The 57,671-nt window shown below is 73.3% G+C and carries 49 protein-coding genes (1 of these 49 running past the window's edge); 19 read left to right on the top strand and 30 right to left on the bottom strand.

The features are described from left to right. Positions 1 to 1,218 carry the 5' portion of a serine--tRNA ligase gene (gene serS / locus HOQ23_RS15245; protein ID WP_172215450.1) on the bottom strand. 78 nt of this gene lie to the left of the window's left edge, so only the first 1,218 of its 1,296 coding nucleotides appear in the window; its start codon is at positions 1,216 to 1,218; its stop codon lies off the left edge, out of view. A 99-nt stretch (positions 1,219 to 1,317) separates the two neighbouring features. On the opposite strand from serS, the gene HOQ23_RS15240 reads away from it, so the two are divergent. Together HOQ23_RS15240 and HOQ23_RS15235 are read left to right on the top strand one after the other, a co-directional pair. After that, the gene (locus HOQ23_RS15240) at positions 1,318 to 2,892 is read left to right on the top strand and encodes a diacylglycerol kinase family protein (protein ID WP_367650520.1); all 1,575 of its coding nucleotides are present in this window, start codon (positions 1,318 to 1,320) and stop codon (positions 2,890 to 2,892) included. Between the two features lie 109 nt (positions 2,893 to 3,001). Then, on the top strand, positions 3,002 to 3,784 hold the full coding sequence (locus HOQ23_RS15235) for a GIDE domain-containing protein (protein WP_172215449.1): 783 nt from the start codon (positions 3,002 to 3,004) through the stop codon (positions 3,782 to 3,784). Positions 3,785 to 3,997: 213 nt separating this feature from the next. Here HOQ23_RS15235 and HOQ23_RS15230 read toward each other — a convergent pair whose 3' ends face one another. Beyond that, positions 3,998 to 4,402 (bottom strand): DUF4446 family protein, encoded by a 405-nt coding sequence (locus tag HOQ23_RS15230; RefSeq protein WP_172215448.1) that lies wholly within the window; start codon positions 4,400 to 4,402, stop codon positions 3,998 to 4,000. A gap of 23 nt (positions 4,403 to 4,425) precedes the next feature. Between HOQ23_RS15230 and HOQ23_RS15225 the strand changes: the two genes are divergently transcribed. From HOQ23_RS15225 to HOQ23_RS21300, 6 genes are all read left to right on the top strand, one after another. Next, positions 4,426 to 5,265: a prephenate dehydratase gene (locus tag HOQ23_RS15225; protein WP_172215447.1), complete on the top strand. Its 840-nt coding sequence runs from the start codon at positions 4,426 to 4,428 to the stop codon at positions 5,263 to 5,265. A gap of 54 nt (positions 5,266 to 5,319) precedes the next feature. After that, positions 5,320 to 6,009, top strand: coding sequence for a nickel pincer cofactor biosynthesis protein LarB (larB, locus tag HOQ23_RS15220; protein ID WP_172215446.1), 690 nt, complete (start codon positions 5,320 to 5,322; stop codon positions 6,007 to 6,009). After that, a complete protein-coding gene (larC, locus tag HOQ23_RS15215) occupies positions 6,006 to 7,202 on the top strand; it encodes a nickel pincer cofactor biosynthesis protein LarC (RefSeq protein ID WP_172215445.1) in 1,197 nt (398 codons plus the stop codon). Before larB ends, larC begins: the two co-directional genes overlap by 4 nt. A 65-nt stretch (positions 7,203 to 7,267) precedes the next feature. Further along, entirely contained in the window at positions 7,268 to 8,524 is a 1,257-nt protein-coding gene (locus tag HOQ23_RS15210; RefSeq protein ID WP_172215444.1) for an arginine deiminase, read from the top strand. 99 nt (positions 8,525 to 8,623) lie between these two features. Continuing rightward, positions 8,624 to 8,992 (top strand): Crp/Fnr family transcriptional regulator, encoded by a 369-nt coding sequence (locus HOQ23_RS15205; RefSeq protein ID WP_172215443.1) that lies wholly within the window; start codon positions 8,624 to 8,626, stop codon positions 8,990 to 8,992. Beyond that, positions 8,989 to 10,068, top strand: coding sequence for an adenylate/guanylate cyclase domain-containing protein (locus tag HOQ23_RS21300; RefSeq protein WP_216654276.1), 1,080 nt, complete (start codon positions 8,989 to 8,991; stop codon positions 10,066 to 10,068). Before HOQ23_RS15205 ends, HOQ23_RS21300 begins: the two co-directional genes overlap by 4 nt. Positions 10,069 to 10,191: 123 nt before the next feature. Here HOQ23_RS21300 and HOQ23_RS15195 read toward each other — a convergent pair whose 3' ends face one another. From HOQ23_RS15195 to HOQ23_RS15185, 3 genes are read right to left on the bottom strand one after another with little or no spacing between them, the layout of a single operon-like run. Then, positions 10,192 to 11,124, bottom strand: coding sequence for a DUF5926 family protein (locus HOQ23_RS15195; protein WP_172215442.1), 933 nt, complete (start codon positions 11,122 to 11,124; stop codon positions 10,192 to 10,194). Positions 11,125 to 11,135: 11 nt separating this feature from the next. Further along, positions 11,136 to 11,915, bottom strand: coding sequence for a glycerophosphodiester phosphodiesterase family protein (locus tag HOQ23_RS15190; RefSeq protein ID WP_172215441.1), 780 nt, complete (start codon positions 11,913 to 11,915; stop codon positions 11,136 to 11,138). Positions 11,916 to 11,938: 23 nt separating this feature from the next. Continuing rightward, positions 11,939 to 13,132 carry an ATP-binding protein gene (locus HOQ23_RS15185; RefSeq protein WP_172215440.1) on the bottom strand — a complete coding sequence of 398 codons (1,194 nt, stop codon included), beginning with the start codon at positions 13,130 to 13,132 and terminating at the stop codon, positions 11,939 to 11,941. 166 nt (positions 13,133 to 13,298) lie between these two features. Here HOQ23_RS15185 and HOQ23_RS15180 point away from each other — a divergent pair, with 166 nt between their 5' ends. After that, positions 13,299 to 14,165: an Fpg/Nei family DNA glycosylase gene (locus tag HOQ23_RS15180; RefSeq protein WP_172215439.1), complete on the top strand. Its 867-nt coding sequence runs from the start codon at positions 13,299 to 13,301 to the stop codon at positions 14,163 to 14,165. Between the two features lie 23 nt (positions 14,166 to 14,188). Here the strand turns inward: HOQ23_RS15180 and HOQ23_RS15175 are convergent, their stop codons facing one another. Continuing rightward, positions 14,189 to 14,563 (bottom strand): hypothetical protein, encoded by a 375-nt coding sequence (locus HOQ23_RS15175; RefSeq protein ID WP_172215438.1) that lies wholly within the window; start codon positions 14,561 to 14,563, stop codon positions 14,189 to 14,191. Between the two features lie 142 nt (positions 14,564 to 14,705). Further along, positions 14,706 to 15,296 (bottom strand): GNAT family N-acetyltransferase, encoded by a 591-nt coding sequence (locus HOQ23_RS15170; protein WP_172215437.1) that lies wholly within the window; start codon positions 15,294 to 15,296, stop codon positions 14,706 to 14,708. Positions 15,297 to 15,446: 150 nt separating this feature from the next. Here HOQ23_RS15170 and HOQ23_RS15165 point away from each other — a divergent pair, with 150 nt between their 5' ends. Beyond that, positions 15,447 to 15,776 (top strand): rhodanese-like domain-containing protein, encoded by a 330-nt coding sequence (locus HOQ23_RS15165; protein WP_367650518.1) that lies wholly within the window; start codon positions 15,447 to 15,449, stop codon positions 15,774 to 15,776. A 46-nt stretch (positions 15,777 to 15,822) separates the two neighbouring features. Here HOQ23_RS15165 and aat read toward each other — a convergent pair whose 3' ends face one another. Then, positions 15,823 to 16,506 carry a leucyl/phenylalanyl-tRNA--protein transferase gene (aat, locus tag HOQ23_RS15160; RefSeq protein WP_172215435.1) on the bottom strand — a complete coding sequence of 228 codons (684 nt, stop codon included), beginning with the start codon at positions 16,504 to 16,506 and terminating at the stop codon, positions 15,823 to 15,825. A 74-nt stretch (positions 16,507 to 16,580) separates the two neighbouring features. Here aat and HOQ23_RS15155 point away from each other — a divergent pair, with 74 nt between their 5' ends. Continuing rightward, positions 16,581 to 17,261, top strand: a complete 681-nt coding sequence (locus tag HOQ23_RS15155) for an EcsC family protein (protein ID WP_253945569.1) — start codon at positions 16,581 to 16,583, stop codon at positions 17,259 to 17,261. A gap of 24 nt (positions 17,262 to 17,285) precedes the next feature. Here HOQ23_RS15155 and HOQ23_RS15150 read toward each other — a convergent pair whose 3' ends face one another. The 5 genes from HOQ23_RS15150 to HOQ23_RS15130 form a co-directional block, all read right to left on the bottom strand. Continuing rightward, a complete protein-coding gene (locus HOQ23_RS15150; RefSeq protein WP_172215433.1) occupies positions 17,286 to 18,092 on the bottom strand; it encodes a hypothetical protein in 807 nt (268 codons plus the stop codon). Positions 18,093 to 18,153: 61 nt separating this feature from the next. Next, positions 18,154 to 19,263, bottom strand: coding sequence for a hypothetical protein (locus HOQ23_RS15145; RefSeq protein ID WP_172215432.1), 1,110 nt, complete (start codon positions 19,261 to 19,263; stop codon positions 18,154 to 18,156). Beyond that, positions 19,260 to 20,192: a hydroxymethylglutaryl-CoA lyase gene (locus HOQ23_RS15140; RefSeq protein WP_172215611.1), complete on the bottom strand. Its 933-nt coding sequence runs from the start codon at positions 20,190 to 20,192 to the stop codon at positions 19,260 to 19,262. The genes HOQ23_RS15145 and HOQ23_RS15140 overlap by 4 nt, the downstream gene beginning before the upstream one ends. Before the next feature lie 26 nt (positions 20,193 to 20,218). Then, entirely contained in the window at positions 20,219 to 22,099 is a 1,881-nt protein-coding gene (locus HOQ23_RS15135) for a biotin carboxylase N-terminal domain-containing protein (RefSeq protein ID WP_172215431.1), read from the bottom strand. Between the two features lie 4 nt (positions 22,100 to 22,103). Next, positions 22,104 to 23,687, bottom strand: a complete 1,584-nt coding sequence (locus HOQ23_RS15130; RefSeq protein WP_367650517.1) for an acyl-CoA carboxylase subunit beta — start codon at positions 23,685 to 23,687, stop codon at positions 22,104 to 22,106. Positions 23,688 to 23,865: 178 nt separating this feature from the next. Between HOQ23_RS15130 and HOQ23_RS15125 the strand changes: the two genes are divergently transcribed. Further along, a complete protein-coding gene (locus HOQ23_RS15125) occupies positions 23,866 to 24,822 on the top strand; it encodes an MBL fold metallo-hydrolase (RefSeq protein ID WP_172215430.1) in 957 nt (318 codons plus the stop codon). A gap of 12 nt (positions 24,823 to 24,834) precedes the next feature. Here the strand turns inward: HOQ23_RS15125 and HOQ23_RS15120 are convergent, their stop codons facing one another. Further along, entirely contained in the window at positions 24,835 to 25,335 is a 501-nt protein-coding gene (locus HOQ23_RS15120) for a DUF1648 domain-containing protein (RefSeq protein WP_172215429.1), read from the bottom strand. A 179-nt stretch (positions 25,336 to 25,514) separates the two neighbouring features. Here HOQ23_RS15120 and HOQ23_RS15115 point away from each other — a divergent pair, with 179 nt between their 5' ends. The 3 genes from HOQ23_RS15115 (at position 25,515) to HOQ23_RS15105 (ending at position 28,536) form a co-directional block, all read left to right on the top strand. Next, the gene (locus tag HOQ23_RS15115) at positions 25,515 to 26,801 is read left to right on the top strand and encodes an O-acetylhomoserine aminocarboxypropyltransferase/cysteine synthase family protein (protein WP_172215428.1); all 1,287 of its coding nucleotides are present in this window, start codon (positions 25,515 to 25,517) and stop codon (positions 26,799 to 26,801) included. Then, positions 26,798 to 27,907, top strand: a complete 1,110-nt coding sequence (locus tag HOQ23_RS15110; protein WP_172215427.1) for a homoserine O-acetyltransferase — start codon at positions 26,798 to 26,800, stop codon at positions 27,905 to 27,907. The genes HOQ23_RS15115 and HOQ23_RS15110 overlap by 4 nt, the downstream gene beginning before the upstream one ends. Before the next feature lie 62 nt (positions 27,908 to 27,969). Further along, on the top strand, positions 27,970 to 28,536 hold the full coding sequence (locus tag HOQ23_RS15105; protein ID WP_172215426.1) for a TetR/AcrR family transcriptional regulator: 567 nt from the start codon (positions 27,970 to 27,972) through the stop codon (positions 28,534 to 28,536). A gap of 192 nt (positions 28,537 to 28,728) precedes the next feature. Here HOQ23_RS15105 and HOQ23_RS15100 read toward each other — a convergent pair whose 3' ends face one another. Together HOQ23_RS15100 and HOQ23_RS15095 are read right to left on the bottom strand one after the other, a co-directional pair. Beyond that, positions 28,729 to 29,463, bottom strand: coding sequence for an SWIM zinc finger family protein (locus HOQ23_RS15100; RefSeq protein WP_172215425.1), 735 nt, complete (start codon positions 29,461 to 29,463; stop codon positions 28,729 to 28,731). Further along, positions 29,460 to 32,345 (bottom strand): SNF2-related protein, encoded by a 2,886-nt coding sequence (locus tag HOQ23_RS15095; protein WP_367650516.1) that lies wholly within the window; start codon positions 32,343 to 32,345, stop codon positions 29,460 to 29,462. Before HOQ23_RS15095 ends, HOQ23_RS15100 begins: the two co-directional genes overlap by 4 nt. Before the next feature lie 77 nt (positions 32,346 to 32,422). Here HOQ23_RS15095 and HOQ23_RS15090 point away from each other — a divergent pair, with 77 nt between their 5' ends. Further along, positions 32,423 to 32,911 carry a glutathione peroxidase gene (locus HOQ23_RS15090; RefSeq protein ID WP_172215423.1) on the top strand — a complete coding sequence of 163 codons (489 nt, stop codon included), beginning with the start codon at positions 32,423 to 32,425 and terminating at the stop codon, positions 32,909 to 32,911. 108 nt (positions 32,912 to 33,019) lie between these two features. Continuing rightward, the gene (locus tag HOQ23_RS15085) at positions 33,020 to 34,504 is read left to right on the top strand and encodes a DHA2 family efflux MFS transporter permease subunit (RefSeq protein WP_367650515.1); all 1,485 of its coding nucleotides are present in this window, start codon (positions 33,020 to 33,022) and stop codon (positions 34,502 to 34,504) included. Positions 34,505 to 34,604: 100 nt separating this feature from the next. On the opposite strand, the gene HOQ23_RS15080 is transcribed toward HOQ23_RS15085, so the two are convergent. The 13 genes from HOQ23_RS15080 to HOQ23_RS15020 all read right to left on the bottom strand — a co-directional run bounded on the left by HOQ23_RS15080 (position 34,605) and on the right by HOQ23_RS15020 (position 52,170). Continuing rightward, positions 34,605 to 35,492: an LLM class flavin-dependent oxidoreductase gene (locus HOQ23_RS15080; RefSeq protein ID WP_172215422.1), complete on the bottom strand. Its 888-nt coding sequence runs from the start codon at positions 35,490 to 35,492 to the stop codon at positions 34,605 to 34,607. Between the two features lie 26 nt (positions 35,493 to 35,518). Next, a complete protein-coding gene (locus tag HOQ23_RS15075) occupies positions 35,519 to 37,633 on the bottom strand; it encodes a RecQ family ATP-dependent DNA helicase (protein WP_172215421.1) in 2,115 nt (704 codons plus the stop codon). A gap of 141 nt (positions 37,634 to 37,774) precedes the next feature. Continuing rightward, entirely contained in the window at positions 37,775 to 38,077 is a 303-nt protein-coding gene (locus HOQ23_RS15070; RefSeq protein WP_367650514.1) for a DUF2470 domain-containing protein, read from the bottom strand. A gap of 11 nt (positions 38,078 to 38,088) precedes the next feature. Then, positions 38,089 to 39,015, bottom strand: coding sequence for an alpha/beta hydrolase (locus HOQ23_RS15065; RefSeq protein WP_216654275.1), 927 nt, complete (start codon positions 39,013 to 39,015; stop codon positions 38,089 to 38,091). Between the two features lie 75 nt (positions 39,016 to 39,090). Further along, the gene (locus HOQ23_RS21295; protein ID WP_172215420.1) at positions 39,091 to 43,545 is read right to left on the bottom strand and encodes a LamG-like jellyroll fold domain-containing protein; all 4,455 of its coding nucleotides are present in this window, start codon (positions 43,543 to 43,545) and stop codon (positions 39,091 to 39,093) included. A 145-nt stretch (positions 43,546 to 43,690) separates the two neighbouring features. After that, positions 43,691 to 44,515, bottom strand: coding sequence for a cobalt transporter (locus HOQ23_RS15055; RefSeq protein WP_367650513.1), 825 nt, complete (start codon positions 44,513 to 44,515; stop codon positions 43,691 to 43,693). Beyond that, the gene (locus tag HOQ23_RS15050; RefSeq protein WP_172215419.1) at positions 44,512 to 45,225 is read right to left on the bottom strand and encodes a hypothetical protein; all 714 of its coding nucleotides are present in this window, start codon (positions 45,223 to 45,225) and stop codon (positions 44,512 to 44,514) included. Before HOQ23_RS15050 ends, HOQ23_RS15055 begins: the two co-directional genes overlap by 4 nt. A gap of 89 nt (positions 45,226 to 45,314) precedes the next feature. Beyond that, entirely contained in the window at positions 45,315 to 46,097 is a 783-nt protein-coding gene (locus HOQ23_RS15045) for a 2-phosphosulfolactate phosphatase (RefSeq protein ID WP_172215418.1), read from the bottom strand. Beyond that, positions 46,094 to 48,052: a M13 family metallopeptidase gene (locus HOQ23_RS15040; protein ID WP_367650512.1), complete on the bottom strand. Its 1,959-nt coding sequence runs from the start codon at positions 48,050 to 48,052 to the stop codon at positions 46,094 to 46,096. Before HOQ23_RS15040 ends, HOQ23_RS15045 begins: the two co-directional genes overlap by 4 nt. A gap of 58 nt (positions 48,053 to 48,110) precedes the next feature. Beyond that, the gene (locus HOQ23_RS15035; protein WP_172215417.1) at positions 48,111 to 48,449 is read right to left on the bottom strand and encodes a hypothetical protein; all 339 of its coding nucleotides are present in this window, start codon (positions 48,447 to 48,449) and stop codon (positions 48,111 to 48,113) included. A gap of 104 nt (positions 48,450 to 48,553) precedes the next feature. Then, positions 48,554 to 49,531, bottom strand: coding sequence for an NADPH:quinone oxidoreductase family protein (locus tag HOQ23_RS15030; protein ID WP_172215416.1), 978 nt, complete (start codon positions 49,529 to 49,531; stop codon positions 48,554 to 48,556). A gap of 36 nt (positions 49,532 to 49,567) precedes the next feature. Next, entirely contained in the window at positions 49,568 to 50,824 is a 1,257-nt protein-coding gene (locus HOQ23_RS15025) for a M15 family metallopeptidase (protein WP_172215415.1), read from the bottom strand. A 59-nt stretch (positions 50,825 to 50,883) separates the two neighbouring features. Beyond that, complete coding sequence (locus HOQ23_RS15020; RefSeq protein ID WP_367650511.1) at positions 50,884 to 52,170, bottom strand: DUF222 domain-containing protein; 1,287 nt, start codon at positions 52,168 to 52,170, stop codon at positions 50,884 to 50,886. A 282-nt stretch (positions 52,171 to 52,452) separates the two neighbouring features. Here HOQ23_RS15020 and HOQ23_RS15015 point away from each other — a divergent pair, with 282 nt between their 5' ends. Next, complete coding sequence (locus HOQ23_RS15015) at positions 52,453 to 55,557, top strand: hypothetical protein (RefSeq protein ID WP_172215414.1); 3,105 nt, start codon at positions 52,453 to 52,455, stop codon at positions 55,555 to 55,557. Positions 55,558 to 55,579: 22 nt separating this feature from the next. Here the strand turns inward: HOQ23_RS15015 and HOQ23_RS15010 are convergent, their stop codons facing one another. Continuing rightward, the gene (locus tag HOQ23_RS15010) at positions 55,580 to 56,242 is read right to left on the bottom strand and encodes a hypothetical protein (RefSeq protein ID WP_172215413.1); all 663 of its coding nucleotides are present in this window, start codon (positions 56,240 to 56,242) and stop codon (positions 55,580 to 55,582) included. 601 nt (positions 56,243 to 56,843) lie between these two features. On the opposite strand from HOQ23_RS15010, the gene HOQ23_RS15005 reads away from it, so the two are divergent. Next, on the top strand, positions 56,844 to 57,425 hold the full coding sequence (locus tag HOQ23_RS15005) for a hypothetical protein (RefSeq protein WP_172215412.1): 582 nt from the start codon (positions 56,844 to 56,846) through the stop codon (positions 57,423 to 57,425). Positions 57,426 to 57,671: the final 246 nt, after the last annotated feature.

The following is a 57,671-nucleotide window of genomic DNA, read 5'->3' as shown; positions in this document are numbered from 1 at the left end:
GGCCTGCTGGTGGTTCTCCAGCAGCGCGACGATCGTGCGCGTGACCGCGCACAGGGTGCCGTTGAGGGTGGCGACCGGGCGGGTCTCGGTTCCCGACCCCGACGCGGCCGGGAACCGGCCGCGGATGTCGAGGCGCCGCGACTGGAACTCGGTGCAGTTCGAGGTCGAGGTGAGCTCGCGGTACTTGGCCTGGGTCGGGATCCACGCCTCGCAGTCGAACTTGCGGATCGCGGAGAGGCCGAGGTCGCCGGCGGCGACGTCGATGACCTGGAAGGGCAGCTCGAGCTTGGCGAGGAACTCCTTCTCCCAGGCCAGCAGTCGCAGGTGCTCGGCCTCCGCGTCGGCGGGGTCGGCGTAGACGAACATCTCGACCTTGTCGAACCAGTGCACCCGGAAGATGCCGCGGGTGTCCTTGCCGTGCGAGCCGGCCTCCTTGCGGTAGCACGGGCTGAACGCGGCGTACCGGCGCGGCAGCGAGGCGCCGTCGAGGATCTCGTCGGAGTGGTACGCCGCCATCGGCACCTCCGAGGTGCCGACGAGGTAGAGGTCCTCTCCCTCGATGCGGTAGACGTCGTCGGCGGCCTGGCCCAGGAAGCCGGTGCCGTCCATGGCGCGGGGCCGGACCAGGGCCGGCGGGATCACCTCGGTGAACCCGGCCTCGGCGGCCTGGTCGAGGGCCATCGCGACCAGCGCACGCTCGAGGCGGGCGCCGATGCCGGTGAGGAAGTAGAACCGCGCGCCGGACACCTTCGCGCCGCGCTCGACGTCGATGGCGCCGAGCAGCCGGCCGAGCTCGAGGTGGTCGCGGGGCTCGAAGCCCTCCGCGGCGAAGTCCCGCGGCTGCCCGAGCGTCTCCAGCACCACGAAGTCGTCCTCGCCGCCCGCGGGGGCGGCGTCCGCGGCGAGGTTGGGCAGCGCGTGGATCGCGTCGTTCCAGGTCTCCTCGGCCGCCTTCTGGGCCGCCTCGGCCTCCTTCACCTCGGCCGCGAGGGCCTTGGTGCGGGCCAGCAGCTCGGCCTTCTCCTCGCCGCTCGCCTGGGCGACCTGCTTGCCGAGGCTCTTCTGCTCGGCGCGGCGGGACTCGAAGGTCGCGATCGCGGAGCGGCGGGCGGCGTCGGCGCGCAGCGCGACGTCCACGATCTCGTCGGACAGACCCCGCTTCGCCTGGGCAGCGCGCACACGGTCGGGGTCGTCTCGCAGGATGCGTGGGTCGATCATGCGGCAAGGTTATCGGGGCGCCGTCGCCCACCTCACTCGCATTGTCGCTGGCGCGTCCCTGACGCCTCCCCGGCGTGCCCGCCCGGTCATACTGACCCGGTGCTGGATCGTCCTCGCCTGGTCCACCTGACCTGGGCCCTGCTCTGTGTCGCCCTCTTCTCCGGCATCGCGCTCGCCGCGGTCCAGGGCTGGGGGCCGGTCGGTGCCCTCGACAACCGCGGCGACCCCGCCCAGCAGTGGGCGGTGGACACGCCGTGGCTGCGGGTCCCGCTCCGGGCGGTCGAGGTGGTCTTCGGCACCGTCGGCATGATCGTGCTGACCGGGGTGCTCGCCGTCACGATGTTCCTCAAGGGCCACCGGCGCGCGGCGTACTTCAGCGTGGCGGTGATGGTCCTGGCCTCGGTCGCCACCACGGCGGTCAAGCTGACCGTGGGCCGTGAGCGCCCCGAGTGGCAGCTGGCGGAGGACCTGCTGACCACCAAGTCCTTCCCCTCCGGGCACGCCTCCTCGGTGGCGGCGCTGGCCGGGGTCTGCTTCGTGCTGGTCACGATGCTGGTGCGTCGGCGCAACGTACGGCGCCTGGTCGGCACGGCCCTGCTCGCCGTGGTGGTCGTGGTGTGCCTGGACCGGGTGCTGCTGGGCCGGCACTTCCCCACCGACGTGGTCGGCGGCGCGGCGCTGGGGCTGGCGTGCGTGCTGATCGGGCTCGCAGTGGTCAACCCGCTGCCGCGCAGCAGCGCCGCCAGCGTCGAGCCACTGCCCGAGGTGTTCGCCTCCACGCGCACGCTGCACGTGATCCTCAACCCGATCAAGGTCGAGGACGTCGGGCAGTTCAAGCACCTGGTCAGCGCGATGGCGACCGAGGCCGGCTGGTCGACGCCGGTGTGGCACCACACCACCGTCGAGGACCCGGGCACCGGGATGGCCGAGGCGGCGGCGGTCGCGGGCGCCGACCTGGTGCTGGTCTGCGGCGGCGACGGCACGGTGCGCGAGGTCTGCGCCGAGCTCGCCGGCACCGGGATCCCGGTCGGGATCATCCCCGCGGGCACCGGCAACCTGCTGGCCCGCAACCTCAACATCCCGCTCTACATCCGCTCCGCGATCGACGTCGGCCTCAACGGCCAGGACCGCGCCATCGACATGGTCGAGGTCGGCGGCGACGGCATCGAGGACACCCACTTCATGGTGATGGCGGGCATGGGCTTCGACGCCGCGATCATGGCCGGCGTCAACGAGGACCTGAAGAAGCGCGTGGGCTGGATGGCCTACGTCGTCTCGGGCGTGAAGTCGCTGATGTTCCCCGCCGTGCGGGTCGAGATCTCCGTGGACGGCGGCGAGTTCACCCGGCACCGCGCCCGGACCGTCGTGGTCGGCAACGTGGGCTTCCTGCAGGCCGGCATGCCGCTGCTGCCGGACGCGGTGATCGACGACGGCCTGCTCGACGTGGTGATCCTGCACCCCAAGAACTTCGCCGGCTGGGTGCCGCTGGCCTGGCGGGTGCTGGCCAAGCGCCGCCACACCGACGAGCTGGTCGACCGCAAGACCGGTGCCTCGGTCGTCATCCGGGCCGCGGTGGACACCCCCCGCCAGCTGGACGGGGACTCGATCGGGCTGGGTCGCGAGCTGCGGATGCAGTGCGTGCACGGCCGGCTGCTGGTGCGCGTGCCGCGCTGAGCCGGCGTTCCTCCACAGGACCGCGGAAGCACGGGACAGGCGCGCTCCGGGTCGGGCAGGGTGGGGTCCGCCGTCCCCCACCGTCCCGCCATCCGTCCGGAGGCCCGAGATGACCGCCCAGCTGATCGCCGCCGCCGTGGCCGCCCTCGTCGCCGTCGGGCTGGGATACCTCGCCCGTGCGGCCCGCGCTGATCGCCAGCGGCTGCGCGCCACCGAGACCTCCACGACCGCGACCCTGACCGCGCTGGCCGGCGCCGCGAGCGACGCCGCCGGCAGCCGCAGCTATGCCGAACGGGTCGAGCTGAGCGGCGTGGCGGCCCCCGGGCCGCAGGGGCTGCTGACCTCCGAGATCTCCGGCACCCCGTGCGTGTGGCACCACCACAAGGTGAGCCGGCGCTACCAGCGGCGCCGCAGGGACTCCGACGGGAACCACCGCAGCGAGACCCGGACCGAGGTGGTGACCGAGAACCGCAGCCGCGAGCCGTTCGTGCTGCGCGACGAGCACGGCGAGATCCTCGTGGTGCCCGAGACGGCGGTGGACCGCCCGCGCAAGGTCCGCAGCGAGTTCCGCCCCGAGAAGGGCCGGAACGGCCTCTCGATCGACATCGGCTCACTCTCCCTGAACCTGCCGTCCGGCGACGACACGCTGGGCTACGAGTACGAGGAGTGGGTCCTCACCCCCGGCACCCCGCTGTTCGTGCAGGGCGAGGCCACCGACCGCTCCGGGCGCCTCGAGGTCCGCGACTCCCTCGTCGCGCCGCTGGTCGTGTCGACCCGCACCGAGGAGGAGCTCCAGGCCGCGCACACCCGCCGCACCCTGCTCTGCGCCGGCGGCTCCGCCCTCGCCGCCGCCGTCGCCCTCGTCACCCTCGCCCTCGCCGTCCTCCCCTGACGCGTCCCCCACCTTCGCCGAGTCGGCTCTCGTGGTTGCGCGAGTCGGCGCTTGTGGTGCGGCGAGTCGGCCCTTCTGGTTGCGCGAGTCGGCCCTTGTGGTGCGCCGAGTCGGCGCTCGTGGCGGGCGTCGGTACGCCGCGGCGTACGAGCTCTCGACTGAACGCGTCAGAAGTCTCGACTCGACGCGCAGAAGTCTCGATTCAACGAGCGCTCAGCGCTGGGGGCGGGCGTGCTCGATCGCCTCGGTCTCCTCGGGGGAGAGCTGCTGCTCGCAGCGCCAGGCGGTGATCGACTTGGCGTAGGTGCGGGCCTCGGCGCGGCCGTGGATCGAGGTGAGCACGACGCCGTGGCCGGAGTCGTCGAGCAGCGCGAGCGACCACGACAGGTGGCCGCCCATGTCGCCGAAGGCGTCGTAGCGCACCACCGCGAGGTGGCGCAGCGCGTCGCGGGTCTCCGCGCGCAGGGCCGCGACCTCCTGGCGCAGCCCGTGCACGTCCTCGGGCAGGGCGTCGGCCGAGGGCCGCTGCCGGTCGGTCTGGCCGCGGCGCAGGGACACCACGGCGACGAGCAGGGCAGCGAGGGCGACGAGCAGCGAGATGACGGCGAGGAGGACCACGGCGCAAACCCTAGGCTGTGGGCGTGACCGATCCTCGACGCATCGCCTACCAGGGCGAGCCCGGCTCCAACTCGCACGCCGTCTGCGCGCAGCACTACCCCGACTGGGACACCGTCCCGTGCGCGTCGTTCGAGGACGTCTTCGCCGCGGTCACCTCCGGCGAGGCCGAGCTGGCGATGATCCCGATCGACAACTCCCTCGCCGGCCGGGTGGCCGACATCCACCACTTCCTGCCCGAGTCGGGCCTCTACATCATCGCCGAGCACTTCCTGCGGATCCGCTTCCACCTGATGGCGCTGCCCGGCACCACGCTGGACCAGGTCCGCACCGTGCACAGCCACGTCCACGCGCTCGGCCAGTGCCGCAAGATCATCCGCGAGCACGGCCTGACTGCCGTGATCTCCGGCGACACCGCCGGCGCGGCCCGCGAGATCGTCGAGGCCGGCGACCCCAGCCAGGCGGCGATCTCGCCCCCGATGGCGGCGCCGATCTACGGCCTCGACGTGCTGGCCGAGGACGTCGAGGACGAGGACCACAACACCACCCGCTTCGTGGTGCTGTCCCCGGACTTCGTGCGCGCCCCCGCCGGCAACGGCCCGGTCGTGACCAGCTTCGTCTTCAACGTCCGCAACATCCCGGCGGCGCTCTACAAGGCGCTCGGCGGGTTCGCGACGAACGGCGTGAACATGACCAAGCTGGAGAGCTACATGGTCGGCGGGGAGTTCATCGCCACCCAGTTCCTCTGCGAGGTCGACGGCCACCCCGACGAGCCCGGCCTCAAGCGGGCGCTGGAGGAGCTGGAGTTCTTCACCACCGACGTCCGCGTCCTCGGCGTCTACCCCGCGGACCCCTGGCGCGCCTGACTCGCCCTGACTCGCTCCTGACGCGGGCACCCTCCGAAGGCTAGGTTCGTCGACGTGGACGAGCCTGACCCGCGCACGGCAGACCTCGGCTTCGCCCGCGTCGACCTGGACCGGGTGCGGCGCACCGGCGACCCCGAGGTCGTGTACGGCGCGGGCAAGACCCCCGCGCAGGTCGTCGCGATCCTCGGCGCCCTCCACGAGCGGCACCCGGACCGCGCGGTGCTCGCCACCCGGCTCGGCGACGACGCGCTCGCCCGCACCGCCGATGAGCTGGGGGCGGTCGTGGACCCGCTCGGGCGCACCGCCACCCTCGGCCCGCTGCCCGACCCGCGGGGCACCGTCGCCGTGGTCGCCGCCGGCACCTCCGACGGCCCCGTCGCCGCCGAGGCGGCCACCACGGTGCGGGTCCACGGCGCGCGCGTCGACCTGGTCACCGACGTGGGCGTCGCCGGCCTGCACCGACTGCTGGCGGTCCGCGAGCGCCTCGACGCCGCCGACTGCCTGGTCGTGGTCGCCGGGATGGAGGGCGCGCTGCCGTCCGTGGTCGCCGGGCTCAGCGGCGTACCGCTCGTGGCCGTGCCGACCAGCGTCGGCTACGGCGCCTCCCTCGGCGGGATCGCGGCGCTGCTGGCGATGCTCAACTCCTGCGCGCCCGGCGTCACCGTGGTCAACATCGACAACGGGTACGGCGCGGGCGTGCACGCCGCGCGGGTGGCCCGCGGGGCCCGCGGAACCGGCACATGAGGACCTGCTGGCTCGACGCCACCGCCGGCGCGAGCGGCGACATGCTGCTCGGCGCGCTGCTGGGCGCCGGGGTGCCGCTCGCGGTGCTCCAGGACGCGGTCGACGCGGTCGCCCCCGAACCGGTCGCGCTCACGGTCGAGGAGGTCACCCGCGGCGGCCTGGCCGCCACCCGCTGCCACGTGACGGTGCCCGACACCCGCCGCCACCGCACCTGGGACGACGTACACCGCCTCCTCACCGATGCCCCCCTCGACCCGGCGGTCCGGGCGCTGGCGACGGCGGCGTTCACACGGCTCGTCGAGGCCGAGGCGGCCGTGCACGCGACCGAGCCCGAGCGGGTGGAGCTCCACGAGGTCGGGGCCCTGGACGCGATCGCCGACGTCGTCGGGGTCGCCGCCGGCTTCGTGCACCTCGAGGTGGACCGGGTGGTGGTCTCGCCGGTCGGCGTCGGGCACGGCTGGGCCCGCAGCGCCCACGGACTGCTCCCGGTGCCGCCCCCGGCCGTCGTCGCCCTGCTCACCGGCGTCCCGTCGTACGCCGGGCCTCCCGGCGCCGCGGAGGGCGAGCTGTGCACCCCCACCGGCGCGGCCCTGCTGCGCGCGGTCGCCACCGGGTGCGGCCCGCAGCCCGCGATGACCACCCAGCACGTCGGGGTCGGCGCGGGCGCCCGCGACCCCGAGGGGCACGCCAACGTGGCGCGTCTCCTGCTCGGCACGGAGGAGCCCGCCGCCGGCGCGCCCGAGGTCGTCGAGGAGGTGGTCGTGGCCGCCAACGTCGACGACCTCGACCCGCGCGTCTGGCCCTCGGTGCTCGCCGCACTGCTGGCCGCGGGCGCGCTGGACGCCTGGCTGACGCCGGTGCTGATGAAGAAGGGCCGCCCGGCGCACACGGTCAACGCGCTGGTCCCGCCCGGGCTGCTCGGCGCGGTCGAGGAGGTGCTGTTCACCCACACCTCGACCATCGGGGTGCGCCACCACGTGGTCGGCAAGCGTGCGCTGGCCCGCGCCACGACCCACGTCGACCTCGAGGGTCACGAGGTCGGCGTCAAGCTCGCCCGGCTCGGGGAGCGGGTGGTCAACGCCCAGCCCGAGCTCGACGACGTCGCCCGGGCCGCGGCCGCACTGGGGCGCCCGCTCGCCGAGGTGCTCGCCGACGCGCAGGCGCTGGCGCGGGGGCTGCTCGACCGGCGCTGAGGGTCTCGACGGGCTCGACCCACGAACGCACGAGACCGCGCGGGGCCGGTGGCTAGGGTCTGCGCATGGCAGCGACGGCGTACCCCGAGGCCCCCGGACCCCGCGCACCCCACGGCGCCGACAGCGAGGTGGGGCGGCTGCGCACGGTGGTGCTGCACCGGCCCGGCGCCGAGCTGCAGCGGCTGACCCCGCGCAACAACGACCGGCTGCTGTTCGACGGCATCCCCTGGGTGGCCCGTGCACAGGAGGAGCACGACGCCTTCGCGGAGGCGCTGCGCGGGCGCGGCGTCGAGGTCCTGCACCTCACCGCGCTACTGACCGAGGCGCTGGCCGCCGAGGAGGCGCGCGAGCGCGCGATCACCACCGCGCTCGACGGGCGGCACCTCGGCGACACGCTGCGCGCCCACCTGGCGGCGTACCTGCGCGACGCCTCCCCCGAGGAGCTCACCACCCACCTGACCGCCGGCATCCGCAACGACGAGGTGCGCGGCGTCTTCGGGCTGGTCACCAGCCTGCTGGCCCACGACGACTTCCTCGTCGACCCGCTGCCCAACCTGCTGTTCACCCGCGACTCCAGCGTGTGGGTGCGCGACCGGGTCGCGGTGACGTCGCTGGCGATGCCGGCCCGCGCCCGCGAGACCCAGCTGACCGAGCTCGTCTACACGCACCACCCGCGGTTCGCGGGCACCCCGACCGTGCACGGCTGGCAGCACGAGCACGTCGAGGGCGGCGACGTGCTGCTCCTCGCGCCCGGGGTGATCGCCGTCGGCGTCGGGGAGCGTACGACGCCGGCCGGGGTGGAGCGCTTCGCCCGCCAGGTCTTCCACGCCGGCCTGGCCACCACGGTGCTGGCCGTGCCGATCGCGCAGGAGCGGGCCACGATGCACCTCGACACGGTGTGCACGATGGTCGACGTCGACAAGATCGTGATGTACCCCAACATCGCCGACTCGCTGCGTGCCCACGCGGTGACGCTGGCCGAGCCCGCGGAGCGCGAGGCCGACCAGGTGCTGCACGTGGGGCCGCCCGAGCCGTTCATGGTTGCCGCGGCGAAGGCCATGGGGATCGACACCCTGCACCGCATCGACACCGGCCTGGACCCCGTGACCGCCGAGCGCGAGCAGTGGGACGACGGCAACAACACCCTGGCCATCGCGCCGCGCGTCGCGGTCGCCTACGAGCGCAACGTCGAGACCAACGACCGCCTCGAGGCAGCCGGGATCGAGGTCGTGCGGATCGCCGGCTCCGAGCTCGGCTCCGGGCGCGGCGGCCCGCGCTGCATGAGCTGCCCGGTCGCGCGCGACCCGCTCCCGCTCGGCTGAGGCGGCCACGGGCCGATACGCGCCCTGGACACCCGCCGTAGGAGTCCGCGAGGATCCGGCGCGGGGAGGAACACCGCACGACCGCACCGGAAGGTTCGCATGACTGCCACGTTCTTCGACGCGTTCAGCCCCCAGGAGGTCGCCCGGATCAGCGCCGCCGGGACCCACCTCACGCTCCCCGCGGGCTGGTCGCCCATCTGGGAGCAGACCCCCGCCGACAAGGCCTACATCCTGCTCTCCGGCACCGTCTCGATCCGGCGCCACGGCCAGGAGATCGCCCGGCTCGGCTCCGGCGACATCGTCGGCGAGAGCGCCATCGTGGGCCGTCAGCTCCGCACGGCGACCGTGGTCGCGCTGACCCCGCTGGAGCTGATCCACCTCACCACCGAGGCCGTGCAGCGGCTGCGCGAGGAGATGCCGCGCTTCCGCGACGCGATCGACGCCGTGGCGGCCGCGCGCCTGCGATGAGCGAGCCCGGGGACCGGGCCGCCCTGGAGGCGGTGGAGGGGATGCTGCTCGGCGCCCCGGCCACCCTCACCCGGGCGCAGGTCGCCGACCGGGCCGGGGTCGACCTCGCGGTGGCGCAGGAGCTGTGGCGGCTGATGGGCTTCGCCGACGTGGACGACGCGGACGTGGCGTTCACCGAGGCCGACGTGCAGGCGCTGCGCGACACCGAGCGGCTGGTCGCGCTCGGCGTCCTGGGCCCGGAGCGGCGCGCCGCGCTGGTGCGCACCTGGGGGCGCAGCTACGCGCGTCTGGCGGAGTGGCAGACCCGGCTGCTCACCGAGGTGGCCGCCGACGGCGCCGATCCCGCCGTTCCGGACCGCGCCGGGCGCTCCGGCCGGACCGACGCCGGGCTGGGGGCGCTGGCCGGCCTCGCAGAGGAGGTGGTGCCGCTGGTGGAGTCGCTCCAGGGCTACGTGTGGCGCCGCCACCTCGCCTCCGCCACGGCCCGCACGCTCGCCGCGGAGCCGGCCGCCTCGCCGGTGAGCGACCAGACGGTCTGCTTCGTCGACATCGTCGGCTACACCCACCGCAGCCGCGCCCTGAGCGAGCGCGGGCTGGCCGCCTGGCTGGAGCGCTTCGAGGAGACCTGCGCCGACACGGCCCTCGACCACGGCGCGCGGGTGATCAAGAACATCGGCGACGAGGTGCTGCTGGTCGCCGACACGGCCGCCTGCGCCGCCGAGGTAGCCCTCACCCTCACCGCGCGGGGCGCCGACCCGGACGACGACTTCCCCGAGGTCCGCGCCGGCCTGGCCCACGGCCCGGTGCTCAGCCGGCTCGGTGACGTGTTCGGCGAGGCGGTCAACGTCGCCGCCCGGCTCACCGCGCTCGCGCGCCCGGGGACCGTGCTGGTGGACTCCGGCGCCCGGGCCGCGCTGGACGGATCACCCGACGAGGCGGCGGCCCCCGACGGCGCCGGTGGCGAGGCCCTCGACGAGGCCGGCGCGGAGCCGGCGGCGTACTCGCTGCGGCGGCTGCGCCGGGCGTCGGTGAAGGACTACCCGCGGGTGGGTGCCTGGGTGCTGCGGCGGGCCTGAGGCCGCGGGCGGCGTACCGGTCCCGGACATGGAAGGACCCGACCGGTGCTGACGGGGGGCAGACCGGCCGGGTCTTCTCCTAGGTTACGTACCCGTATCCACGGGAGCAAGATGAGCCCTCAACTACCGGATGGTGACCTGCCGGTTGGCCAGCCCGGAGCGCGCGGCGCGCTGCTCGGTGGTCAGCTCGGAGGTGTCCGCGAGCGCCTCGACGAGCGCGGCGCGGAACTCTGCCGCCGGGTCCTCCAGCGCCTCGGCGCCGGTGCCGACCTCGAGGTCCCACACCGGGGCGAGCAGGCCGTGGGCACGGAACATGCCGACCAGGCGCGAGCCCGGGACGAGCACGTCGCGGCCGGCCGCGTGCAGGCGCGCGAGCGCGTCGAGCAGCTGGTCCTCGGGCTCCGGCATCACCCAGCGCAGGTGCTCCTTGGGCCCCACGTTGGTCCAGTACGCCGCCTCGACCGAGGCCAGGCGCAGGGTCGGGTGCACCGACTCGTTGGCCTGCTGGAGCGCGGCCTCCATGCCGGAGGTGTCCTCGACGTCGGAGACCCAGTAGTCGAAGCCCTCGTGGACGGTGACCTCGAGGGTGTCGTTGGAGATCAGGTCCTGCAGCCGCGGGCCGGGGCCCGGGTCGGAGGTGAGGCCGACGATGCCGGGCTCGGCGTCGAGCGCGGCCAGCAGGACGGCGCCCAGGTCGCGCGAGGGGTCGCCGAAGGCGTGCTGGACCTGCAGGCCGAGCCAGATCTCGCCGCTGTCGCGGACCATCGCCGGCGCCGCCATCGGCAGCAGCGTGCACAGCCGCACCGCGCGGTCGGAGTCCTTGAGCGTCAGCGGGGCGGTCGCGGCCGGGACCAGCTCGCGCATCGCGACCACGTCGCACTCGCCGGGCAGGCCCTCGAAGGGACGCGCGACGAACGGGGTCGCGGCGCCGCCGGCCGCGCCGTGGCACGCCTTGTAGCGCTTGCCCGAGCCACAGGGGCAGGGCTGACGGGGGCCGACCTCGCCCTCGGCGAGCGGAGCAGCGTCACGGGCCTTGGTGCGGGACTTCTTCGCCATGGGGACTGAACCTACCGCTCCAGCAGCTCCCGCATGTACGCCGGGCGGTCGGTGATGACCGCCTCGACGCCGAGCTCGCGGCACAGCTCGAGGTGGTCGCGGGTGTTGACGGTCCACACGTTCAGCGCGTGCCCGGCCCGCACGATGCGCGGCCCGAGGCGGGGGTGGGCGACGAGCTCCTCGACGCCGGGCCCGAGCGCCCAGTCGCGCCCGACCACCCGGCGCAGCACCGGCCACTGCTCGGCGTGCTCGAACAGCATCACCAGCGGCACCTCCGGGACCAGCCGCTCGAGACGCTGCAGCGCGGTCCAGGAGAAGCTCATCACCCGCACCGGGCTGCCGGCGCGGTCCCAGCCGAACTCGCGCAGCAGCTCCGCGACCCGGCGCTCGACGAGCCCGCCGTACCGTGTCGGGTGCTTGGTCTCCACCGCCAGCTCGACGCGGCGGTCGTAGTCGGCGGCGACCTCGAAGAGCTTGCGCAGGGTCAGGACCCGGTGCATCTCCTCGTCGACCTCGGGCGCCTCGTCGTCGAGGTCGCCCCACGGGTTCTTCCAGGAGGAGAAGTCGAGCTCGGACAGCTCGGCGAGCTCCATCGTCGAGACCAGCCCGCGGTGGCGCGCCGTACGCCGGGTGTTGCGGTCGTGCACGCAGACCAGGTGGCCGTCGGCGGTCAGCCGGACGTCGCACTCCAGGCCGTCCGCGCCGGCGTCGAGGGCGGCGACGTACGCCGCGAGGGTGTGCTCGGCCTGCTCGTGGCTGGCGCCGCGGTGGGCGACGACCTGGGGGCGCATGGGGTCCATCGTGCCGTGCCGGGTCAGGCGTGCTCGCGCAGGTAGCGCCCGAAGTGCGGCACCGTGAAGGCGATCCGGCCGCGCTCGCCGGAGTAGATCAGCCCCTTCTTCAGCAGCGCGTCGCGTGCCGGGGAGAGCGACTGCGGGCGCTTGCCGAGCACGCTCGCGACGTCGGCGGTGGCGACCGAACCGACCACGTCGGCGTCGTCACCGGCCGCGTCGGCCATCGCGCGCAGGTAGTCGCGCTCCCCCGGTGTGGCGCGCTCGTAGCGCGACCCGAAGAACCCGACCGCCAGCTCCCGCTCCGCCTCCGGCGCCGCGACCGCGACGTCCTCGGCGGTGATCGGGCTGCGCGGGGCGTGGTCCCAGACCGCCTTGCCGTAGGCCTGGATGAAGTACGGGTAGCCGCCGGTGGCGGCGTACATCGCGGTCAGCGCGTCCTCGGTGAAGACCGCGTCCTCCTCCATCGCCGGCGTGGTGAGCGCCCGGTCGGCCTCCTCGCGCGCCAGCCGGTCGATGCGCTGGTAGGAGAAGAGCCGCTCGGAGTAGGACTTGCTGGCCGAGAGCACCGCCGGCAGGTGCGGCAGGCCCGCACCGACCACGATCACCGGCAGGCCGGACTGGCTCAGCTCGTGGCAGGCGGCGCACAGCGCGGACACGTCGTCGGGGCCGAGGTCCTGCATCTCGTCGATGAAGACCGCGATCCCCCGGCCGGTGTCGCCGGCCAGCCCGCCGAGGTCGGTGAAGAGCTCGACGAGGTCGATCTCGATGTCGCCGGAGTCGGCCCGCCCGCGCGCCGGCGGCACGTCGATGCCCGGGCTCCACTGCTCGCGCAGCTTGGCGCCCGGTCCCGCCTCGCGCTGGGCGAAGGCGCGCAGCACGCCGAGGACGTGGTCGGACTCCTCGCCCACCGGGTGGCCGAGCTCGCGGATCGCCTGGTGCAGCGCGGAGGACAGCGGCCGGCGCAGGCCCTGGTCGGGGCGCGCCTCCAGCTTGCCGGTCCCCCAGCCCTTGCGGACCGCCTGGGAGCGCAGCGCGTTGAGCAGCACCGTCTTGCCCACCCCGCGCAGGCCGGTCAGCACCAGCGAGCGCTCCGGGCGTCCCCGCGCGACCCGTTCCAGGACGACGTCGAAGGCGCGCACCTGGTCGTCACGACCGGCCAGCTCGGGCGGGCGCTGGCCGGCGCCGGGGGCGTACGGGTTCCGGATCGGGTCCACGATCAGACCGTATCGGCGTGTCTAGGTGCCGTCCTAGATTTGGGTAGCGAGTCGCAGAGGCGGTTCGCCGGGGTGTGGCCGGGCGGGGTGGGACGGCGGCCCGCGGCCAGCTGTCGCGGTCTTCGAGGCCCCCTCCCGGCCCCCGCCCGTCACCTAGACTCGCGGGGTGCCCGAGCTGCCGGAGGTGGAGGCGCTGGCCCTGGACCTGCGGGGCCGGCTGGCCGGGCGCGCCATCGCGAAGGTCCACGTCGCCGCGTTCAGCGCGCTGAAGACCTTCGACCCGCCGCTCTCCGCGCTGGAGGGCACGCTCGTCGACGACGTCACCCGGCACGGCAAGTTCCTCGACATCGACGCCTCCGGGCTGCACCTGGTCCTCCACCTGGCCCGCGCCGGCTGGGTGCGCTGGCGCGACGAGGTGCCCGCGCTGCCGCCCAAGGCCAGCAACAAGTCGCCGCTCGCGGTGCGCATCGTGCTCGACGACGACAGCGGCCTGGACATCACCGAGGCCGGCACCCGCAAGAGCCTGGCGATGTACGTCGTGCGCGACCCCGCCGACGTACCCGGCATCGCCTCGCTCGGCCCCGACCCGCTGTCGGAGGAGTTCACCGTCGAGACGCTCGGGGAGATCCTCCAGCGCGAGGGGCGCAAGCAGGTCAAGGGCGTGCTGCGCCACCAGGGCACCATCGCCGGCATCGGCAACGCCTACTCCGACGAGATCCTGCACGCCGCGCGGATGTCGCCGTACAAGCCGGCGAGCAGCCTCACCGAGGACGAGCTCGCCACGCTGTACGCCGCGATCCGCGACACCGTCGGCGCCGCCGTGGAGCGCTCCCGGGGCCTGGCCGCCAGCGAGCTGAAGGGCGAGAAGAAGAGCAACCTCGCCGTGCACGGCCGCACCGGCCAGCCCTGCCCGGTGTGCGGCGACACCGTGCGCGAGGTCTCCTTCGCCGACTCCTCGCTGCAGTACTGCCCGACCTGCCAGACCGGCGGCAAGCCGCTCGCCGATCGGCGGATGTCGAAGCTGCTCAAGTAGCAGCGGGTGAGCCAGGCCGGCGATCAGCCCGTGGCGTACCCGAGGATCACCGCGAGCGCGATCACAGCGGTCTCGGAGACGACGAGCAGCAGGGACAGGTAGCCGACGACCAGGCCGGTCCGTCGGTACGCACGCGCAGCACGGGGCATCGCGTCGGCTGCCGACCCGCACGCGGCGGCGGCGAGCCCGCCTCCCAGCGCGATCAGCGCGACGACCATGGCGACGATCGCCAGGGGGCCGAGCGCGACGACGTCAGGCTCGAACCGGCCCCAGACGGCCAGCAGTGCCGGAAGCCCGACGAGGAACGCGACGCAGGAGACGATGGCGGCTTTGGCGACGCTGGCAAGTTCCTCGCCCTCCTCCACGTCGCGGTGGCGCCGGGCGTGATCTCCGGTCATGGTGCGAGTATCCCCGACGACGTCGGTTCCACTCACTCGAACCTCCCGTGGAACACGGCGTCGATCTCGCAGGACTGCCGCGAGTCCTCGGTCGAGGCAGCGACTCAGGCGAACAGACGTCACACCCCGGTCGCGCGTGGGCTCAGGTCCCGGCGGCCGTCCCGACGACCGCGCTGCGCCGCTCGAGGAGCACCACGTCGCACCGCTGCCCGGCGAGCGGCCCGTGGGTCATCAGCCCGACCCGCTCGCGGGTGCCGACGACGCGGAACCCACAGGCGCGGTGCAGCGCGAGGCTGGCGACGTTCTGGGGGAAGACCCCCGCCTGCACCGTCCAGATCCCGGCGGCCTCGGTGGAGGCGACGAGGCCGTCGAGCAGGAGGCGGCCGACGCCGCGCCCCTGGGCGGCGGGGTGGACGTAGAGGGAGTGCTCGACGACCCCGGCGTACACCCGGCGCGTCGAGGTGGGGCTGACCGCCGCCCAACCGAGCACGGCGCCGTCGCGGTCGAGCGCGACGAGGCGGTGCGCGGGCAGCTTGGCGCGGTCGAACTGCTCCCAGGTCGGCGGCTCGGACTCGAAGGTCGCCTGGCCGGTGGCGATCCCGGCCCGGTAGATCTCCTCGACCGCCGGCCAGTGCTCCACGGTGAGCGAGGCGAGGACGAGTGCGTCGCGGTCGCGGTGCCCGTCCTCGCCCGGCGTCCTGCGAGGCGTCGGGTCGGTGGAATCGGCTCCCACGGTCCTCCCCTTCCCTACGAGCGAGCGAGAATTATCTCGATATCAAGATACTCCTGCGGTCGGAGGTCGGGACTTGCGCCCGCACCCCACCCGCCGCCGATCATGGAAGCTCGAGTCCCGCCCGCCGTTCCCATACGAAAGTTGGCTCCCGTGATCCCCACCGTCTCCATCGACGGCGTCCCGAACCCGCTCCCCGAGGGCCTCGCCGTCCTCGACGTCCGCGAGGACGTCGAGTGGCAGCACGGCCACATCGAGGGCGCCGTGCACATCCCGCTGATGGACCTGCCCGCTCGTCTCGAGGAGGTGCCGGACGAGCAGGTGCTGGTGGTCTGCCGGGTCGGCGGCCGCTCCAGCCAGGCGGTCGGGTGGCTGGTCCAGCAGGGCCGCGACGTGGTCAACCTCGACGGCGGCATGTACGCCTGGGCCGACGCCGGGCGCCCGATGGTCAGCGAGAACGGCCAGGCTCCGCAGGTGGTCTGAGCGCGCTTCCGGCCCCACTGCCGGGTAGTTCGTGACCCCTGAGCCCCTACCGCTCACCGTCGTCGAAGGCCGCGGGCAGCGGCACCTCGAGCGCCGCAGCGAGCTGCGAGAGGTACGCCGCACGCGGGACCTCGACCACGCCGAGGGATTCCAGGTGCGGGGTCTGCCACTGCACGTCGAGCACCCGGCGCTCGGCGTGCTCGTCGCGCAGCAGGTCCACCAGGGCGACCAGCGCGACCTTCGAGGCGTCGCGCTCGCGGTGGAACATCGACTCCCCGGCGAACAGCCCGCCGATCGCCACGCCGTACAGCCCGCCGACCAGGCGGCCCTCGCGCCAGGTCTCGACCGAGTGCGCCCAGCCCAGCTCGTGCAGGCGGGTGTACGCCGTCCGGATGCGACGGTCGATCCAGCTGCCCGGGCGGCGCGGGTCGGCGCAGGCCTCGACGACCTCGGCGAACGCGGTGTCGACGCGGACCTCCAGGTCGCGCGCCGAGCGGCGCAGGGAGCGGGAGACCTTCAGTCCGTCGAGCGGGAGGACGCCGCGCTGCACGGGGCTGAACCAGTACATCGGGTCGCGCCGCGAGCCCGGCATCGGGAACAGCCCCCGGCGGTACGCCGCCAGCAGGGTGCCGGCGTCGAGGTCGGCGCCGACCCCGACGAGGTCGTCGTCGGGGTCGAACCGGTCGGGGTCCGGGAAGGTCCACGCGGTCGGGGGCGGTTCGACGGGCACGCAAGGGACGGTACTGCTCACCGCCGTCTTCGTAGGATCGCGGGCATGGGTGTGACATGGGGATAAGGAAGTCGATGGCGTTGTCGCTGGGCCGCCAGCTCGCCCCGCGCGCGATCAGCGCCGCACCGGGGCTCACCGCCTCGTTCGTGCGCGAGGCGCTCCAGCGCGCCATCCACGGCGCCGGCCCGCTGCCGGGCGCCGTGCGGGCGGCCGAGAGCGCGCTGCGCGGGCAGGGCGGCGACGTCGACAAGGCGGTGCGGGCCGTGATCGACGACCACGTCCGCTACGCCGGGGCCCAGGGCTTCCTCACCAACGTCGGCGGCCTGGTGACCGCCGCGGTCGCCATCCCCACCAACGTCGCCGGGCTCGCGCTGGTGCAGTGCCGGATGATCGCGGTCATCGCCCACCTGCGCGGCCACGACCTCGACGACCCGCGGGTGCGCAACGCGGTCATCACCTGCCTGATCGGCGGCGAGGACGTCGACAAGCTGGTCGGCCAGCGCAAGCTGCCCGCCCCTCCGATGGCGCTCGCGACCGCCCCCGTGCACGACCCCGACCTCGACAAGGTGATCGCCGCCGAGGTCACCGCCGCGATCATCGCCGGCGTCGCCGGCAAGCGGCTGGCCACCACCGTCGGGCGCCGGGTGCCCGTGGTCGGCGGCCTGGTGGGCCTCGGCGCCGACGGCTGGGCGACCTGGCGGGTCGGGCGCTACGCCGCCGGCGAGCTCCTGGCCCGCCCGCGCGCCCACGGCTGACTCCCGGGAGCGCTGGGCCGCGGATCAGCCGGCGTTCGCGATCGGGTGCGCCGGCCAGCGCGAGGCGTCCAGCAGCACCCGGTCGCCCAGCGGTGCGGCGAGCTCGACGGTGCCCGGCACCCAGGGGTTCGCCTGACAGGTGGCCGCACCGTCGATGGCGGCACTCGTCCAGGTGATCGTGACGCTCTCGTCGGTCTCCACCACCTCGGGGGTGCCCAGGTGCGGCCGCGGGTCCCGGGCGCCTGTGCAGCCCCCCTCGCGCAGCCGCAGGGAGAGCGTGGTCGAGGTCGGGTCCAGCTCGCGCGCGGCCCGGACCTCCACCCGCTGACGTCCCGGCTCGGGCACTGGCGCCACGATCCGGCAGTCGCCCCAGCCGGAGGCGCGCCACTGCTCGCCCTCGCGGCGCAGGGTGACGACCTGGCCGTCCGGCGCGGGGCCGTTCGCGTCCCAGGCACCGGTGGCGACGGTGGCGTCGGTCGGGCTCTGGTCGAGCACGAACCAGTCCGCGTCCGCGAGGTCGCCACTCCTCAGTGCCGCCGGGGCGTCGATCCCGGCGTCGGCAGCGAGCTCCTCGAGCGCCCCGGCGAGGGCGTCCCGGTCGACGGGCTCGATGCCACCGTCCATCGCCGACACCGCCCAGCCGGGCGACTGGCCGAAGCAGCCGACCCAGGTGTCCCCCTCCGGGTCGGCGTCAGTGCTCGACGGCCCCTCCGACCCGCCTGCGTCCACGCGGGCGGCCGGACCGACCGTCGCGGTGCCGCAGGCGAGTGTCGAGAGCAGCACCGCAGGCACCAGGGCGAGGCGGGCGAGAGTACGCCGGGACACGGTCATGCCCGGTGCGACGAACCGCGCCGCGCCGCGGTTCCGGGTCGCCGCCGAGGACCAGACCGCCTCAGTCGCGCAGCTTCTCCGCCTGCAGCTTGATCCGGCCCGGCAGCCGCCGGGAGGGGTCGGTACGGCGTACCGCCTCCTCGGTGAGGACCAGCACCGCCTCGAGCGCCGCGTCGAGCTCCTCGCGGGGGCGGGCCCGGTCCGGGTTGCGCCACCGGGCGCCCTCGGCGGGGCGCACCGGGCGCAGGTCGGCGACGTCGCCGACGACGTCGACGCCGCTGGCCTCGATCCAGTCGATCCAGCGCTCGCTGGCCTCCTCGACCCAGTCGAAGTGCTGCGGGCCCAGCCGCACCGGCTGGGAGTCGCGGTGCACGAAGCTGTCCTGCGCGACCAGCTCGCGGATCAACCGGTCGTGGTCGTACTCGCGGCGGGTGGCCAGGCCCATGCGCTTGTTGATCCGGCGCAGCACCTGGGTCTCCGCGACCCCGAGGGACTCGTTGCGCTGCTCGGGGTCGCGCGGCGCCCAGTCCGGGTCGATGCCGAAGACCCGGCAGTAGCGGCCCCACAGGTCCTCGCCGGGCGCGGTGACGGCGTCGCGCTGCGGGACGGTGACCACGTGCACCTGCTCGGGCGGCAGCCCCGCCGACCAGCTGTTGAGCACGGCCGGCAGGTCGAATGCCTGGGCGAAGAACGGACGGCCCTCGCGATAGCTCTTCAGGAACCGCCCGAAGCGCCACGACTGGCCCTGCTTGATGCTCTCCTGCCACGCGGCCGGCAGCTGCCGGGCCAGGTCGCGCGCGGAGTAGACGATGTGGATCTCCGCGCCCCCGGCGCCCAGCTCGCGCTTGGCCTTGGCGATCTTGTCGGCGCTGGCCGGGGCCAGGATCTCGTGGCTGATGACCACGGTGCCGCTGTGGCGGCGCACCCGCTGCACGAGCGCGTCCCAGTTGCCCGACGCGTGCCCGGGCGGGCCGCCCCAGTCCTGCTCGAGCAGGTCGAGCGCGGCGCGGAAGTGGAAGATGTCGGGCCGCACGAACGGGCCGCGGCCGGGGACGTAGACGCCGTGGCCCGCCAGCGAGCGCGCGTTGGCGCCGAGACGCCGCTGGAGGTAGGTCGTCCCCGTCTTCGGTGCGCCGATGTGCAGGTAGACGCGGCGTTTCGGGGAGCTCACCCGCCTGATTGTGCCAGTGCCCGTACGACGGCCGACGGGCTCGGTCGGCCCAGGTGCGCGGCCATCCACGTGCTGGTCGCGACGAGCGCGTCGAGGTCGACGCCGTGCTCGATGCCCAGGCCCTCCAGCAGCCACACCAGGTCCTCGGTCGCGAGGTTGCCGGTGGCGCTGTGGGCGTAGGGGCAGCCGCCCAGCCCGCCGGCACTCGCGTCGAGCGTGGTGACCCCGGCGCGCAGGGCGGCGTGGGCGTTGGCGAGGGCCTGGCCGTAGGTGTCGTGGAAGTGCATCGCCAGCCGCTCCACCGGCACCCCGGCGGCGCCGAAGGCCTCCACCAGCGCGGTCACGTGGGCGGCGGTGCCGACCCCGATGGTGTCGCCGATGCTGAGCCGGTCGGCGCCGAGGTCGAGCAGCCGGCGTCCGACGGCGACGACCTGCTCGACGGGCACCGCTCCCTCCCAGGGGTCCCCGAAGCACATCGAGACGTACGCGCGGACCTCGAGCCCGGCGTCGCGCGCGCGGCGTACGGTCGGCTCGAACATCGCCAGCTGGCCCTCCAGCGAGCGGTTGAGGTTGCGCTGGGCGAAGGTCTCGGTGGCCGAGCCGAAGATCGCGACGTGGCGACAGCCCAGCTCGAGCGCCCGGTCCAGGCCGCGCTCATTGGGCACCAGCACCGGCAGGTCGCGGGCCGCGTCGCCGAGGTCGGCGGTCAGGGTGCTCAGCAGCTCCGCGGCGTCGGCGAGCTGCGGTACCCAGCGCGGGTGCACGAAGCTGGTCGCCTCGACGACCGGCAGCCCGGCCGCGAGCAGCCGCCGGCAGAACTCCGCCTTGACCTCGGTCGGCACCAGCGCGGACTCGTTCTGCAGCCCGTCGCGCGGCCCGACCTCCCAGATGGTCACCCGCTCGGGCAGCGCGGGGTCGCGGACGGTCATCGGCAGCGGTCGCGAACCAGTCGGGGTCACGGCGCTCCCTCCTGTCCCTCTGGTTCCACGTGGAACAACGGCGTCCCGAGCGGGACCTGCGTCCCCACCACCGCGTCGAGGCTCGCGACCGTGCCGGCGAACGGCGCGCGCAGGGTCAGCTCCATCTTCATCGCCTCCATCATGCCCAGCGCCTGGCCCTCGGCGACCTCGTCGCCGACCGCGACGCTCACCTCGAGCACGGTGCCAGGCATCGGCGCGAGGACGATGCCGTCGGCCACGGCGGCGCCCCGGTGGGCGGCATCGTCCTCGGCGAGCACGAACCGCTGGCCGTGCCAGACGACCTCGGTGGCGTGCCGGCCGCGCAGCACCCAGCCGTCACCGTGCTGGAACGAGCCGACCCGCTGCAGCCCCGCCGTACCGGCGGGCGGGGCGCACCAGCCGTGGAAGGAGAGGTCGTGGCCGTGCTCGATCAGCGGCCCGCGGACCCCGCCGAGGCGGAAGCCGTCGGGCTGCCAGGGGCCGCGCGGCTCCTCATCCAGCGCCCGCTGCAGCGCGATGCCGGCGAGCGCGCGGGCCGCCGCGTCGTCGGGCCGGGGCACCTCGTGCCGGTCGAGCCAGGCGGTGTCGACCGCGGCGTCGCGGAACTCCGCGGAGTCCACCAGCGCCCGCAGGAAGCCGGCGTTGGTCGTCAGGCCCGTCACGGCGGTGTGGTCGAGCGCCTCGACCAGCAGCTGGCGGGCCGCCTCGCGGTCGGCCCCGTGGGCGATCACCTTGCCCAGCATCGGATCGTACGCCGTGGAGACCACCTGGCCATCGGCGAGCGCGTGGTCGACGCGGACGAGGTCGTCGGGCCAGACCACGTGGGTGGCCGTGCCAGCCTGCGGCAGGAACCCGCCGAAGGCGTCCTCGGCGTAGACCCGGGCCTCGATGGCATGACCGTCGAAACGGACGTCGGCCTGGGCCAGCGGCAGCGGCTCCCCCTCGGCGACCCGCAGCTGCAGCTCGACGAGATCGAGGCCGGTGACCGCCTCGGTGACCGGGTGCTCGACCTGCAGCCGGGTGTTCATCTCCAGGAAGTAGAACTCGCCCGTGGCCTCGTCGAGCAGGAACTCCACCGTCCCGGCGCCGGTGTAGCCGACGTGGGCGGCGAGGTCGACGCCGGCCTGCCGCAGCCGCGCGCGGGTCTCCTCGTCCAGCCGCGGCGCGGGCGCCTCCTCGAGCACCTTCTGGTGGCGGCGCTGGGCGGAGCAGTCGCGCTCGCCGAGGTGCAGCACGGTGCCGTGGGCGTCCCCGATGACCTGCACCTCGAGGTGGCGGCCGCGCTCGACGTACCGCTCCACCAGCAGGGTGTCGTCGCCGAAGGCACTGCGGGCCTCGCGGGCCGCCGCGGCCCTCGCCTCCTCCAGGTCCGCGGGGTCGCGCACGATGCGCATGCCCTTGCCGCCGCCACCGGCGGCGGCCTTGACCAGCACCGGGTACGCCGTGGGGTCGGTCGGCTCGCCCCGCGGCACCACCGGCACGCCGGCGGCGAGCGCGACCTCGCGGGCGGCGTCCTTGCGGCCCATCGCGTCCATCACCTCGGCGGAGGGGCCGACCAGGGTGATGCCGGCCGCCTCCAGCGCCCGGGCGAGGGCGGCCCGCTCGGACAGGAAGCCGTAGCCGGGGTGGACCGCGTCGGCGCCGGCGGCCTTCGCGGCGGCGACCACGGCGTCCACGTCGAGGTAGCTCGCCACCGCCGTCGCGTCGTCGGCGGCGTGCACGTGCGGGGCGTCGAGGTCGAGGTCGGTGTGGATCGCGACGGTGTGGATGCCCATCCGGGCGGCGGTGCGCATCACCCGCAGCGCGATCTCGCCGCGGTTGGCGATCAGGAGGGTGCGGATCGGGCGCGGTGACTGGGGGTTCGGCTGATGGCTCATGTCCTCACATCCGGAAGACGCCGTAGGAGGGCGCGGGGATCGGGGCGTGGGCGGTCGCCGCGAGCGCCATGCCGAGCACCCGGCGGGTGTCGACCGGGTCGATGATGCCGTCGTCCCAGAGCCGGGCGGTGGAGTAGTACGCCGAGCCCTGCTCGTCGTACTGCTCGCGGATCGGGGCCTTGAACGCCTCCTCCGCCTCTGCCGGCCACTCCTCGCCGCGGGCCTCCAGGTTGTCGCGGCGCACGGTGGCGAGCACCGAGGCGGCCTGCTCCCCGCCCATCACCGAGATCCGGGCGTTGGGCCACATCCACAGGAAGCGCGGGTCGTAGGCGCGCCCGGCCATGCCGTAGTTGCCCGCCCCGAACGAGCCGCCGATCACGACGGTGAGCTTGGGGACCACGCTGCACGCGACCGCGGTGACCAGCTTGGCGCCGTCGCGGGCGATGCCGCGGTTCTCGTACTCGCGCCCGACCATGAAGCCGGAGATGTTCTGCAGGAACACCAGCGGGATGCCGCGCTGGTTGCACAGCTCGACGAAGTGCGCGCCCTTGAGCGCGGACTCGCTGAACAGCACGCCGTTGTTGGCGATGATCCCGACCGGGTGGCCCCACACGTGCGCGAACGCGCAGACCAGGGTCTCGCCGTAGAGCTGCTTGAACTCCGAGAACCGGCTGCCGTCCACGACCCTGCGGATCACCTCGCGCACGTCGTACGGCGTGCGCGGGTCGGTCGGCACCACGTCGTAGAGGGTCTCCGGGTCCTCCGCGGGCTCCTCGACCGGGCGCACCTCCCACGGCGTGGCGGGCGTGGACGGGAAGGTCTCCGCGATCCCCCGCAGGATCGCCAGCGCGTGGGCGTCGTCCTCGGCGAGGTGGTCGACGACGCCGGAGGTGCGGGCGTGGACCTCTCCCCCGCCGAGCTCCTCGGCGGTGACGACCTCGCCGGTCGCGGCCTTCACCAGCGGCGGGCCGCCGAGGAAGATCGTGCCCTGGTTGCGCACGATCACCGACTCGTCGCTCATCGCCGGCACGTAGGCGCCGCCGGCCGTGCAGGAGCCCATCACCGCTGCCACCTGCGGGATCCCGCGTGACGACATCTGCGCCTGGTGGAAGAAGATCCGCCCGAAGTGCTCGCGGTCGGGGAACACCTCTTCCTGCATCGGCAGGAACGCCCCGCCGGAGTCGACGAGGTAGAGGCACGGCAGGTTGTTCTCCAGCGCGATCGTCTGCGCGCGCAGGTGCTTCTTCACCGTCACCGGGTAGTAGGTGCCGCCCTTGACGGTCGCGTCGTTGGCGACCACCACGCACTCGCGCCCCGACACCCGGCCGATCCCGGCGACCACGCCCGCGGCCGGCACGGCGTGCTCCTCCCCCGGCGCGCCGTACATCCCGTACGCCGCGAGCCCGGCGATCTCCAGGAACGGGCTCCCCGGGTCGAGCAGCCGGTCCACGCGGTCGCGCACCAGCAGCTTGCCGCGCGCGGTGTGCTTGTCGCGGGCCGCCTGCGACCCGCCGAGCCGGGCGGTCGCGAGCCGCTCGCGCAGCTCCTCGGTCAGCGCCCGCAGGTCGGGCCGTGCGTCGTCGGTCACCCCGCGAGGTTAGCGAACGTTAACCTCGCGGTCGACCCCCACTTCCTCCGCGAGTCGGGGCTAGTGGTTGCGCGAGTCGGCGCCAATGGCGAATTTCTCCACAGCGCCTGTGGACAGCTTCACCATTCGGGCCGACTCGGCGCACCATTCGGGCCGACTCGGCGTACGGTCCTCAGGCATGCGACTGAAGCCCGGACGGCCCGACCTGCAGCGGTACGCCGCGCGCTTCGACGTCCCCGCATCCGAGGAGCCGGAGCACGGGCCGGCCAGGCCGGGCGCTCGACCGACGATCACCTTCGCGGGGGTGTCCACGCTGCTGATCGACGACGGGGAGACCGCGCTGCTGACCGATGGCTACTTCAGCCGCCCCGGGCTGCTGCGCGTCGGGTTGGGCCGGGTGGCGCCGAACCCCCGGCGCATCGACGCAGCGCTGGGCCGGCTCGGCGTGAACCGGCTCGCGGTGGTCGCGCCGGTCCACACCCACATCGACCACGCCCTCGACTCCGCGGTCGTCGCGCAGCGCACCGGGGCGGTGCTGGCCGGCGGCGCGAGCGCGGCGTACGTCGGGCTCGGCGGCGGCCTGCCCCAGGACCGCCTCCACCAGGTGGAGCCCGGCCGGCCGCAGTCCTGGGGCGCCTTCACGCTGACCTGGGTGGAGTCCGCGCACTGCCCGCCGGACCGCTTCCCCGGGGCGATCACCGCGCCGGTCGTGCCGCCGGCGCGGGCCACGGCGTACCGCTGCGGCGAGGCGTGGTCGCTGCTGGTCGCCCACGCCAGGGGTCGGACCGCCCTGGTGCAGGGCAGCGCCGGGTTCGTCCCGGGCGCGCTGGCCGGCCACCGCGCCGAGGTCGCCTACCTCGGCGTCGGGCAGCTGGGCGTGCAGCCGGAGTCCTACCTCGAGGACTACTGGACCGAGACCGTGCGCGCGGTCGGCGCGCGCCGCGTGGTGCTGACCCACTGGGACGACTTCTTCCGCTCCCTGGAGCACCCGCTCCGCGCGCTGCCGTACGCCGGGGACGACCTGCACGTCACGATGGCCGCGCTCGGCCGGCTGGCCGCCGAGGACGGCGTCGCCCTGCACCTGCCGACGGCGTTCCGGCGCGAGGACCCCTGGGCCGACCTTCCAAGCGACTGACCGGGCCTCAGCTCACATGCCCTCGACCGGGCGGTAGCGCACCACGCTCACCCAGGTCGTCCAGAGCACCACCCCGACGACGAAGACGCCGACGCCCACCATGAACGGCCACCCCAGGCTCGGGTCGTCGCTGCGGGCGGCCGCGACCGTCACCGCCACCGCCCCAGCCAGGAACACCATCACCGCAGCCGCCAGGCCGTACAGGTCCGCGCGCAGCCGGCTCCGCGCCTCCGCCTCCCGCTCGGGCGTGGCCAGCCACCACTCCTTGTGGGGGAGGTTGACCAACCCGGAGCGCAGCGGCAGTCGGTCCATCAGCGCGGCCGAGCCGCCCAGGAGCAGCGCCAGCCCCGCGCCGACCAGCCCGAAGGTCACCAGGGCCTCGGTCCGTGAGCCCCACCGGTCGGGCTCGCCCGAGCCGGCGAAGTGCAGCGGCACCCGCGCCGGCAGCACGGCGGACGCCACCGCGATCGACGCCGCATACACGGCGATGGTCAACAGGAAGGCTCGTCGCATCGCCCCAGCCTCCCGCGGCCGCGACCCGGCGCACCGGGCGGGTCCCGGTGCAGACCGCTCACCCATCGGAACCCCTAAAGTCAACCTTTTTGCTCTACTTTACGCTGGTATCGGATCGAGGTGCCCCCACGACTGCCCACCGGCGGCGGAGCCCCTCCCACAGTCGACCAGGAGCTGACATGACCTACCGCCCCGAGACTCTCGCCGTCCACGCAGGCCAGGAGGTCGCCGACCCGACGACCAACGCCCGGGCCGTGCCGATCTACCAGACCACGTCGTACGTCTTCAACGACACCGAGCACGCCGCGAACCTGTTCTCGCTGGCCGAGCCGGGCAACATCTACACGCGCATCATGAACCCGACCCAGTCGGTGTTCGAGGAGCGGATGGCGCAGCTCGAGGGCGGGGTCGGGGCGCTCGCGACCGCGTCCGGCTCCGCGGCGATCACCTACGCGGTGCTCAACCTGACCTACACCGGCGACAACATCGTCGCGCTCTCCACGCTCTACGGCGGCACCTACGCGCTGTTCGCGCACACGCTCCCGCAGTTCGGCATCGAGGTCCGCTTCGTCGACCCCGAGAAGCCCGAGGAGCTCGCCGCCGCGGTCGACGAGAAGACCAAGCTGGTCTTCGCCGAGACCGTCGGCAACCCCAAGATCAACGTCGTCGACGTCCGCGCCTGGGCCGACGCCGCCCACGCCCAGGGCCTGCCGCTGATCGTGGACAACACCGCGCCCACGCCGTACCTCTCCCGGGTCTTCGACCTCGGCGCCGACGTCGCGGTCCACTCCGCCACCAAGTACATCGGCGGCCACGGCACCTCGATCGGCGGCGTCATCGTCGACGCCGGCAGCTTCGACTGGGCCGCCCACGCCGAGCGCTTCCCCGGCCTGACCCAGCCCGACGGCGCCTACCACGGCGTCGTGTGGACCGAGGCCGTCGGCAACCTGGCCTACATCATCCGGGCCCGCACGGTGCTGCTGCGCAACACCGGCGCCGCCTCGACGCCGATGAACAACTGGCTCTTCCTCCAGGGCCTGGAGACCCTCCACCTGCGCATGGAGCGCCACAGCTCCAACGCACTGACCGTCGCGCAGTACCTCAGCGACCACGACGCGGTCTCCTGGGTCTCCTACCCCGGCCTCGAGGACTCGCCGTACAAGGAGGTGGCGGACCGCACCTTCACCGGCAAGGGGTACGGCGGCCTGCTCAGCTTCGGGCTCAAGTCCGGGCGCGAGGGCGGCACCCGCTTCATCGAGGCGCTGGGGCTCTTCAGCCACCTCGCCAACATCGGTGACGCCAAGTCGCTGGCCATCCACAACGCCACGACCACCCACAGCCAGCTCACTCCCGAGGAGCTCCAGGCAGCCGGCGTGCCCGAGGACATGGTCCGCCTGTCCATCGGCATCGAGAACGTCGAGGACCTGATCGCCGACCTCGAGCAGGCGCTGGCCGCCAGCAAGTGACCGGATCGCTCGGCTACGTCGAGCAGCAGCGGGTCGTCCTCGCCACCGAGGACGACCCGCTGCTCCTGCGTGGCGGCGCCCGCCTCGACGAGGTCGAGGTGGCCTTCGAGACCTACGGCCGACTGTCCCCCGCCCGGGACAACGCGGTCATGGTCTGCCATGCCCTCACCGGGACCGCGCACGCCGCCGGGCTCCACCTCGGCGCCAAGAAGCGCGGCTGGTGGGACAACCTGATCGGCCCCGGCAAGGCGCTCGACACCGACCGGTTCTTCGTGGTCTCGGCCAACCTGCTCGGCGGCTGCTCGGGGACCACCGGCCCGCTCTCGCGCAACCCGGCCACCGGTACGCCGTACTTCCTGGACTTCCCGCTGCTGCACATGAGCGACCTGGTCGCGGTGCACCGCCGGCTGCTCGCGCACCTCGGTATCGAGAGGCTGTACGCCGCGGTCGGCGGCTCGCTGGGCGGCATGCAGGTGCTCCAGTGGGTCATCGACGACCCCGAGCAGATCGACCGCGCGGTGGTCGTGGCGGCGTCCTCGCGGCTGACCCCGGAGAACATCGCGTTCTCGTCGGTGGCGCGCGAGGCGATCATGAACGACCCCGAGTTCCACGGCGGGCGCTACGTCGAGCACGGCACGGTGCCGCGGCTGGGCCAGAAGGTCGCGCGGATGATGGCCCACATCACCTACGTCTCCAACGCCTCGCTGGAGACCAAGTTCGGCCACCGGCGCGACAGCACCGGCGACGACTGGCGCATGGGTCCCGACTTCGCCGTCGAGCACTACCTGCAGCACCAGGGCGAGACGTTCCTGGACCGCTTCGACGCGCTGTCCTACCTCTACCTCACCCGGCTGCTGGACTACTTCGACCCGTTCTCGGACCCGTGGACCGAGGAGCGGCTGCGCTCCTGCTCCACGCGGTTCCAGGTGACCAGCTTCGACTCGGACTGGCGCTTCGACACCGCGCAGTCGCAGGCGCTGGCGGCCGGGCTGGAGCGTTACGGGGTCAAGGTCGACCTCGCCGAGCTCTCCTCGCCGTTCGGCCACGACTCGTTCCTGCTGGAGCCGCCCGGCTACCACGAGCGGATCGCTGCGTTCCTCGACTGAGGCTCCCCCGCCTCGACTGAGCCGCCCGGCGGGGTCGTCGGCGCGGGCGTTACCGTGCAGGGATGAGCAGCACCCCGACGCGTCGCGAGCAGATCCTCGCCACCGCGGCGGAGCTGTTCGCGGCGCGCGGCTTCCACGGCGTACCGGTCACCGACCTGGGCAAGGCGTGCGGCATCTCCGGGCCGGCGCTCTACAAGCACTTCGCGTCCAAGGACGCGATGCTCGCCGAGATGCTGGTCTCGATCAGCGAGGAGCTGCTCGCCGTCGGGCGCGGGCTGGTGGAGGCCGCGAGCGACGCCGACGACGCGCTGGTGCGCCTGGTCGACTGGCACGCCGACTTCGCGCTGCGCCACCGCGCGCTGATCGTGGTGCAGGACCGCGACTGGTCCTCGCTGCCGCCCGAGGCGCGTGAGCAGGTCCGCTCCCTGCAGCGCGCGTACGTCGACCTGTGGGCCGCCCAGCTGCGCGACCTGCACCCCGGGCTCGACCTGGACCGCGCGCGGGCGACCGCGCACGCGACGTTCGGCCTGCTGAACTCCACCCCGCACAGCGGCCTGCTCCCCGACGAGGCGATGCACCAGCTGCTGACCTCGATGGCGCTGGCGGCGCTCAGGAACCCCTCCGCCTGATCCCGCCCCCTCCCACACATTCCGCCGAGTCGGCCCGTGTGGTTGCGCGAGTCGGGGCTTGTGGTTGCCCGAGTCGGGCCTTGTGGTTGCTCCCACCATTGGCGCCGATTCACTGCACCATTGGCGCCGACTCACCGCACCATTGGGGCCGACTCGGCGCACCATTCGGGCCGACTCGGCGAACAGAGCGGGTCAGAGGAGGTGCTCGATGCCGTGGGAGGGGTCCTGGTCGAGGAGCTCGAGGAGGCGGCGAGCGCGCTCCACGGCGTCGATCCCGGTGTCGAGGTCGTGCTCGGCGGGGTCCTCGGCTGCCGCGCCGGGCGCGTCGGCGGAGGGCGCGGCGCCGATGCTCAGGGCGTGCAGGCGGGCGAGCAGGTCCTCGCGCGGGAGGCCGCGCAGGTGGAGCAGGACGAACGGGTCCTCGTCGAGCAGGCGGCCCAGCTGCAGCAGCACCCCGAGGGCGTGCGGGCAGGGGTCGGTCCAGGCGTCGCACGTGCAGCTGGCGCCGAGCTCCCCGCCGTACGGCAGCAGCTCGACGCCCGCCTCCTCGGCGTGCTCGACCAGCGCGTGGGGCAGGTCGCCGGCCAGCAGCGCCGCCACCCGGCCGGACTCGGCGGCGACGGTCTCCACGAAGGCGTCGGCCGCGGCCCGGTCGAGGACCGGCACCGCGCCCACCACCGTCCACGCCTCGCCGTCGTCCTCGACCGCGGCGAGGAAGCCGCCGGACTCGACGGTGATCCGTCCGACCCGGCCCGAGCGCGCGACCGCCCGGCCGGCGACGAGGTCCTCGTCGGAGTACGCCGCCTCCTCCACCGCCCGCAGCCAGGCCCGCCCCCACCAGCTCGCGGTGCGGGTGCCGCCGCGGCGCGCCGGGAGGCGCCGGTGGGTGACGGCGCCGGCGGCGTCCGGGGCGGGCGGGCCGTTCACGGGTCCCGTCGCAGCGTCACGAAGTCGCGCAGCTCGGCGTCGCTGAGCTCGGTGAGCGCGGCCTCGCCGTTGCCCAGCACCGAGTCGGCCAGCGACTTCTTGCGCGCCAGCAGCTCGCCGATGCGTTCCTCGATGGTGCCGACGGTGACCAACCGGTGCACCTGCACCGGCTTGGTCTGCCCGATCCGGTAGGCGCGGTCGGTGGCCTGGTCCTCGACGGCGGGGTTCCACCAGCGGTCCAGGTGGACGACGTGGTCGGCGCGAGTGAGGTTGAGCCCGGTGCCCCCGGCCTTGAGCGAGAGCAGGAACACCGGCACCTCGCCGGCCTGGAAGCGCGCGACCATCGCCTCGCGCTCGCGGACCGGGGTGCCGCCGTGCAGCAGCTGGTGGGCCACGCCGGTGCGGCTCAGGTGGGCCTCGAGCAGCCGGGCCATCGCGACGTACTGGGTGAAGACCAGCACCGCACCGTCCTCGGCGACCACCGTCTCGACCAGCTCGTCGAGAAGGTCGAGCTTCTCGGAGCGCCCGGCGAGGCGCACCGCCCCGGACTGCTTGAGGAAGTGGGCCGGGTGGTTGCAGATCTGCTTGAGCCCGGTGAGCAGCATCAGCACCAGGCCGCGGCGGGTGGCCTCGTCCTCGGCCCGCTCGACGCGCTCGAGGGTGTCGCGCACGAACGCCTCGTAGAGCACCACCTGCTCGCGGGTCAGCGAGAGCGGGTGGTCGGTCTCGGTCTTGGCCGGCAGCTCGGGGGCGATCCCGGGGTCGGACTTGCGCCGGCGCAGCAGGAACGGCTCGATCAGCTCGGCGAAGCGCCGCGCCTTCGCCGGGTCGGTGCCCGACTCGATGCCGGCCGCCCAGGCCCGACGGAACGCCAGCCGGCTGCCCAGCAGCCCGGGCGTGGTCCAGTCGAGGATCGACCAGAGCTCGGTGAGGTCGTTCTCGACGGGGGTGCCGGTGAGCGCGACCCGCGCGGTCGAGCCGATGGTGCGCAGCGCCCGGGCGGTGGAGGTGCGGGCGTTCTTGATGTGCTGCGCCTCGTCGGCGACCACGAGGTCCCACGGCACCGCGCCGAGCTCGGCGGCGGAGGTGCGCATGGTGCCGTACGTCGTGAGCACGAACCCGCCGGTGAGCCCCTCGAGCGTGCGCGCGCCCCCGTGGAAGCGCCGTACCGGCACTCCCGGGGCGAAGCGGTGGATCTCCGCCTCCCAGTTGCCCAGCAGGCTCGCCGGGCAGACCACCAGGGTCGGCCCGCCCGCGGCGCCCGGCTGCCCCTCCCCCGCCGGCAGCTCCTGCTCGGCCCGCTGCTCGGCACGGTGCAGGTGCAGCGCGATCAGGGTGATCGTCTTGCCCAGGCCCATGTCGTCGGCCAGGCACGCTCCGACCCCGAGCGAGGTGAGCTCGGCCAGCCAGGTCAGGCCCTGGAGCTGGTAGTCGCGCAGCGTGGCGTGCAGCCCCGCGGGCGGGGCGACCGGGTCGCGGCGGGTGGCCCCGCGCAGCCGCTCGCTGAGGCCGACGATGCTCGCGCCGACGATGACGGAGGCCTCCTCGACCTCGTCGTCGGTCGCGGGCAGCTGGACGACGCCGGTGAGCGCGGCGGCGATCGCCTCGCCCGCGCTGGCCCGGCGCAGCAGCCGGCGCCGGGCGCGCCGCGCGACGCTCGGGTCGACCACGGTCCAGCTGCCGCGCAGCTTGAGGATCGGGGTGGCGGCGCGCGCCAGCTCGTCCATCTCCTCCTCGGTCAGCGGGTCGCCGTGCAGCGCGACCTGCCAGCTGAAGGTGAACGCGTCGTCCTTGCCGAAGAGCCCGTCGTTGAGCAGGTCCTCCTGCTTCTCGGCGTCGCGCGCCCGGCCCGCGGGCGCGGCGCGGTCGAGCACGGCGCGCGTGGTCAGGTCGCGGCCCAGGCTGCGCGGCCACAGCACGTCGATGCCGCGCCCCCGCAGCGCGGCGACACCGTCCTCGAGCAGGCTGGTGATCTCGTCGGCGTCGAGGGTGATCTCGTCGGGCACCCGTAGCGAGAGGAACCGGTCGAGCACCGGCCACGCCTCCGCAGCGGCGCGCAGCGCGATCATGGCGTGGGTGCGGGCCCGGTCCCCGAACCCGTGCTCGGCCCCGGACTCCAGCCACAGCAGCGCCGCGTCGCACACGTGCAGCGGGTCGCGCTCGTCCTGCACCTGGAGCACCAGGCGGACCGACCCGCCGACCAGCTCCTCCTCGTCGGCCTCGACGCGCAGCGACAGCGTCACCAGCTGCGCCAGCTCGCGGTCCGGAGCGGGCGTGCGGTGCCGCGCGATCCGGGCCTGGAGCCGGGCGCGGAAGTCCTCCACGGGCAGGTCCTCGCCCGGCGGCAGCGGCTCGTCGCCGCCGGACGGCGGGGCCGGCACGGGCACCGCCGCACGCCGCGGCGTACGGCTCGGAGCGCGGCCCGAGGTGCGACGGGGCGGGGCGATCCGGGTGCGGGCGGGCGACTCCGGGGCGCTGCGCGGCATCGCGTCGACGACGGCGGCGACCACCTGGCGCACCACCTCGGCCGCGGTCTCCTCGTCGAGCCCGTCGTGCGCGCGGGCGCGGGCGAGCAGCTCGACCCGGGCCCGGTCGGCCTCGTCGAGCGGCGCCGGACGCCAGCTCGGCGGGACGGTGTCGGCGGGCTCGAAGCGGCCAGCCGCGACCAGCCGCATGCCGAGCAGCACCGCGCCCGCGAGCAGCCCCACGCTGGGGTGGAGGTCCTCGCGCTGGTGGGCCCGGGTCAGCACCGGCAGCGCGGCGCGCATGGGCAGCTCGACGCTGCGCCCGCGCCCGTCGTCGCCGGTGAAGACGACGACCCCCTCGCGGGGCGGCTCGCCGGCACGGAACTCGGCCGGGCCGGTGACGGGGACGAAGCTCACCGGAACGACGGTAGCCGTCGCGACCGACATCCGATCGAAGCGGCCCGGGGCTGGACCGGCCTCACTAGGGTGGGCCCATGAGCATCCTCGACGCCCCGATCGCCCGTCTCGACGGCACGCCGACCACCCTCGGCGAGATCACCGGCGGCAAGCCCGCACTCCTGGTCAACGTCGCCAGCAAGTGCGGCCTCACCCCGCAGTACGCCGGCCTGGAGAAGCTCCACGAGGAGTACGCCGACCGCGGTTTCCACGTGGTCGGGCTGCCCTGCAACCAGTTCATGGGCCAGGAGCCCGGCTCGCCGGAGGAGATCGCGGAGTTCTGCTCGGCGACCTACGGCGTGACCTTCCCGATGACCGAGAAGATCGAGGTCAACGGCGAGGGCCGCCACCCGATCTACGCCGAGCTGACCACCGTGCCCAACGAGCAGGGCGAGGCCGGCGACATCGCCTGGAACTTCGAGAAGTTCCTCGTCGCCGCCGACGGCACGGTCGTGGCCCGCTTCTCCCCGCGCGTCGAGCCCGAGGACGCGAGCCTGGTCGACGCGGTACGCAACCTCGTCTCCTGACGCGGGTCAGGTCCCGGTTTTATTCCCGTCCCGGGCGTGAGGGTTCCCACGCCCGGGACGGGCCGCGGCCCCTCGCCCCGGGGAGGACGGCACACGTAGCCTCCCTCGGTGACCACCGACACCACCCTCCCACCCCCGTCCGGCACGCCCGGCAAGCCCGATCGCCTGGACCGCGGGGTCCTGCTGGTCGCCGGCGTCGTCGTCATCGGCGCCATCATGTCGATCCTCGACGTCACCGTCGTCTCGGTGGCCCTGAAGACCTTCCAGGAGGACTTCGACGCCACCACCGCCCAGGTTGCCTGGACGATGACGGCCTACACGCTGGCGCTGGCCAGCGTCATCCCGCTCACCGGCTGGGCCTCCGACCGGTTCGGCACCAAGCGGCTCTACCTCGCCGCGATCGTGCTGTTCACCGCCGGCTCCGCGCTCTGCGCCGCAGCCACCTCGCTGGAGATGCTCGTCGCCTTCCGCGTGGTCCAGGGCCTCGGCGGCGGCATGCTCGTGCCGCTGGGCATGACGATCCTGACCCGCGCCGCCGGTCCCGAGCGGATCGGCCGGGTCATGGCCGTCATGGGCATCCCGATGCTCCTCGGCCCGATCTGCGGCCCGATCGTGGGCGGCGCGCTCATCGACTCGCTCAGCTGGCACTGGATCTTCCTGATCAACGTGCCGATCGGCGTCGCCGCGGTGATCTACTCCGCGAAGGTGCTCCCCGCCGACAACCCGACCCCGTCGGAGTCCTTCGACTGGCTCGGCATGGTGCTGCTCTCCCCCGGCCTGGCGCTGTTCCTCTACGGCATCTCGATGATCCCGGAGACCGGCACCGTCCAGGACGCCGAGGTCCTGGTGCCCGCGTTCGTCGGAGCGCTCCTGATCATCGCCTTCGTGCCGTGGGCGCTGGCGCGCCGCAACCTGCACCCGCTGGTCGACCTGCGGCTCTTCGCCAACCGCAACCTCACCGTCGCGGTGCTCGCGATGTCGCTGTTCGCGATCGCCTTCTTCGGCGCCAGCCTGCTGTTCCCGCAGTACTTCCAGAGCGTGCGCGGCGAGACCGCCCTCGCCTCCGGCCTGCTGCTCGCCCCGCAGGGCATCGGCGCGATGCTGACCATGCCGATCGCCGGCGCCCTCAGCGACCGGATCGGCCCCGGCAAGATCGTGCTGGCCGGCGTCACCACCATCGTCATCGGCATGGGCCTGTTCGCCACGCTCGACGCCACCACGTCGTACTGGTTCCTCGGCACGGCGCTGTTCATCCAGGGCCTCGGCATGGGCGCCACGATGATGCCGATCATGTCGGCGGCGCTGCAGACGCTGCGCGGCGCCACGATCGCGCGTGGCTCGACCCTGCTCAACATCATCCAGCAGGTGGCCGCCTCGATCGGCACCGCGATCTTCTCGGTGCTGCTCACCAACGGCGTGAAGAACGACGTCGACCTCACCGGTGCGAACCCGCTCGCCGACCTGGCCGGGGTCTTCAGCAGCACCTTCTGGGTCGCCACGGTGATGATCGCGGTCGTGCTGGTCCCCGCGTTCCTGCTGCCGCGCAGGAAGGCGGACGCGCCGGTCGACCCGGCGCTGATGATGGGTCACTGACCCAGCGGTACGGCGGGCCCGGCCCGCGCGCAGCACGTCGACGAGGCGGTCACCCGGCAGGGTGGCCGCCTCGCGGCGTCCCGGAGCGAGCGAGCGCTGGTCAGCCGCGCAGCCCGGGCAGCACGTCGCGCGCGACCGCCTCGAGGACGTCGACGCTGCCGACGTACGTCGTGTCGGCCCGCGGCCAGTGGGTGACCAGGTCGGTGAAGCCGAGCTCGCCCAGCCGACCGGCCAGGTCGGTGAAGAACCCGACGCTCGACAGCGCGAAGCGACCCGCGTCGGACAGGTGCGGCGAGGCGTCGGTGATGACGTAGCGACGCACCGTCGCCGGGTCCCGCCCGGCGTCCTGCAGCGCGGCGGTGAAGGTCTCCCCCGCCCGCGCCAGCCCGGCGAACCACTCCTCCAGGCTCACGCCGCCCGCGGGCCCGGTGGTCACCCAGGCGTCGCCCGCGCGCGCGGCCAGGCGCAGCGAGCGGGGGCCGTTGGCCGCGACGAGGTACGGCGTGCGGTCCAGGCCCCCGACGGTGCGCGCCTCCTCGGTGGAGAACCACCGACCGCGGGTGGTGACCCGGTCGCCCTCGCGCAGCCGGGTCAGCACCTCCACGAACTCGTGGAAGCGGTCCACCCGCTCGCGCAGGCCCATCGGCGCGCCGCCGAGCACCCGGGAGTCGACGTCGCCGCCGGCGCCCAGACCGAGCACGAACCGGCCGTCGGAGACGTCCTCGAGCACCTGGGCGTCGCGGAAGAGCTGGTAGGGGTGGCGGAAGTTGGGCGAGGAGACCAGGGTGCCGAGCGTGATCGTGGAGGTCACTGCCGCGGCCGCGGCGAGCAGCGGGGTGGCGCCGCCCCAGCGGGCGTCCGGGAGCCCACCCCAGACCAGGTGGTCGTAGGTCCAGGCGTGGTCGAAGCCCATCTCCTCGGTCGCGCGCCACCGGTGCCGGGCCTCCGACCAGGGGACGTCGGGCAGCAGGGCGAGTCCGATGCGCATGGACCGAGCCTAGGGCCCCGGCGCGGCTAGGACTCCGTGCCGAGGGCGAGCGGGTGCACGGCGCTCGCGCCGGCCCCACGCAGCGCCCGCGCCGCGACCGTCATCGTCCAGCCGGTGACGACCAGGTCGTCGACCAGCAGCACCGAGGCGCCCTGGAGCGCCGCGGGGTCGTCGAGCACGAGGTCGTAGCGCCGCGCCACGGCGGCCACGCGCTGGGCGGAGTTCATCGCGCCCTGGCGCGGCGCGATGCCCGGGTCGGCGATCGCGAAGCGGCCCACCACCGGGACCCGCAGGTAGCGCGAGAGCCCCGCGGCGAGGTCGCGCACCAGCTCGGGGCGGCTCGCGGACTCGAGGTGCACGATCGCATCGACCCGGGGGCGCCAGTCGCCGAGCACGTCGACGACCGCGCGCACCAGCGGCACCGGCACCGGGCCGTCGTGCGCGCCCTGCTCGGGGTCGACCCGGAACAGGTCGCGCAGCGACTGCCCGTGGCCGAGGTCGGTGAGCCGGGCGACCACGCGCCCGGGCTCGGCGCCGTCGGCGATCTTGCCCTTCCAGTCCAGGCCGAGGTTGGCCAGCGCGGTGGGCCACATCTTGCGCGGCTCGAGCACCACGCCGGGCCGCGAGAGCCGCGCCTCCGCCTCGGCCACCGCGGTCTCGGACACCTCCGCCGAGACGGTGAAGCCGCCGCAGTTGTCGCAGCGCCCGCACGGGGCGGCGTCGGGGTCGTCGAGCTGGGCGCGCAGGAACTCCATGCGGCACCGGTCGGTCGCGATGTAGTCGAGCATCGCGCGCTGCTCGCGCTCGCGGGCCTCCGCCACCCGGCGGTAGCGCTCCTCGTCGTAGGTCCACGGCTGCCCGGTGGCCTCCCAACCGCCCTTGACCCGGCGTACGGCGCCGTCGACGTCGAGCACCTTGAGCATCGTCTCCAGCCGGTTGCGGCTGAGCTCGACGTAGGTCTCCAGCGCGATCGTGCTCATCGGGCGCCCGGCGCCGGAGAGCACCTCGAGGGTCTGGCGGACCTGGTGCTCGGGCGGGAAGGCCAGCGAGCCGAAGTAGGCCCAGATGTCGCGGTCCTCGGGGGCGGGGAGCAGCACCACGGTGGCCTCCGCCGTGCCGCGCCCGGCACGGCCGACCTGCTGGTAGTAGGCCACCGGGGAGTTCGGCGCCCCCATGTTGACCACGAACCCGAGGGTGGCGTCGAAGCCCATGCCGAGCGCGCTGGTGGCGATCAGCGCCTTGACCCGGCCGTGGATCAGGTCCTGCTCGAGGGCGTTGCGCTCGGTCGGGTCGGTCTGGCCGGAGTACGCCGCGACCGCGTGCCCGCGGCTGCGCAGGTAGTCGGCGATCTCCTGGGTCGCGGCCACCGTGAGGCAGTAGACGATGCCGCTGCCCGGCTGCTCGGCGAGGTGGTCGGCGAGCCAGGCCAGGCGCTGCTCGGGGGTGCGCAGGCGCACCACCGCCATCCGCAGCGACTCCCGGTCGAGGGTGCCGCGCAGCACCAGGACGTCGCTGCCGAGCTGCTCGGCGACGTCGCCGGTGACCCGCTCGTTGGCGGTCGCGGTGGTCGCCAGCACCGGGATCCCCTGCGGGAGGTCGCCCAGCAGCGTGCGGATGCGGCGGTAGTCGGGGCGGAAGTCGTGGCCCCAGTCGGAGATGCAGTGCGCCTCGTCGATCACCAGCAGGCCGCAGGTGGCGGCCAGGCGCGGCAGCACCTCGTCGCGGAAGCCGGGGTTGTTGAGCCGCTCGGGGCTGACCAGGAGCACGTCGACCTCGCCGGCGCGCACCGCCTCGTGGATCGGGTCCCAGTCCTCGATGTTGGTGGAGTTAATGGTCACCGCGCGGATCCCGGCGCGCTCGGCCGCCGCGATCTGGTTGCGCATCAGGGCCAGCAGCGGAGAGACGATGACGGTCGGCCCGGCGCCCTGGGAGCGCAGCAGCAGGGTGGAGACGAAGTAGACGGCCGACTTGCCCCAGCCGGTGCGCTGCACGACGAGGGCGCGCCGGCGGTGCACGGCGAGCTCCTCGATCGCGGACCACTGGTCCTCGCGCAGCACCGCGTCCTCGCGCCCCACGAGGGCGCGCAGGTGGGCCTCGGCCTGCTGACGGACGTCGGTGGCGGCTGCCGCGGAGGTGCTCATGCGACCTGTCTACCAGCGGCCCCGGACAGTGCCGACGTCCGCTCCGCCGTCCTCCACAGCCGGCGTACGACGCGTCTCAGTGCTGCGTCCCAGTGCCGGGTCCCAGTGCTGGGTCCCAGTGCCGCGTCCCACTGCTGGGGGTCAGTGCTCCGGGCGGCGCTCCACGCCGAGGGCCGCGCACGCGGCGTCGTACAGCGCGACGACCTCACGGCGGATCTCCGCGCGCTCGGTGATCGGGGCGCCCGGCCAGGGGACCTGGACGTCCTGCTCTCCGGCCGGGGTGGTGGCCCGGAAGTGGCCGCTGTCCCCGTCGGCGCCGGTCATCACGGCGGCGGCGGCGTGGGGCTGCGCGAAGGCGCGCACGATCAGCAGGCTGTCGTCGGTGTGGTCGTCGTTCATGTGCCGGCAGACGGCCTCGACGACCTCGGCGGGAAAGGTACTCACGGGCACGCAGCCTACGCGGGGGCGCAGGCGAGCGACTCCACGACGTGGCGCACCAGCACCCGCCGCGCGGCCCGCCCCTCCGGCACCGGCAGCAGCGGGTGGACGTGGATCGCGCCCGCCTCCTCGTGCAGCTCGACGGGGACGCCGGCGTCCCGCAGCCGCTCGGCGAGCAGGCGGGTGTCGGGCAGCGTGATGTCGCGGGTGCCGACCCACAGCCCCACCGGCGGCAGCGCGGCCAGGGCCTCGTCGGTGGCCAGCACCGGGCTCACCCGCGGGTCCGTGAGCGGCAGCACGCCGGCCCAGGAGCGCGCCACCGCGTGCAGCGCCGGACGGGCGAGCCAGGGGTCGTGGGGCTCGACGGCCTCGATGCCCGGGTTGCCCATCCGCAGGTCGAGCCACGGCGCGACCAGCGTCAGCCCGCGCAGCAGGCCGGCGGGCGCGGGGCCGTGGTGCAGGGCCAGCGCGAGCGCCAGGCCGGCACCGGCGGAGTCCCCGGCCAGGTGCACCGGGCGCCCCTCGGCGAGCAGGCCGGCGAGCACCGCCCCGGTCAGCCGGAGCGCGTCCTCGGCGTGGTGCTCGGGCGCCAGCCCGTAGATCGGCACCACGACCTCGACCCCGGGACCGGCACCCGCACCGGGCGCGGCGGCCAGGTCGGCGACCAGCGACCAGTGCTGGCGCACGATCTCCCCGACGTAGGCCCCGCCGTGCAGGTAGACGACCGCCGGAGCGCCCGGCGGCGTGCCGGGGGCGCGCACCCGGTGCACGTCGTACCCCTCGACGACGTCGGTCTCGACCACACAGGTACGCCGCAGCGAGGACGGCGGCTGCGAGGGCCCCTTGGGCCGGGACAGCAGCGCCGGGCCGCCGTCGGGGTCGGCGAAGCGCCGCCGTCGCGTGACGCGCATCAGCGTCCCCACCGCCCTCATCTGCCACGACACGGGCGCAGCGTAGCCGCAGCACCGCGGGCGGCCGCGTCCACGACGCGACCGCCCGCGGCGGTGGGAGGGTGCGGGTCAGCGCACCACGGTGAGGCGCACCGGCGAGGACGCGCTGGCCTTCACCTTCGCGTTGCCCTGGTAGCGGGCCCGGACCTGGTGCACGCCGGGCTTGAGGCCCTCGAGGCGGACCTTGACCACGCCCTTGCGGGCCGCGCCGAGGCGCACCGTGGTGTGGGTGCGGTTGCCGACCTTGACCACGACCTGCCCGGTGGGCGTGCGCTCGCTGCTGACGCGCACGGTGAGCACCGCGGCGCCGCCCCGCTTGATCCGCGCGCGGTTCAGGCCGACCTCGACCGAGGAGGCGGCCCGCGTCTGCTCGGCGGCCGCCGGGGCGACCTCGAAGCCGGCGGAGCGCGCGACCACCGGGTCGTTGCCGACGACCTTGGCGCTCACCGTGACGGTGAGGGTGGTGCCGAGGTCGGCGCGGGTGAGCACGTGCTCGGTCCCGGTCGCACCGTCGATCGGGGTGCCGTCGCGGAACCACTGCACGCGCATCTCGGCGCTGTCGTTGCCGCTCCACTCGCCCATGCTCACGCGCACCGGCTGGCCCACGGTGGGCCGGTGCGTGCCGGGCGCGGAGATGACCGGGCGCGCGGTGCTGACCGGGGCCGGGGGCGCGACGACCTCGACGGTGCGGGTCAGCGTCGCCTGGTTGCCGTTGGCGTCCGCGACCGCGTAGACGAGCGTGTAGACGCCGAGCCGGGTGGTGTCGACGGTGCCGACCACCCGGATCTCGGAGGAGACGTCGCCGTCGGTGGCGTCGGTGGCCGTGACGCCGGCCAGCGCGTCGAAGACCGCGCCGTGGGTGAGCGTGGTCTGCGCCTCCGCGGTGATCACGGGCGCGGTGGTGTCGGTCCCGGCCGGCTGCGCGGTGAATACCGACATCTGGCCGACCTCGCCCTGCACCTCCTCGCCGGTGCCCGCGTCCACGCTGGTGGAGTACCAGGCGTAGCTCTCACCCGCCTCGAGGCCGCGCCACACGACGCTGGCCGGCCAGCCCGAGCGGGCGGTGTCGACGCCGATCACCTCGTCGGTGGGCTCGATGACCGTGACCGCGTCGGTGGCGAAGCTGGTGGTGCGGGTCTCGAGCTGCACCGGCAGGCGGAAGTCGTCCTCCTTGCCGTTGTAGCGCGAGCGGTCGTCGTACTCGGTGGCGCCGAAGTCGTCGAGCAGCGCGGAGTAGGTGTCCACGCTCATCTCGGCGCGGTCGACGTCGATCTGCAGGAGCCGGAAGAACGAGGAGCCGAACTGCAGGCGGGCGTCGGGGTCGTAGCCGCCGATCTCGGTGAGCCCGAGCTCGTCGGTCGGCACCGTGTAGAACTGGTAGTCCGCCAGCAGCTCGACGACGTTGTTGTGCTCCTCGCCGAGGTCGCGGACGACCTCGATGTTGACCCCGTGCTCGTGCCCGGAGAGCACGAGGAACACGTTGGGGTTCTTCGCCGCGACCTGGTTGCGCACCGCGTTGCCGTCGTAGGACAGCCCGGCGCCGCGTCCGTCGGGGTTGGTGCTCGGCGTGGTGTGCGCGTGGGTCTGGACGATGGCGTTGCGGTCGCGGTACTGCTCGAGGATCCGGTTGGCCCAGGCGACCTCCTCCGCGTCCACGCCGAAGCCGAGGTTGACCACGACGAAGTCGAGCCCGGCGGCGCTGAACAGGTTGAAGGAGTTGGCGTTGTCGCCCGGCTTCCACGGGTGGTAGCTGGCGTCGTGGGTGCGCCAGCCGGTGCTGCCCTCGCGCTGGGCGAGGTCCTGGTAGCGCTCGGGACCGAAGTAGTCGTTGTAGAGCGCGTCCGGGCCGTTGTCGGTGGCGTAGAGGTTGTCGTGGTTGCCCGGGAGGACCGAGTTCACGACCCCGGCCTCGTCGAGGATCTGCTGGGCCTGCGAGGCGACCTCGAACTCCTTCATCGCGTTGGCCCGGTAGCCGAGGTCGCCGCCGCGGCCGGCGGTGAACCAGTTCTCGATGAGGTCGCCGGTGTGCGCCGCGAACGCGATCTTGCGCTGCTCGGCGTTGTCGGCGATCCACTGCGTGATCGAGGTGTAGGCCTCCGCCCAGGTGGCGCGCTCCTGCGGCGTCTCCTGCTCGACCGCGCCCTCGGAGAGGTACTGGGTGTCGGTCAGGTGGGCGATGGCGAAGTCGTAGTCGTCGGGGCTCTCGAAGCCGTCCGCGACGGGCTTGTCGAGGTCGTCGGCGAACGGGTCCTCGCCGGTGACGAGCACCGGTACGGCGCCGTCGACCACCCACTCCGGGTCGACGCTGCCGGTCAGGGACACGCTGCCGGTCGCGACCCCGCGCGCGGAGTCGAGGGAGGCCCACCGCGAGCCGTTCCAGACCCGCAGGTGCACCTCACGGGTCGGGTCGACGGTGCCGGTCCAGGAGACCTCCTGCGCCTCCGTGCCCGCGCCGCTGGGGACGTCGAAGCGCTGGTAGGAGATGGCGGCGGCCTCGGGGCTGGCGACGGTCACCCCGTCCTGGGGCGCGAGGCCCGTGTCGATGCGCTCCACGTCGCGGCCGGTGAAGTCGCGCGTGGTCGGAAGCTTCGCGAGGGTGCCCTGGGTGCCCTGCTCGGCGACCACGACGGTGCCGGCGCGGAAGGTCGTGGTGACGTCGCCGCCGCCGGGGTTGGTGGCGACCGCGGCCAGGGTGACCGCCCCGGCGCCCTGCTCGGTCTCGGTGCCGCCGGCGACGGGGATGTTGGCCGAGGTGAACTCGATGCGCTCGGCGATCACGTTGCCGAAGTGGTCGGTGCCGTCGACGGTGATCGCGTGGGTCCCGGCGCGCAGACCGGCGCCGATGCGCTGGCCGGGCTCGATCCGCTCGCCGTCGAGGGCGTAGACGACGTCGCGGCCGGCCGCCTGGGCGTTGGCCAGCTCGACGGAGAAGCGGGTGGCGCGGTGGATGCGGGTGCCCGCGGCCGGGGTGGACGCGGTCACCCGCACCAGGTCGTCGCCGTCGCGGGAGCCGAAGGTCTGGTGCTGGAGCGCGAGGACGTCGCGCAGGTCGAGCGCGTCGCTGAAGATCCGGGCCGCGGCGATGTGGGCCGGGGCGGTGAAGCTCGGACGGTTCTTCGCGGCGTCGCCGCCGACCACCATCATCCAGGCGGTCGGGTCGGCCGGGCTGGAGACGGCGCCGGTGGCCTGCTGCTCGGCCACGAGGGTGCCGTTGACGTAGAGCTTGACGCTCGCCCCGTCGTACGTGCCGACCGCGTGGACCCACTGGTCGGTCTTGGCCAGCCGGTGCTTGGTGCTGCGGTAGGCACCGCCGATGTGGGGGTTGAAGGAGAGCTCGTCGCCGTAGAGCGCGATGGCGAAGCCGCCGGACTCCTTGGCGCCGCACAGGTTGCCCTTGTCCTCGGCGCCGTTCGCCTGGAACTCGTCGGCGTCGTACTTGAACACGCACTCCAGGCTCATCGTGTTCTTGATCTGGTCGTACTGGGTCTGCGTCCAGGGGAAGTAGTACGCCGAGGAGCCGTCGAACCGGCCGACCTTGCGCCCGAGCGGCGCGTAGTCGACGACCGCGGGCGCGCCGAGCTCGCGGACCTCGATGCCGCTGGCCTGGTCGGTGACGCGCTCGCCGGTGAAGTCGACGTCGAGCACGTCGGCCTGCGGCGCGTCCGGGACGACCGTCGCGTCGGTGGCGAGCTGCGCGGCCTGCTCGGCGCTGAGGGCGCTGCTCCACACGCGGGCGTGCTGGAGGGTCGCCTGGGCGCGGAAGTTCACCGCGTCGCCCGGCTGGGTGTCGCCGCCGAGGACGAGGGAGTCCGCACCGGCGGAGGGCGCCTTGTAGGCACCGGTCGCGGCGACCCGGCTGACCGCGGCGCCGTCGACGTAGAGCACGAGCTCCTGGGTGTCCCAGGTGACCAGCGTGTGGTGCCACTGCCCGGGCGTGAGCGGCGCGGAGACGTTCTTGTAGCCGCCGCCGATGTGGGCCATGAAGGTCAGCCCCGCCTTGTTCGCGACGGTCGCCAGGCCGCCGGCCTCCTTGGCCCCGCACAGGGCGCGCTCGGAGGTGGGGTTGGTCGGGGCGTCGTAGCGGAAGGTGCACTCGATCGCGAAGCCGTCGGCGATCTTGGCGTGCTCGGCGCGGAAGGGGTACTTCAGCGCGTCCTCGACGCCGTCGAGGGAGACCACCGCGCGGGCGCGAGCGGCGTCGGAGGTGAACCGGGGCTCGCCGAGCACGGTCGGCGCGATGCCCTGGGCGTGGTCGGTCGGCGTGCCGTCGCGCAGGTCGACGTCGAGGACGTCGGCGCGCGGGACCTCGACGCGGGTCGCGTTGCCCGCGGGGGCGGCGGGGGCCGGGTCGGCGGGGGTCGGCGGGGCGGCCAGCGGCGAGGCCGGCAGCGACACCGCCGACAGGGAGGAGGCCGGGACGACGGCGGCTTGGGCGAGACCCGGGACGAGGGTCACGGTGCCGGTGAGGACGGCGCCGGCTAGCCCGGCGGTGGCGGCCCGACGGGCCGTGCGGTGGATGCGCAAGGGGTTCTCCGTGTGATCGAACTCAGTGGGTCGCCTCATCCCAGCGAGCCCGGGCGGCCGGTCCCCGTACGCCGGGTGAACGGCGCGGGGCGCCCGGCTGACACTTCGCCCCCGGCGTGCCCGGGTGTGCCCCCGGGGTGTGCGCTCAGGCGGCGAGCAGGTTGCCGACCGCGACCGCGCTGAGCACGCAGCCTGCGACGGTCACGCCGAGCGCGGCCAGCAGCGGGCCGACCCGGGAGGCGCGGTGCAACCAGGCGCGGTCGCCGAGCCCGCGCAGCACGAAGGTGCGACCGCCGAGGGCCAGCAGGCCGACGCCGAACAGCACCAGCGCCATCCCCGCCCCGAAGACGACGACGAGCAGCAGCGCGAAGCCGCTGCGGCCGCTGAAGATGCCGCTCACCAGGAGCACGAACGCCGCCGGCGCCGGCACCAGGCCGCCGGACACCCCGAGCAGCCAGAGCCCCGGCCGGTCGACGGTGCCGTGGCCGTGTCCATGTCCGTGGCCGTGTCCATGTCCGTGGCCGTGCCCATGCCCGTGCTCGTGCCCATGCCCGTGCTCGTGCCCATGCCCGTGGCCGTGCCCGTGGCGCCGGCCGGCGCACCAGCCGCGCAGCATCCACAGCCCCAGGACCACCACGATCACGCCGGCCACCACGCCGAGGCCGCCGGTCAGGCGCGCCATGGAGAGGTGGTCGGAGAGCGACAGGAAGGTCCAGGCCAGCGCGATCACCAGCGCCGACACGGTGTGCATCGCCGCGACGCTCGCCCCGAGGTACGCCGCGTCGCGGACCCGGCCCTGCGCGCCCACGAGGTACGCCGCGGCGAGGGTCTTGCCGTGGCCGGGCTGCACCGCGTGCGCGGCGCCGGCGAGGAACGCGACGAGCAGCGCGAGCGGGGCGAAGCCCGGGGCCTCGAGGAACCCGGTCATCCGCTCGGCGAGGGCGCCAGCGTCCGGCAGCAGCCCGGTCACGACGCACGCCCCCGCAGCCGACGGACCGCGAGCAGTCCGATCCCGAGCACGCCGCCCCCGCCCGCGGCCCAGCCGACGAGCGCGAGGCCACCGGCGGCGGCGTCGTTGCCCGTGGCCGGCCCGCGCAGGACGAGCTCGTGGGTGTCGGCCTCGGCGCTGAAGACCGCGGTCGCGCCGCCGGGCCCGGTCGCGAGGGTGCGGTACGCCGCGTGCAGGTCGGTGAGCAGCCGCGCGCGCACCGTCACCGCGTCCGGCGCCGTCGTCCCCGGGCAGGTGAAGGCGAGCCGGGCGCCGCGGGTCGCGAGGTCCTCGGCGGAGACCAGCGCCCCCTCGCAGGGCGTCACCCCGTCCTCGCCGACGCCCACCTCCAGCCGGGAGAGCAGGTAGCCGGCCAGGCGCGGGGACTCCGCGAGCAGCCGGGCGTCGTCGGCGTCGCTGGTCTCGGGCACCATCGCGCCGCCGCGCAGCACGTAGGCGCGCGGGCCGGCCAGCACGTCGAGGCGCAGCGCGAGCGAGGTCAGGTCGTCCTCGGCGGCGCGCCAGGTGATCTCGACCCCCTGCGCGCTCGCCTCGACGCTGAGCTGCTGGGGGTCGCCGAACGGGTGGGCCGCCGCAGGTGCGGTGCCCGCCAACGGGGCGCCGATGACCAGGAGCGCGGGGAGGACGGCGCGGAGCCGGCGCCGGCGGGCGGGGAGACGTCGGGAGTGCACGCCCGGCACCCTCGCCGGTCCAGCGCAACGTTCCTCGTCGCGCCGGCGGCCGCTCCGGGACGCGGAGGTGAACGGCTGGCGCCGCGGGCTCAGGTCTCGGGGGCGAAGGACTCCCCGAGGAGGCGGGGCACCACCCGGCTGCCGGTGAAGCAGGCGAGGTCGAGGTCGGCGGAGAAGCCGCGGGCGGTGAGCTCGCGACCGGTCGCACAACCGGCGAGCACGGCGGGGATCACGCCGGAGACCGCGGCGTACGCCGAGGCGGCGACCTGGGCCTCCACGCTCACGTCGACCACGCCCCGCTCGAGCAGCCCGTGGATCACCGCCCCGGCACCCCAGAGGTCCTCCACCGCGGGACGCAGCGAGCGGTCCGGCCAGCGCTCCCCCGCTGCGATGAGGGCGACCGTGCGCCCGGCCGCCAGCTCCTGGGTCAGCGTGTCGGCGACCGCCGAGGCGTTGCGCAGCGAGGCGGCCAGCACCGTGTTGGTACGACGGGCCGCGGCGAGCGCGAAGCAGATCGAGGAGCCGTTCGGGCTCGGCAGCACCAGCCGCTCGATGCCCTCGGAGGCCGCCACCGAGGTCGGCGACAGGCTCACCTCGCCGGGTCCCGCCCAGCTGCGGCCCACCGCCAGGCTGGCCGAGCGGGCCAGCGCATAGCTGGTCGCGCGCACGTCGGTCCAGGCGAACGGGTAGACCTCGATGCCGCGCTCGAGGGCCACCGTGACGGTGGTGGTGAACGAGAGCACGTCCACCACCGCCGTCACGTCGGCGTCCTGCGTGAGCGCTCCGGACAGTCCCCAGTCGAAGCGGACCGCCTCGTGCTGGGTGTGCGCGGGATTCGCCGCCGCGCGGCTGCCGGGAGCTCCGCGGCTCACCAGATGCGCACCCGGGCCGCGGGCTCGAGCCACAGTCCGTCGCCGGGCCGGGTCTCGAACACCTGGTGGAACTCGTCGAGGTTGCGCACGATGTTGGCGCGGAACTCCGGCGGGCTGTGCGGGTCGACGGTGAGGTACTGCTGCTCCTGCTCGCGGCGGCGCTTGGTGCGCCACACGAAGGCCCAGTTGGTGAACAGCGTGCGCCGGTCCTCGGCCGAGGCGGTGCCGCCCTGGGCGATCAGGTAGGCGCGGTGGGCGATGGTGAGACCGCCGAGGTCGCCGATGTTCTCCCCGACCGTCAGCGAGCCGTTGACCTTCTCGCCGGGCAGGCTGCGCGGCGAGAACCCGTCGTACTGCTCGATGAGCGCCTTGGTCTTGACCTCGAAGGCCGCCTTGTCGGCGGGGGTCCACCAGTCCTCGAGGTTGCCCTGCGGGTCGTACTGCGCGCCCTGGTCGTCGAAGCCGTGGCCGATCTCGTGGCCGATGACCGCGCCGATGCCGCCGTAGTTCTCGGCGGGGTGCGCGTCGGGGCTGAAGAACGGCTTCTGCAGGATGCCCGCGGGGAAGCAGATCTCGTTGGTGCCGGGGTTGTAGTAGGCGTTGACCGTCTGCGGCAGCATGAACCACTCGTCGCGGTCGACCGGGCTGCCGATCTTGGCCAGCTGGCGGTCGGTCTCGAAGGCGGACACCGCGGCGACGTTGGCAAGCAGGTCGTCGCGCGACACCTTCAGCGCGCTGTAGTCGCGGAACTTCTCCGGGTAGCCGATCTTGGGCCGGAAGGTGTCGAGCTTGGCGAACGCCCGCTGCTTGGTCTCCTCGGTCATCCAGTCGAGCTCGGTGATGGAGCGGCGGTAGGCCTCGATCAGGTTGGCGACCAGCTCGTCCATCATCGCCTTGGCGTGCGGCGGGAAGTGGCGCGCGACGTACTCGCGGCCCACGGCCTCGCCCAGCGCGCCCTCGACCAGCGAGACGCCGCGCTTCCAGCGGGCCCGCAGCTCCGGGGTGCCGTTGAGGGTGCGGCCGTAGAAGTCGAAGTTGGTCTCGGCGAAGTCGTCGGTGAGGTACGGCGCGACCGAGCGCAGCACCCGGGTGGTCAGCCAGGCCTGCCAGTCGGCGAGCGGGACCTCGCTGAGCAGGCCGGAGAGGTGGGAGAAGAACGACGGCTGGCGCACGATCACCTCGGCCACCGTCTGGTCGTCGCCGCCGAGGTTGGTGACGTAGGAGTCCCAGTCGAAGGCGGGGAACAGCTCCTTGAGCTCGGCCTCGCTGAGCAGGTTGTAGGTCTTCTGCACGTCGCGGGTCTCGGCGCGCTCCCAGTGGCCCGCGGCCAGCCGGGTGTCGAGCTCGAGGGTGGTGCGCGCGGCGCCCTCGGGGTCGGCGTGCCCGGCGAGGCCGAGCAGCCGGACGAGGTAGGCGACGTACTTGTCGCGGACCTCGGCGAACTTGTCCTCGCGGTAGTAGGACTCGTCGGGCAGCCCGAGGCCGCCCTGGCTGAGGTGGAAGAGGTAGCGCTCGGAGTTGCGGGCGTCGGTGCTGACGTAGGACCCGAACAGGCCGTGGCCGCCGAGCCGCTCGAGCTCGCCGAGCAGCGGGGCGACGTCGCGGACCTCGCGCAGCGAGGCGACGGCGTCGAGCAGCGGCTGCGCGGGGGCCAGGCCGAGGGCGTCGATGCGCTCGGTGTCCATGAACGAGGCGAAGAGGTCGCCGATCTTGCGGGCGTCCTCGGCGGCCTCGGCGTCGGACGCGCTCGGGGCGCCGCCGCCGGCGAGGTGCTCGATGATCTCGCGCACGTGCGTCTCGGCCGTGTCGGCCAGCTGCACGAACGGCCCCCAGCTCGAGCGGTCCGCGGGGATCTCGGTCTCCTCCAGCCAGCGTCCGTTCACGTGACCGAAGAGGTCGTCCTGGGGCCGGATGTCGGGGTTCATGCCCGGGCGGGCGTCGTCGAGAATGCTCACGCCACGACGATAGCCGCGGCCCCCGACGAGCGTCGGGGGCGGCGCGGCCCGAGCGGGCTCAGTGCTGGTGGTCGTGCCCGTCGTGGTCGTGCGGCTCCTCGCGCTCGATGGCGTCCAGGCGGCCGCGCATCAGGGCCAGGACGTCCTCGACGCTGGAGCCGTCGCGGCGCGCGACCTCGTCGACGAGCTCGCGCACGACGGCCAGGACACCACCCATGAGCGGGGAGATGTCGAGCTCGAGCTCGCCCTCCTCCTCGTCCATCGTGACCTCGATGGCCTCGATCTCGAGGAGCTTGCCGAACGCGGCCTCCATGGCCTCGCCCGTCTCCACGTCGGCGGCCGTGATGCCGTCGAGGATGATGTGGCCGGCCTGGCGGGTGATGTCGTCGATGCTCATGGCGCAATCCTGCCCCGTGCGGCCTGAACCGGTCCGCACCGGGGCGCGGCTGCCGGCCGGGGCCCTCCGCTCCGCCCTCCGTGCCCTCCCCGGCTCAGCGCACCTCAGCGCACCCGTACGACGGACTTGCCCAGGGTGCGGCGCTCGTCCATGTCGATCAGCGCGCGCCCGAAGTCGGTGAGCGGGTACGTCGTGCCGATCGGCGGGCGGATCGCGCCGCTCTCGATCATCGGCTCCAGCGCCGCCCACTGCTGCTGCATGTAGCCCGGGCGCGCCATCGCGAAGGCGCCCCAGCCGACCCCGCGCACGTCGACGTTGTTGAGCAGCAGCCGGTTGACCTTGACCTGCGGGATCCCCTGCCCGGCGGCGAACCCGACCACCAGCAGCCGGCCCAGCGGCGCCAGCACCCGCAGGGAGTCGGTGAAGGCGTCCCCGCCGACGACGTCGAGCACCACGTCCACGCCGCGGCCCTCGGTCAGCTCGCCGACGGCGTCGCGGAACTCCTTGAGCAGCACCACCTCGTCAGCGCCCGCGGCCCGGGCGAACTCGCCCTTCTCCGGGGTGCTCACCACCGCGATCGTGCGGGCGCCCATGCCCCGCGCGACCTGGAGGGTCGCCGTACCGACCCCGCCGGCGGCGCCGTGCACGAGCACGGTCTCCCCGGGCCGCAGCCCGGCCCGCTCGTCGAGGGCGAACTGCGCGGTCAGGTAGTTCATCGGCAGCGCCGCGCCCTCGTCGTAGGACAGTGCGTCGGGCAGCGCGAAGGTGGAGTCGAGGGGGCTGACCACCCGCTCCGCCGCCGCGCCGTACCCGCCCACACCGGCGACCCGGTCGCCGACCGCGAAGCGCGCCTCGGCGCCCGGCCCGAGCGCCGCGACCGTGCCGGCGAAGTCGACGCCGAGGGTGAAGGGGGTCTCGGGGCGCAGCTGGTACTCGCCCCGGCTCAGCAGCAGGTCGGGGAAGGACACCCCGACGCTGTGCACGTCGACGAGCACCTGGTCGGGACCGGGCTCGGGCTCGGGGACGTCGCTGACCGCGATGTCGGTGGGACCGGTGGTGGTGAGGACCTGGACGGCTCGCATGTGACGCACGCTACCCACCCGCGGCGCCCGCGACCCTCAATCCGGCTCGACGATCCGGGCGAGCTCGAAGTGCATCGGGTCGGTCCAGCGCCAGTCCCCGCCCCAGGCGAAGCCCCACTTCTTGAAGATCGCGACGACGCCGCGGTGCAGCTCCCCGGCCGTGCCGCGCTGGTTGCCGGGGACGTTGATGTCGAAGGCCAGGCCGAAGGAGTGGTTGGACAGCGTGGTCGTGCCGGCGATGAAGCGCGGGTAGTAGCATCCGGCGTACTCCTCGGGGTGGATCTCGTCGGCCAGCCCGCTCGCCACGACCTCCTCCAGCGCCGCGCGCAGCTGGGGGAAGATCGCCCGGTTGCAGGTCATCGTCCCGAGGATCGGCACGGCCTCGGTGCCGATGTGGCTGGCGACCCAGGCCGGGTCGGGCGCGATCCGGCCGCCGCCGAGGGTGCGGTAGCTGAAGGTGCCGACCGCGTCGGCCACGGTGCCGACCACGACCGCGGTCTGCACGGCGTCGGGGTCCAGGCCGAGGCGGGTGGCGATGTCGAGGAGCTGGACGGAGGCGTTGGCGCCGAGGATGCGCTTGACCGGCCCGCGGATCGCCTGCGGGGCGGTGATCGTCGTGGAGACCACGAGGGCGTTGCCCGGCTCCATGCCGAGCTCCTCGGCCCAGCGCTCGTTGACCACCGCGTCGATGGTCGGCACCTGCGGCGCCCACGCCCCGACGTGGGCGCTGGGCGAGCCGTCCTCGCTGCCGAGGCGCACGAAGTCCTGCTCGTCGAGCGGCAGGCGGGCCTGCAGCGCCGGACGCACCGCGATCTCACCGCCCGCCACCCGGTCCCAGACCGCCTGCTCCTCCGCGGTCGCGAGCCCGGTGAAGCGGCGGTAGCCCGCGGCGTCGACCGCGGCCACCGACAGCACCCGGTCCTCGACGCTCACCAGCGCCACCGACAACGGCTCCACCGCCGTCACGCCGGGCAGCCGGCGGATCCGCTGCACCGTCTCGCGCGGGATGGTCTGCTCGGTGGAGATGAGGATGTCGGCGGAGAGCAGCCGCTCGCGCAGCGGGCCGGGGCGGTCCACGGCGTACTCGGCGAACGGGTCGGTCGAGGTGTCCGCTGCGTCCGCCGGGCCGGCCGGGTCCGCGGGGCCGTCGGGGTCCTGGTCGGCGCCGGGCTGCGCCGAGCCGGCGCTGCCGTCGGCCGCTGGCCCGGGGTCCTCGGTCGGCGACTCCGCGCACGCGGCGAGGGCCAGCACGGCCGCGAGGCCGCCGGCGGCGAACGTGTGCCGCAGTCCCATCGTCGTACCCCCGTCCGACCCGAGCCCGGTGTTGGCGTCCGACGGTAGCCGCCGTCCCCTCATGTCCGCCGCGCGAACCGTACGTCGCCGTTGGCCAGCCGTTCGGTGGTGTAGGTCGGGTCGTGGGCGCGCTGGTGGTGCCACAGGCAGAGGAGCTCGAGGTCGTCGAGGTCGGTCGTGCCGCCCTGGGACCAGGGATCGCGGCGGTGGTGGGCCTCGCACCAGGCGGCCGGGATCGTGCAGCCCTGGCCCGCGCAGGTGCGGCGGCGCAGGAGCGCGGCTCGGCGCTGCGCGGGGCTGAAGAGCCGGCTGCTGCGACCGAGGTCGAGGACCTCGCTGCGGCTGCCGAGCACCGCCGGGACGATCCCGGCGTGACAGGCGAGGCGGCGCACCTCCCCGACGCTGACCGGGGTCTCGCGGTCGCCGCTGGTCGCGAGGGTGCCGTGCCCGAGGCCGCTGCGCAGGGCCTCCAGGTCGATGGTGATGACGATCTGGGTGGACGCGCCGCCGTGTGCGGGCAGCCGCGCCGGGTCGACGGACTCCAGCAGGGAGCAGAAGGCCAGGCCCATGAGGCGTTCCTGGGTCAGCCGCGCGCCGGTCGCCGGGTCGCGGCCGCTGACGTCGCCGCTCGATGCGGCGTGCCGCGGCGAGGTCCAGGCCTCCAGCAGGGTGCGCAGGCGGGAGGCGACGGCGTCGGGGACCCGGGCCTTGACGTCGCTCGCGCCGTCACCGCGGGGGTGGATGGTCAGGCGGGTGGCGTTGTTGGCGCGCCGCTGGGCACGCTCCAGCGCCTGGCGCTCGAGCTCGTCGTAGTGCTCGGGGGCCACCACCTCGAGGATGCGACTGGCGAGCAGCTCGAGCTTGCGCGGCTCGTAGGTCTCCGCGAGCGCGACCAGGTGGGCCTCGGCGCGGTCCAGCACGTCGGCGGCCACCTCGTCGGACGGCAGGTCGTCGAGCGCCTTGACGATGACGTGGGCCTGCTCGACGCGCATCCGCCCGTCGGCCAGTGCCTCGCCCACCCGCCCCCAGCGCTGGGAAATCGCCGAGGCCAGCAGCTCGGCGCGCCGCGCGGCGCCGTACCCGGTCAGGGTGCGCGAGGCCAGCCAGGAGGCTGGGGAGCGCGCCCCGTCGTCCTGGGCCAGCCCGCCGGGGCCACCGGCGGCGTCGATGACGCGCATCCGCAGCTCCTCGAGCTGACCAGCCAGCCGGGTCAGCTCGACCAGCGCGTCGCGGTGCGCCGCAGCCGGCAGGTAGATCGCGTCGACGTCGCGGACGGCCGCCAGCGACGCGGCCATCTCGGCCACGCACCGGCTCACCGGGTGCTCCGCCACCGCCTGCACGCTCACGGTCGTCTCCCTGCGTCGACTGAGGTCTAGTCAAGCAGTGACCACCGACACTTCTGGGCGGCAACGACAGCGTCCGGCCGCGGCTACGAAGAGGGGCAATCCGCCCAGATAGACGCAATCCGCCGCCATCATCAACGCGCAAAAGGCCGCGGTCGCCTCCGAGTCTCTTCGGGCCAGGTCTGGGCTCAGAGCGCGGGTGACGCCCGAGCCCGTGAGTAGGAACGTCCGCGACGCTGCGCGGCGCACCACTGCCCAGTCGGCGCGTGCGGTCAGACTGGGCTCGTGGCAGAACCGATTCCCGAGGCTGAGGCCTTCATCAGCTTCAAGCTCAGCGAGATGTCCTCCAGGAACGAGCATCACGAGTTCGAGGAGATTGCGACCCGAATCGCGCGCAAGCGGATCAGCGCGAACATCCTCATCGCGACCGGCCCGGTGAGTTCGGGCGGAGATCAGCAGCGGGACGCTGAGACCTACACGACCCGGATTCCTGAGGAGTTGCCGCACTCTGCCGGCTTCTCGGCGTCCGCGTCGACCCAACCGATCGTCGTTGCATGCACGGTGCAACGAACCCGGCTCAAGGACAAGGTTCTCGCGGACCTGGCGGGCATCTGTGCAGACGGTGCCGACCCGGTGGAGCACGTCGCGTTCTTCAGCGTTCACCCGATCTCCGAAGGCGTCACGCACGAGTTGAAGGAGACAGCCCGCGAGACGTTCGGTGTCTCCCTCGACATCTTCTGCGGCACCGACATCGCCACGTTCCTCGCCGAGCCTGACCTTGTGTGGGTCGCGTGCCACTACTTGGACATGCCGGCGGCGACGGTGCCGCCGGTCAACGACGACCGGGTCCCAGAGTGGTACGCCGAACTGTTGGAGAGCCTTCGCCGCAACCGAGGCCCCGCGGCATTGACCCCAGCGACGCAGGGTGAGGTGGCGGCCGGGCTGCGCCATGCCACCTGGGACTCAGACACCAACGCAGACCTGCCCGAGTGGCTGGACTTCATGGGAGCCTTCCTCGCTCACCATCACAGGGGCGAAGACTCAGAGTTGGTGTTCCGGGCCTGCTACGAGATGGCGATCGCGAGATTCCGCGGGATGGGTGAATCCAGCGGTGTCGAAGAGCTCATTCGGCGCGCGATTGCGTACGCGAGCGGGTCGAGCCACGCAAACGTCCTCGACGACGCGTTCATCTTGGCCAGTTACTGGGGCGTCGTGTGGAGCACCGGCAGGACAGAAGCAACCACGGCTGAGATTGCTCACGCTCTCGAGCTGCTCCGCACGCACGGGGTCGAACTGCTCGGCAACACCGACCCGGACGTGTATCCGATTCGCGCAGCGACCTTGACCGGGGCGCTGGCGTTCAGCTACCTCATCCCCGACTGGCGGGTCTCGGAAGAGAAGTTCGGCCGACCGGCCCGGGCAGACATTTCGGCGACCGTCGGCGTCCAACTCGACCCCAGCGACATCAACGTCACGAGCCTGCCCGCTGAAGCAGTCGACGTTGACAACGCCATGACGTACCTCGCGCAACTCGTCGATCTGCTTCCGACAGCTCGCGCGTACTCGGCACGCCAGCTTGCCATGTTGTTCACCATGTTCACTCCGGCACTCGTCGACCATCCGAGCTTCCGCAAAGTCAGTGATGGCCTCGACGAGGCCGTCACGCGAGTTGAGGGGGACTCTGCCCTCGCTGAACGATGCCGCGACCGAGGCATGGCGCTCATTCGGGCTGGCAGGCTCCTCGAAGGTCTAGCCGAGCTCCACCATGCGAAGGCGCGGTGGTTCAACGGCGACACCCTGTACGGCGCAGTCCTAACGATGCGGTTCATCGCGAAGGTGTACGACGATCTCGGCCTGTCGTACGCGGCGAAGCTATACGCTTGCTCAGCCGCCACGTTGGCGTTGACCCACGGTGACGACGAAACGAAGGAACATGCGCCGAAGGCGCTGCTCGAAGCCGCCAGGTACGCGCAACGTGCCGGGACGTGGGCCGACGCCGCCGGGCTGACGGAAGTTGCCGTCCTGGCTCGAGCGCAGCACGTGCCGGACCCGTTCGACTTCGACAAGCACACCGATCTGGAAGACCTCCGCATCGGGCAAGCTCTCGAAGTGTCGGCTGTGCGTCAGTTCTGGCCTGACCTAGAGACCGTGATCCAAGAGGCGCACTGGGCGAACACAGGTTGGTTCCAGATCGTCGAAGAAGTCATAGGAGGCGCCGAAGACTCGTCGTACCTGATGTCCGAGGACGAGTTTCAAGATCAAGCCGTCGAGCAACTCACCGGGCCTCTGTTTGCTGACCTGGGCCCAGAGCGTGTGGTCGACTTTGCCGCGCTCGGCATCCGATGGATCTTCCGGTTCACCAACGACAAGACCACTGTTCTGACCGCTGAAGGGCTCTGCGCAGCCTTCCAGGTCTTCGTCGCCGACATTGCGCTTTGCCATCCAGTGGTCATTGCCAGCACCGTCCACATCGCCGTCGACGTGCGTGCCGACGCGGGCCGCCGCGAGGTCGACGACTTCACCCTCGACGACTCCAACGCGGAACTTCAGGTCTACCTCACGTTGTCCGCGGACGTCGACCAGCGAGACGAACACGCCGCCTCGCTGATGAGCATGTGCTTTCAGCTCGTCCAGGCTGTCCACGCCGGCCCTCCGGCCGAACTGCAGGCGACGATGGAGCCAATGTTCGTCGACGGCCTCTCACACAAGCTGATGATGGGGCGCTCATACCAGGACGCTGCTGACCTTCTCAAGGCTGAACACTACGAACGCTGCGCCGCCGCCACTCCTCCCGCCAGCTCAGCTCGTTTCGAGCCAACGGCGCACGACGTGCTCGGACCTTCCACTGCGCCCGGGACCAGCTACGACCTCGACGAATCGCTACATGCGATCCGCAGGCGCTACGAGTTCGCCTTCACGGTGATGCGGTACACCTATCCACGTCTTCTCGCGGATGAAGCCATCAGAGCAACCATCGCCCGCCTCCGTGCTGACGGCTGGCTCGACTGGCAGACGCTGTCGATCTTGGCGAACGTGAAGTGGAACTGGCGCATGCGGGATGCGGGTATCCAGCTCGGCGTTGGCGACCCACGCGAAGCGGCACGCCTTGCCCGCGAACCTGAGACGTCGGACTCGCCCGTAATTCCGCTCAAAGCGTTCAATGCCGATGACGTCGCCTTCAATGCCCGCGTGCAGACCGCCACGTTCGCACAGACGTGGGGCCTACGAGGTCGGGTCGAGCGTCGCGACGAGCATGCGATGCGTGACCTCCTCGTCCGCAGATTCGGTTTCAGTGTCGACGATGTGCCACATCGCGACATCCTGGACTGCCTAGACGAGAACGGACGTTTGCTTCCGTTCGTCGAACCTGAACCTGACTCGGAGGCGTAGTTGCTTGCTCGCCTTGGCCCGCTCAGGCCGAGGTCCAGCGCGCCATGGCGGCGGGGTCGAGGCGCTTCTGGTACCGAAGGTGTTTTCCGGCATTGAGCTGCCTGGCCAGATCTGCCAGTTCGAGTGGACTAGTTCTGGGCCAATCGTTGCGGAGGGCTTCGACGGCGAGCTGTTCGGGAACGAGTCGGTGACCGTGGTCGCGCATGAAGGTTAGGGCTTGGACCGCGGTAGATCGTTCACGCGAGTCGACGAGGCCCTGGTTGAGGATCGGCAGCATTGAGATGCTCTTGACCATCGACTTGATGGCGGCGCTTGCTTCCGGGATCGCGGCGACCGGCTCGCCTCCAAGGAACTCGGCGTCGTGCGCGGTGATCCACGGCGCATGCGACTTGTGTCCGCGTACGAGGACCAGCCCGTCGAGGTCGGCGTGCCCCTCAAGGTCCAGGATCTCGTCGAGGTGCAGGCACCACGCGATGACAGTTCCCGTCCGCGGACGAGCGGCGAAGCGGCTGCGCCGGTTTCCCGTGATGCCGATCGGCAGCCCCGAACTCGTCAGAAAGGGCGACGCTTCGATGGCGCTGGTGCTGGGACCGACGACCGTGACCTTGCCTGCGTTGGCCCACCGTCGCGCAAGACGGAACGACTCGGCCAGGTCGACGTGAGGATCAATGTAGGCGCGGCGCATGCGCCGAATCTAGATGCGAGCGCCGACAGTTGCCGCCAAGTCAATCGGTGCCGCCCCCGCTGTTTCGCAACCGACGCGCGTCTCTGCTGACGCGAGGCCAATAGGCGATCGAGCCCCAAACGCGAGGAGTAGTCATCGATCCGAGGCAGCCAACCGCGATTCTTTCCTCCCCTTACGCATGCCACGTGTGCTCGACCACCGGCGCCGCCTTCCCCGGGCGCCCGCGCCCTATACGGCGGCATCAGCCTGAGCGGGAGAGGGTGCCTCGGCGCGCACATGCGCCAGGTTCTCGAACAGGTTGTAGGCGCGCGCGAGGAGCACGCCTTTCTAGCTCCCCGGCTGACGATCGCAGCTGAGACGAGCCTCGAGCGCGGCCCGCGGAGTTTGTATGGACCGCGTCGTTCCGCCGCTTGTCAGCCAGCGAAGAGATCGTCCGTAGCACCTGCAGCATGTCACGGAGAACTAGCCTTTGCTGCACACGAACACCGCAGGAGGCAGCGTGACGGACGCGCTAGAACCGAAGAGCGAGGCAAGGCGCAGGACCGAGGAGACCATCGAGGCAGTCGCAGCGACTGTTCCATTCGTTGGGGGCGTTCTGGCGGTGAAGTACGCACAGGCCTTCCGGCGAGCCGATGAAAGAAGATATCGGCAGTGGCAGGACCAGATCGAGGAAGCGCTCGACGCGATCGCGCAGCGAACCGACGGCCTTGATGTCGACGCGTTGTTCGCCGATGACAACTTCGTTGACGCCATCGCGACCGCGACACGGATTGCGGAGAAGTCTGCGGCGGACATCAAGCGGGCTGCCCTCCAGAACGCGCTGTTCAATGTCGCGGTCGGCGACTCTCTTGAGGGTGACAAGCGAGCCATCTATCTGCGCTACATCGACGAGCTCACTCCGTCCCACCTTGCGTTGTTGCGCCTGGCCGACGATCCGCCGGGATGGTTTAGCCGACGGAACCGGCCATGGCCCGGCGGCAACCTGATCGACGTGGTGATCGCGGCCTTCCCAACATGGTCAGGGGATGAGGCATTCATCGACACGATCGCGGGGGACCTAGCGTCACGGGGACTTGCCGAGTTGCCGCTGAGAACGATGATGACGGCCAACGGTGTGATGGCTCAGAGGACCAAGTCCAAGGGTAGAGAGTTCATGAGGTTCATCAGCGGACCGTTCGATTGACACTAGGGTGGATGTACGAAGCAACACCGTCCGATCGGTCCTGGGGACTGCCCCCAGTTGAGTTGACACCTGACCTCTGAGGTTTCGACCTCAAGCGGAAGGATGTCCCCGTGGCAAAGTGTCGCGTGCCGGGTTCAGTGGAGGCTCTGAACTGACGCGCTGAGGGTAGTCGGCGCGGGGTTGTGCCGGTAGTGCTCGTCCTCGAACTCAACGGGTGGGACGAGGCCGATCTCGCCGTGCAGGCGT

Origin of the sequence: Nocardioides sp. zg-DK7169 (assembly GCF_013155365.1) — a bacterium.
Taxonomy (GTDB): domain Bacteria; phylum Actinomycetota; class Actinomycetes; order Propionibacteriales; family Nocardioidaceae; genus Nocardioides.
Note: the sequence above shows the minus strand (reverse complement) of the source record. Positions and strands in the feature narration are given on the sequence as shown.

Coding starts and splice junctions, on each gene's coding strand:
- HOQ23_RS15175 (WP_172215438.1), bottom strand. CDS start 14,563: ATGACCGGAGATCACGCCCGGCGCCACCGCGACGTGGAGGAGGGCGAG.
- HOQ23_RS15080 (WP_172215422.1), bottom strand. CDS start 35,492: ATGCGCATCGGACTCGCCCTGCTGCCCGACGTCCCCTGGTCGGAGGCC.
- HOQ23_RS15205 (WP_172215443.1), top strand. CDS start 8,624: ATGACTGCCACGTTCTTCGACGCGTTCAGCCCCCAGGAGGTCGCCCGG.
- HOQ23_RS15105 (WP_172215426.1), top strand. CDS start 27,970: ATGAGCAGCACCCCGACGCGTCGCGAGCAGATCCTCGCCACCGCGGCG.
- HOQ23_RS15155 (WP_253945569.1), top strand. CDS start 16,581: ATGGCGTTGTCGCTGGGCCGCCAGCTCGCCCCGCGCGCGATCAGCGCC.
- HOQ23_RS15090 (WP_172215423.1), top strand. CDS start 32,423: ATGAGCATCCTCGACGCCCCGATCGCCCGTCTCGACGGCACGCCGACC.
- HOQ23_RS15025 (WP_172215415.1), bottom strand. CDS start 50,824: ATGGGACTGCGGCACACGTTCGCCGCCGGCGGCCTCGCGGCCGTGCTG.
- HOQ23_RS15235 (WP_172215449.1), top strand. CDS start 3,002: ATGACCGCCCAGCTGATCGCCGCCGCCGTGGCCGCCCTCGTCGCCGTC.
- HOQ23_RS15030 (WP_172215416.1), bottom strand. CDS start 49,531: ATGCGAGCCGTCCAGGTCCTCACCACCACCGGTCCCACCGACATCGCG.
- HOQ23_RS15135 (WP_172215431.1), bottom strand. CDS start 22,099: ATGAGCCATCAGCCGAACCCCCAGTCACCGCGCCCGATCCGCACCCTC.
- HOQ23_RS21300 (WP_216654276.1), top strand. CDS start 8,989: ATGAGCGAGCCCGGGGACCGGGCCGCCCTGGAGGCGGTGGAGGGGATG.
- HOQ23_RS15120 (WP_172215429.1), bottom strand. CDS start 25,335: ATGCGACGAGCCTTCCTGTTGACCATCGCCGTGTATGCGGCGTCGATC.
- HOQ23_RS15125 (WP_172215430.1), top strand. CDS start 23,866: ATGCGACTGAAGCCCGGACGGCCCGACCTGCAGCGGTACGCCGCGCGC.
- HOQ23_RS15115 (WP_172215428.1), top strand. CDS start 25,515: ATGACCTACCGCCCCGAGACTCTCGCCGTCCACGCAGGCCAGGAGGTC.
- HOQ23_RS15150 (WP_172215433.1), bottom strand. CDS start 18,092: ATGACCGTGTCCCGGCGTACTCTCGCCCGCCTCGCCCTGGTGCCTGCG.
- HOQ23_RS15035 (WP_172215417.1), bottom strand. CDS start 48,449: ATGAGCATCGACGACATCACCCGCCAGGCCGGCCACATCATCCTCGAC.
- HOQ23_RS15140 (WP_172215611.1), bottom strand. CDS start 20,192: ATGACCGTCCGCGACCCCGCGCTGCCCGAGCGGGTGACCATCTGGGAG.
- HOQ23_RS15190 (WP_172215441.1), bottom strand. CDS start 11,915: ATGCGCCCCCAGGTCGTCGCCCACCGCGGCGCCAGCCACGAGCAGGCC.
- HOQ23_RS15195 (WP_172215442.1), bottom strand. CDS start 11,124: ATGGCGAAGAAGTCCCGCACCAAGGCCCGTGACGCTGCTCCGCTCGCC.
- larC (WP_172215445.1), top strand. CDS start 6,006: ATGAGGACCTGCTGGCTCGACGCCACCGCCGGCGCGAGCGGCGACATG.
- HOQ23_RS15210 (WP_172215444.1), top strand. CDS start 7,268: ATGGCAGCGACGGCGTACCCCGAGGCCCCCGGACCCCGCGCACCCCAC.
- HOQ23_RS15010 (WP_172215413.1), bottom strand. CDS start 56,242: ATGCGCCGCGCCTACATTGATCCTCACGTCGACCTGGCCGAGTCGTTC.
- HOQ23_RS15075 (WP_172215421.1), bottom strand. CDS start 37,633: ATGAGCACCTCCGCGGCAGCCGCCACCGACGTCCGTCAGCAGGCCGAG.